Origin of the sequence: Tenacibaculum pelagium (genome assembly GCF_014062345.1) — a bacterium.
Taxonomy (GTDB): domain Bacteria; phylum Bacteroidota; class Bacteroidia; order Flavobacteriales; family Flavobacteriaceae; genus Polaribacter; species Polaribacter pelagius.
The window spans coordinates 115,344-173,014 of the sequence record NZ_JACGLS010000002.1; the positions used below are offsets into that span (position 1 = coordinate 115,344).

General features: G+C 31.1%; 58 protein-coding genes and 1 tRNA gene (2 of these 59 cut by a window edge). 35 read left to right on the plus strand and 24 right to left on the minus strand.

Annotated features, from left to right (window positions below):
* The 3 genes in view from H3Z83_RS05550 to H3Z83_RS05560 are tightly spaced (at most 12 nt apart) and all read left to right on the plus strand, a layout consistent with a single transcriptional unit that may run on beyond the window.
* Positions 1–165: the final stretch of an acyl-CoA thioesterase gene (locus tag H3Z83_RS05550; RefSeq protein ID WP_182124493.1), read on the plus strand. The gene continues 279 nt to the left of window position 1, outside the view; only the last 165 of its 444 coding nucleotides appear in the window; its start codon lies off the left edge, out of view; it ends in the stop codon at positions 163–165.
* Positions 165–971: a DNA/RNA non-specific endonuclease gene (locus H3Z83_RS05555; protein ID WP_182124494.1), complete on the plus strand. Its 807-nt coding sequence runs from the start codon at positions 165–167 to the stop codon at positions 969–971. Before H3Z83_RS05550 ends, H3Z83_RS05555 begins: the two co-directional genes overlap by 1 nt.
* A gap of 12 nt (positions 972–983) precedes the next feature.
* Complete coding sequence (locus tag H3Z83_RS05560; RefSeq protein WP_182124495.1) at positions 984–1,586, plus strand: hypothetical protein; 603 nt, start codon at positions 984–986, stop codon at positions 1,584–1,586.
* A 94-nt stretch (positions 1,587–1,680) separates the two neighbouring features.
* Here H3Z83_RS05560 and H3Z83_RS05565 read toward each other — a convergent pair whose 3' ends face one another.
* Complete coding sequence (locus H3Z83_RS05565; RefSeq protein WP_182124496.1) at positions 1,681–2,874, minus strand: hypothetical protein; 1,194 nt, start codon at positions 2,872–2,874, stop codon at positions 1,681–1,683.
* 193 nt (positions 2,875–3,067) lie between these two features.
* Positions 3,068–3,149 (minus strand) — tRNA-Leu (locus H3Z83_RS05570).
* Between the two features lie 100 nt (positions 3,150–3,249).
* Between H3Z83_RS05570 and H3Z83_RS05575 the strand changes: the two genes are divergently transcribed.
* The 4 genes from H3Z83_RS05575 to H3Z83_RS05590 all read left to right on the plus strand — a co-directional run bounded on the left by H3Z83_RS05575 (position 3,250) and on the right by H3Z83_RS05590 (position 8,570).
* A complete protein-coding gene (locus tag H3Z83_RS05575) occupies positions 3,250–4,638 on the plus strand; it encodes a dipeptidase (RefSeq protein ID WP_182124497.1) in 1,389 nt (462 codons plus the stop codon).
* Positions 4,639–4,774: 136 nt separating this feature from the next.
* On the plus strand, positions 4,775–5,143 hold the full coding sequence (locus H3Z83_RS05580) for a BlaI/MecI/CopY family transcriptional regulator (protein ID WP_182124498.1): 369 nt from the start codon (positions 4,775–4,777) through the stop codon (positions 5,141–5,143).
* On the plus strand, positions 5,143–7,362 hold the full coding sequence (locus H3Z83_RS05585) for a M56 family metallopeptidase (RefSeq protein WP_182124499.1): 2,220 nt from the start codon (positions 5,143–5,145) through the stop codon (positions 7,360–7,362). Before H3Z83_RS05580 ends, H3Z83_RS05585 begins: the two co-directional genes overlap by 1 nt.
* Before the next feature lie 107 nt (positions 7,363–7,469).
* The gene (locus tag H3Z83_RS05590; protein ID WP_182124500.1) at positions 7,470–8,570 is read left to right on the plus strand and encodes a DUF4407 domain-containing protein; all 1,101 of its coding nucleotides are present in this window, start codon (positions 7,470–7,472) and stop codon (positions 8,568–8,570) included.
* Here the strand turns inward: H3Z83_RS05590 and H3Z83_RS05595 are convergent.
* Positions 8,565–9,023, minus strand: coding sequence for an Lrp/AsnC family transcriptional regulator (locus H3Z83_RS05595; RefSeq protein ID WP_182124501.1), 459 nt, complete (start codon positions 9,021–9,023; stop codon positions 8,565–8,567). The genes H3Z83_RS05590 and H3Z83_RS05595 overlap by 6 nt on opposite strands.
* A gap of 165 nt (positions 9,024–9,188) precedes the next feature.
* Here H3Z83_RS05595 and H3Z83_RS05600 point away from each other — a divergent pair, with 165 nt between their 5' ends.
* The gene (locus H3Z83_RS05600; protein ID WP_182124502.1) at positions 9,189–10,406 is read left to right on the plus strand and encodes an aminotransferase class I/II-fold pyridoxal phosphate-dependent enzyme; all 1,218 of its coding nucleotides are present in this window, start codon (positions 9,189–9,191) and stop codon (positions 10,404–10,406) included.
* Between the two features lie 40 nt (positions 10,407–10,446).
* Here H3Z83_RS05600 and H3Z83_RS05605 read toward each other — a convergent pair whose 3' ends face one another.
* A complete protein-coding gene (locus tag H3Z83_RS05605) occupies positions 10,447–11,469 on the minus strand; it encodes a metal-dependent hydrolase (protein WP_182124503.1) in 1,023 nt (340 codons plus the stop codon).
* A gap of 81 nt (positions 11,470–11,550) precedes the next feature.
* Between H3Z83_RS05605 and nhaC the strand changes: the two genes are divergently transcribed.
* Together nhaC and H3Z83_RS05615 are read left to right on the plus strand one after the other, a co-directional pair.
* Positions 11,551–13,017, plus strand: coding sequence for a Na+/H+ antiporter NhaC (gene nhaC, locus H3Z83_RS05610; protein WP_182124504.1), 1,467 nt, complete (start codon positions 11,551–11,553; stop codon positions 13,015–13,017).
* A gap of 35 nt (positions 13,018–13,052) precedes the next feature.
* Positions 13,053–13,505: a GNAT family N-acetyltransferase gene (locus tag H3Z83_RS05615; protein ID WP_182124505.1), complete on the plus strand. Its 453-nt coding sequence runs from the start codon at positions 13,053–13,055 to the stop codon at positions 13,503–13,505.
* Here the strand turns inward: H3Z83_RS05615 and H3Z83_RS05620 are convergent.
* Both H3Z83_RS05620 and H3Z83_RS05625 read right to left on the minus strand, forming a co-directional pair.
* Positions 13,494–13,883, minus strand: coding sequence for a hypothetical protein (locus H3Z83_RS05620; protein ID WP_182124506.1), 390 nt, complete (start codon positions 13,881–13,883; stop codon positions 13,494–13,496). The genes H3Z83_RS05615 and H3Z83_RS05620 overlap by 12 nt on opposite strands.
* Positions 13,884–13,912: 29 nt before the next feature.
* The gene (locus H3Z83_RS05625) at positions 13,913–15,883 is read right to left on the minus strand and encodes a putative porin (protein ID WP_182124507.1); all 1,971 of its coding nucleotides are present in this window, start codon (positions 15,881–15,883) and stop codon (positions 13,913–13,915) included.
* Between the two features lie 70 nt (positions 15,884–15,953).
* Between H3Z83_RS05625 and H3Z83_RS05630 the strand changes: the two genes are divergently transcribed.
* Together H3Z83_RS05630 and H3Z83_RS05635 are read left to right on the plus strand one after the other, a co-directional pair.
* Positions 15,954–16,553 (plus strand): ribonuclease HII, encoded by a 600-nt coding sequence (locus H3Z83_RS05630; protein ID WP_182124508.1) that lies wholly within the window; start codon positions 15,954–15,956, stop codon positions 16,551–16,553.
* 32 nt (positions 16,554–16,585) lie between these two features.
* Positions 16,586–17,635, plus strand: a complete 1,050-nt coding sequence (locus tag H3Z83_RS05635; protein ID WP_182124509.1) for a nucleoid-associated protein — start codon at positions 16,586–16,588, stop codon at positions 17,633–17,635.
* 52 nt (positions 17,636–17,687) lie between these two features.
* Here the strand turns inward: H3Z83_RS05635 and H3Z83_RS05640 are convergent, their stop codons facing one another.
* Positions 17,688–18,278, minus strand: coding sequence for a PhnA domain-containing protein (locus tag H3Z83_RS05640; protein WP_182124510.1), 591 nt, complete (start codon positions 18,276–18,278; stop codon positions 17,688–17,690).
* Between the two features lie 56 nt (positions 18,279–18,334).
* On the opposite strand from H3Z83_RS05640, the gene H3Z83_RS05645 reads away from it, so the two are divergent.
* Together H3Z83_RS05645 and H3Z83_RS05650 are read left to right on the plus strand one after the other, a co-directional pair.
* Entirely contained in the window at positions 18,335–18,838 is a 504-nt protein-coding gene (locus tag H3Z83_RS05645) for a GNAT family N-acetyltransferase (protein ID WP_182124511.1), read from the plus strand.
* Between the two features lie 109 nt (positions 18,839–18,947).
* On the plus strand, positions 18,948–19,133 hold the full coding sequence (locus H3Z83_RS05650; protein WP_182124512.1) for a hypothetical protein: 186 nt from the start codon (positions 18,948–18,950) through the stop codon (positions 19,131–19,133).
* A 2-nt stretch (positions 19,134–19,135) separates the two neighbouring features.
* Here the strand turns inward: H3Z83_RS05650 and rimM are convergent, their stop codons facing one another.
* From rimM to H3Z83_RS05665, 3 genes are all read right to left on the minus strand, one after another.
* Positions 19,136–19,663, minus strand: a complete 528-nt coding sequence (gene rimM / locus H3Z83_RS05655; protein ID WP_182124769.1) for a ribosome maturation factor RimM — start codon at positions 19,661–19,663, stop codon at positions 19,136–19,138.
* Between the two features lie 16 nt (positions 19,664–19,679).
* Entirely contained in the window at positions 19,680–20,183 is a 504-nt protein-coding gene (locus tag H3Z83_RS05660) for a 30S ribosomal protein S16 (RefSeq protein WP_182124513.1), read from the minus strand.
* A gap of 169 nt (positions 20,184–20,352) precedes the next feature.
* On the minus strand, positions 20,353–20,544 hold the full coding sequence (locus tag H3Z83_RS05665) for a cold-shock protein (RefSeq protein ID WP_086031585.1): 192 nt from the start codon (positions 20,542–20,544) through the stop codon (positions 20,353–20,355).
* Positions 20,545–20,785: 241 nt separating this feature from the next.
* On the opposite strand from H3Z83_RS05665, the gene dnaE reads away from it, so the two are divergent.
* Together dnaE and H3Z83_RS05675 are read left to right on the plus strand one after the other, a co-directional pair.
* Positions 20,786–25,159 (plus strand): DNA polymerase III subunit alpha, encoded by a 4,374-nt coding sequence (dnaE, locus tag H3Z83_RS05670; RefSeq protein WP_182124514.1) that lies wholly within the window; start codon positions 20,786–20,788, stop codon positions 25,157–25,159.
* 2 nt (positions 25,160–25,161) lie between these two features.
* Positions 25,162–25,497, plus strand: a complete 336-nt coding sequence (locus H3Z83_RS05675) for a hypothetical protein (protein WP_182124515.1) — start codon at positions 25,162–25,164, stop codon at positions 25,495–25,497.
* Here H3Z83_RS05675 and H3Z83_RS05680 read toward each other — a convergent pair whose 3' ends face one another.
* The 13 genes from H3Z83_RS05680 to H3Z83_RS05740 all read right to left on the minus strand — a co-directional run bounded on the left by H3Z83_RS05680 (position 25,498) and on the right by H3Z83_RS05740 (position 35,730).
* A complete protein-coding gene (locus H3Z83_RS05680; protein WP_182124516.1) occupies positions 25,498–26,340 on the minus strand; it encodes an alpha/beta hydrolase family protein in 843 nt (280 codons plus the stop codon). It lies immediately after the preceding gene.
* A gap of 42 nt (positions 26,341–26,382) precedes the next feature.
* On the minus strand, positions 26,383–26,793 hold the full coding sequence (locus tag H3Z83_RS05685; protein WP_182124517.1) for a hypothetical protein: 411 nt from the start codon (positions 26,791–26,793) through the stop codon (positions 26,383–26,385).
* 78 nt (positions 26,794–26,871) lie between these two features.
* The gene (locus H3Z83_RS05690; protein ID WP_182124518.1) at positions 26,872–27,474 is read right to left on the minus strand and encodes a hypothetical protein; all 603 of its coding nucleotides are present in this window, start codon (positions 27,472–27,474) and stop codon (positions 26,872–26,874) included.
* A 106-nt stretch (positions 27,475–27,580) separates the two neighbouring features.
* Positions 27,581–28,147: an SMI1/KNR4 family protein gene (locus tag H3Z83_RS05695; protein ID WP_182124519.1), complete on the minus strand. Its 567-nt coding sequence runs from the start codon at positions 28,145–28,147 to the stop codon at positions 27,581–27,583.
* 171 nt (positions 28,148–28,318) lie between these two features.
* Complete coding sequence (locus H3Z83_RS05700; RefSeq protein ID WP_182124520.1) at positions 28,319–28,771, minus strand: SMI1/KNR4 family protein; 453 nt, start codon at positions 28,769–28,771, stop codon at positions 28,319–28,321.
* Positions 28,772–28,901: 130 nt separating this feature from the next.
* Positions 28,902–29,795, minus strand: coding sequence for a gliding motility-associated ABC transporter ATP-binding subunit GldA (gene gldA / locus H3Z83_RS05705; RefSeq protein WP_182124521.1), 894 nt, complete (start codon positions 29,793–29,795; stop codon positions 28,902–28,904).
* Positions 29,796–29,798: 3 nt separating this feature from the next.
* Entirely contained in the window at positions 29,799–30,284 is a 486-nt protein-coding gene (locus H3Z83_RS05710; protein WP_182124522.1) for a dihydrofolate reductase, read from the minus strand.
* A 4-nt stretch (positions 30,285–30,288) separates the two neighbouring features.
* Positions 30,289–30,474 (minus strand): hypothetical protein, encoded by a 186-nt coding sequence (locus tag H3Z83_RS05715; protein ID WP_182124523.1) that lies wholly within the window; start codon positions 30,472–30,474, stop codon positions 30,289–30,291.
* A gap of 63 nt (positions 30,475–30,537) precedes the next feature.
* Entirely contained in the window at positions 30,538–31,362 is an 825-nt protein-coding gene (locus tag H3Z83_RS05720; RefSeq protein WP_182124524.1) for a thymidylate synthase, read from the minus strand.
* Positions 31,363–31,473: 111 nt separating this feature from the next.
* Complete coding sequence (locus tag H3Z83_RS05725) at positions 31,474–33,201, minus strand: NupC/NupG family nucleoside CNT transporter (RefSeq protein WP_182124525.1); 1,728 nt, start codon at positions 33,199–33,201, stop codon at positions 31,474–31,476.
* A gap of 17 nt (positions 33,202–33,218) precedes the next feature.
* Complete coding sequence (locus H3Z83_RS05730) at positions 33,219–33,830, minus strand: bifunctional nuclease family protein (RefSeq protein ID WP_182124526.1); 612 nt, start codon at positions 33,828–33,830, stop codon at positions 33,219–33,221.
* 144 nt (positions 33,831–33,974) lie between these two features.
* On the minus strand, positions 33,975–34,928 hold the full coding sequence (locus tag H3Z83_RS05735) for an electron transfer flavoprotein subunit alpha/FixB family protein (RefSeq protein ID WP_182124527.1): 954 nt from the start codon (positions 34,926–34,928) through the stop codon (positions 33,975–33,977).
* 61 nt (positions 34,929–34,989) lie between these two features.
* Positions 34,990–35,730, minus strand: a complete 741-nt coding sequence (locus tag H3Z83_RS05740) for an electron transfer flavoprotein subunit beta/FixA family protein (protein ID WP_182124528.1) — start codon at positions 35,728–35,730, stop codon at positions 34,990–34,992.
* 213 nt (positions 35,731–35,943) lie between these two features.
* Here H3Z83_RS05740 and H3Z83_RS05745 point away from each other — a divergent pair, with 213 nt between their 5' ends.
* The 14 genes from H3Z83_RS05745 to H3Z83_RS05810 all read left to right on the plus strand — a co-directional run bounded on the left by H3Z83_RS05745 (position 35,944) and on the right by H3Z83_RS05810 (position 53,804).
* Complete coding sequence (locus H3Z83_RS05745) at positions 35,944–36,924, plus strand: pyruvate dehydrogenase complex E1 component subunit beta (RefSeq protein WP_182124529.1); 981 nt, start codon at positions 35,944–35,946, stop codon at positions 36,922–36,924.
* Between the two features lie 74 nt (positions 36,925–36,998).
* Positions 36,999–39,503, plus strand: coding sequence for a DUF5686 family protein (locus H3Z83_RS05750; RefSeq protein ID WP_182124530.1), 2,505 nt, complete (start codon positions 36,999–37,001; stop codon positions 39,501–39,503).
* Positions 39,504–39,604: 101 nt separating this feature from the next.
* Positions 39,605–40,132, plus strand: coding sequence for an inorganic diphosphatase (locus H3Z83_RS05755; protein WP_182124531.1), 528 nt, complete (start codon positions 39,605–39,607; stop codon positions 40,130–40,132).
* A gap of 118 nt (positions 40,133–40,250) precedes the next feature.
* Complete coding sequence (locus tag H3Z83_RS05760) at positions 40,251–42,653, plus strand: sodium-translocating pyrophosphatase (protein WP_182124532.1); 2,403 nt, start codon at positions 40,251–40,253, stop codon at positions 42,651–42,653.
* Between the two features lie 65 nt (positions 42,654–42,718).
* Positions 42,719–44,029: an aminodeoxychorismate synthase component I gene (pabB, locus tag H3Z83_RS05765; protein ID WP_182124533.1), complete on the plus strand. Its 1,311-nt coding sequence runs from the start codon at positions 42,719–42,721 to the stop codon at positions 44,027–44,029.
* A 23-nt stretch (positions 44,030–44,052) separates the two neighbouring features.
* Positions 44,053–44,565: a hypothetical protein gene (locus H3Z83_RS05770; RefSeq protein ID WP_182124534.1), complete on the plus strand. Its 513-nt coding sequence runs from the start codon at positions 44,053–44,055 to the stop codon at positions 44,563–44,565.
* A gap of 54 nt (positions 44,566–44,619) precedes the next feature.
* Positions 44,620–44,856 carry a hypothetical protein gene (locus H3Z83_RS05775; RefSeq protein WP_317167217.1) on the plus strand — a complete coding sequence of 79 codons (237 nt, stop codon included), beginning with the start codon at positions 44,620–44,622 and terminating at the stop codon, positions 44,854–44,856.
* A 3-nt stretch (positions 44,857–44,859) separates the two neighbouring features.
* A complete protein-coding gene (locus H3Z83_RS05780; RefSeq protein ID WP_182124535.1) occupies positions 44,860–45,687 on the plus strand; it encodes an alpha/beta hydrolase in 828 nt (275 codons plus the stop codon).
* Between the two features lie 48 nt (positions 45,688–45,735).
* Positions 45,736–47,097, plus strand: coding sequence for a TlpA family protein disulfide reductase (locus tag H3Z83_RS05785; protein WP_182124536.1), 1,362 nt, complete (start codon positions 45,736–45,738; stop codon positions 47,095–47,097).
* A 67-nt stretch (positions 47,098–47,164) separates the two neighbouring features.
* Positions 47,165–48,481: a tRNA lysidine(34) synthetase TilS gene (tilS, locus tag H3Z83_RS05790; RefSeq protein WP_182124537.1), complete on the plus strand. Its 1,317-nt coding sequence runs from the start codon at positions 47,165–47,167 to the stop codon at positions 48,479–48,481.
* Between the two features lie 26 nt (positions 48,482–48,507).
* Complete coding sequence (locus H3Z83_RS05795; RefSeq protein WP_182124538.1) at positions 48,508–50,475, plus strand: protein-disulfide reductase DsbD family protein; 1,968 nt, start codon at positions 48,508–48,510, stop codon at positions 50,473–50,475.
* Positions 50,476–50,546: 71 nt separating this feature from the next.
* Complete coding sequence (locus tag H3Z83_RS05800) at positions 50,547–51,128, plus strand: DUF4126 domain-containing protein (protein ID WP_182124539.1); 582 nt, start codon at positions 50,547–50,549, stop codon at positions 51,126–51,128.
* A 52-nt stretch (positions 51,129–51,180) separates the two neighbouring features.
* Positions 51,181–52,719, plus strand: a complete 1,539-nt coding sequence (locus H3Z83_RS05805; RefSeq protein ID WP_182124540.1) for a YifB family Mg chelatase-like AAA ATPase — start codon at positions 51,181–51,183, stop codon at positions 52,717–52,719.
* A gap of 77 nt (positions 52,720–52,796) precedes the next feature.
* Entirely contained in the window at positions 52,797–53,804 is a 1,008-nt protein-coding gene (locus H3Z83_RS05810) for a TlpA family protein disulfide reductase (RefSeq protein ID WP_182124541.1), read from the plus strand.
* A 73-nt stretch (positions 53,805–53,877) separates the two neighbouring features.
* Here the strand turns inward: H3Z83_RS05810 and ahcY are convergent, their stop codons facing one another.
* The gene (ahcY, locus tag H3Z83_RS05815; protein ID WP_182124542.1) at positions 53,878–55,194 is read right to left on the minus strand and encodes an adenosylhomocysteinase; all 1,317 of its coding nucleotides are present in this window, start codon (positions 55,192–55,194) and stop codon (positions 53,878–53,880) included.
* 63 nt (positions 55,195–55,257) lie between these two features.
* On the opposite strand from ahcY, the gene H3Z83_RS05820 reads away from it, so the two are divergent.
* From H3Z83_RS05820 to arfB, 5 genes are all read left to right on the plus strand, one after another.
* Positions 55,258–55,884: a 4'-phosphopantetheinyl transferase family protein gene (locus H3Z83_RS05820; protein ID WP_182124543.1), complete on the plus strand. Its 627-nt coding sequence runs from the start codon at positions 55,258–55,260 to the stop codon at positions 55,882–55,884.
* A gap of 71 nt (positions 55,885–55,955) precedes the next feature.
* Complete coding sequence (locus H3Z83_RS05825; protein ID WP_182124544.1) at positions 55,956–56,216, plus strand: thiamine-binding protein; 261 nt, start codon at positions 55,956–55,958, stop codon at positions 56,214–56,216.
* On the plus strand, positions 56,200–56,832 hold the full coding sequence (gene pnuC / locus H3Z83_RS05830; protein WP_182124545.1) for a nicotinamide riboside transporter PnuC: 633 nt from the start codon (positions 56,200–56,202) through the stop codon (positions 56,830–56,832). Before H3Z83_RS05825 ends, pnuC begins: the two co-directional genes overlap by 17 nt.
* Positions 56,793–57,446, plus strand: a complete 654-nt coding sequence (locus H3Z83_RS05835; protein WP_182124546.1) for an AAA family ATPase — start codon at positions 56,793–56,795, stop codon at positions 57,444–57,446. Before pnuC ends, H3Z83_RS05835 begins: the two co-directional genes overlap by 40 nt.
* 2 nt (positions 57,447–57,448) lie before the next feature.
* Positions 57,449–57,671: the 5' portion of an alternative ribosome rescue aminoacyl-tRNA hydrolase ArfB gene (gene arfB / locus H3Z83_RS05840; RefSeq protein ID WP_182124547.1), read on the plus strand. 182 nt of this gene lie beyond the right edge of the window; 223 of the gene's 405 nt are visible here — the first part of the coding sequence; it begins with the start codon at positions 57,449–57,451; its stop codon lies off the right edge, out of view.

A 57,671-nucleotide genomic window follows, 5' to 3' on the forward strand; every position in this document is an offset into this window, starting at 1 on the left:
GAAATTTTTAATGAAGCAGGAAAATTATCTGCAATTATCACAGTTTATGGAGCTTGGTTAGATTTAGAAAAACGTAAATTAACCACTCCTCCAACTAAATTTCAGACAATCTTTAATGAAGTTGAAAAAACTGAAGACTTTAAAGAGATTCTACTAAAAAGCTAATGAGTACTTCCAAAAAAATAAAACTTGTTATTACCATTATAGTTTTAATCGCTGGATGGTGGCTGCAACGAAAAGAAAATGCAGAAATTTCTTCTCAAGTACCTATTAAACATACTAATAATCCTGAAAGTTTTAATTATTTACCAACTTCAACTACTGGGGCTGTTGTTAAACACAATGGATATCAACTATCATATAACGAACAACACGAGCAAGCTGAGTGGGTTGCTTATACATTAGATAAAAATGATATTATTTATACGAAGCACAAACGTCCTTTTTTTATTAGTGATCCAAAAGTAAAAACAAAATCTGCTGATTGGAGAAATTATAAAAATTCGGGTTATGATAAAGGACATTTATGTCCTGCTGGTGATAAACGTTATTCTAAAAAAGCACACGACGAAACTTTTTATACGTCTAATATATCACCTCAAAAACACGATTTCAATGCTGGGATTTGGAATAAATTAGAGCAAAAAACTCGTTATTGGGCTAAGAAATACAATCATTTGTATGTAGTTACTGGCGGTATTTTAGAACCGAACTTAAAAACCATTGGTCGAGACAAGGTTTCAGTACCTAAGTATTTTTATAAAATTTTATTAGACTATACGCAACCTGAAATAAAAGCAATTGCTTTTTTAGTTCCACATAAAGAAAGCAATAAACCCCTTTATTATTTTGTAGTTTCAATTGACGATATTGAACAAAAAACTGGGATTGATTTTTTTCCTGATTTACCCGATACTATTGAAACAAAATTAGAGAGTTCTACTAGTTATAAGAATTGGAGTTTTAGATAAAAAATATTAAACATGAAAAAAGCATTAGTAATAACGATAATCTTTATAACGACTTCTATAAGTGCTCAAATGTACCAAGTTGTTCACCCTAAAAAAATTAATAAAAAAGAATTTCATTCCTGTAAAATATTTTTTAAAAATGATAGTATTGCTAGTGGTTATGGAACATTTTTTCAAACCGGTTTTTACGGGATTCGATTTACTGACTCTATTCCTGAAAAAGAATATATTAAAAATTTCAAGCTCATTTCAATGATGGATTTTGAGAAGGTTGAGATGGTAAAAAACTCAAAGAAAACTGTGTTCCACTCTATTAAAACAAAAGGTGTTTTTAAAAAATATATATTATTAAAAGTTTATGAATCCAACTTAATGACGCTCTACAGAAACCCCTTATATACTGAGATTTTTGGTTTTCATAAAAAGAATGAAGAAAAAGCTAAAATGTTAGGTTTTATGTTTAAAAATAAAACAAAAAAAATGCCTTCAAGAATTTTGAGAGTATTTAACGATTGTCCTCAAATAAAAAAGAATTACAAAAAAAAGATTTATAAAAATAATTATGAAAGTTTAATTCAAATAATAAACGATTACGATAAATGTAAATCAAATTAAGTTTGTCATTAATGAACAAACTTCTCAAAAATTACAGCATAGAAAAACCACATTTTTACAATGTGGTTTTTATTACTTACTATATCTTTTATTCTTATCGTCTACTTCTAACTTCTCTAGATCTTGAACTATTCCCTTTTGACTTAGAATAATTTTTATTTCTACTCACTTTTGCTATAGACCTTGACGAATTACCTTTACTTTTATACCTACTATTTTGAGATCTTTTTGTTGAACTAGCTGTACGATTCCTAGAATACCCTCTTGAGGTATTTTTAGTTTGAGTACTTCTAGTTGGTCTATTATATTTTTTTGATGTTTCTCTATTAGATCTTTTCGATATAACATTTCTATTTCTATCACTAGCTGTTCTTTTTCTTGAGATAGAACTATTAATCCCTCTTTCTCTAGAAATCTTTCTTGAATTTCTTGCTATTACTCGAGATTCATTAACCTTATAACCTCTATTATTATTTGCGACTCTTGAGTTCCCTCTATTATTTTTACGATAGTTACGATCATTTTTTTGATACATAGTTCTTCTATGATCTTTTGATCTAAACTTTACACTTCTTGCACTAGCAACTCTTCTTCCTCTGTTAAAGTTTCTTACACTATTTCCTGGTCTATAATAATTACGATTTCTATACGATCTACCATAATATCCATCATAATAATTGTCTCTGTATACTGTATACGAATATCTATTTGGAGAATAGAATCTTCTATAAGGACTATTCCAAACCACACATCTATCTACTACGGGTACCGCAAAATATCTATGGTATGGTCTATATACGTAATACCTGTTAAAACTATTAATATATCCTGTAAAGTTTAAGAAATTACCATAACTATTATAGTGCACAAATAATCCTCCTACTCTAGACACACGTCCCCAACGGTTGTATCTAATAAATACATCTCCTGCCTGTACAATTCTTCCATAATGGTCGTAAAAAACTGGAATGTCTTCAATTTGTACTACCGCTCCATAATCGTCATACTGTACAAACGGATCATAATTAAACCCTGAATTAAAACTTATATTTACCCCAGGAGCGTTAAAATTAACATTTACTCCATTTCTAGAACCATTTAAATAGAAATCGAATTGCCCATCTGGATACACAGCAAATTCAACTCCTCCTTCATTAAAAATAAACGATTTACCATAGTTATAATACCTTACGTTTTCAATTGTATTTGTGCTAGTACTTAAATCTGATGCATTAATCGTAAATGATGTTAATAAAAGTCCGGTAAGTAATAAAACAAAATTTTTCATACGATCTAATTTTAAATGTCTATCATTATTTTGATATACAACTAAATAGAACCAAGTAACGTGCCAAAAATTACAAATCCCCAAATTCAAGAGTTAAAATTGTATTGTCAGTACGTAATAAAATTTTGTAATAATTAAGAGAAATGAAAGTTTTAATAATAAAAAAGCTCAACTATATAGTTGAGCTTTTTTGTACGGGCGGAGAGACTCGAACTCTCACACCTCACGGCACTAGATCCTAAGTCTAGCGTGTCTACCAATTCCACCACGCCCGCATTCTTTGAATTTGTGGATGCAAATATAAACAATACTTGTAAACTACAAAGAACATGCATAATATTTTTATTATTTTTGAAGCTCACTAATTTACAACACATGCAAAACGTAAAAGAATATATTTCTCAACATAAAGATAGGTTTATTAATGAGCTTATCGAGCTATTAAAAATCCCTTCAGTAAGTGCTGATCCAGCATATAATCAAGATGTATTAAACACAGCTGATGCTGTAAAAGAAAGCTTAGAAAAAGCAGGGTGCGACAAAGTAGAAATTTGTGAAACTCCTGGTTATCCAATTGTATATGGTGAAAAAATAATCGATCTAAATTTACCAACGATTTTAGTATATGGTCATTACGATGTACAACCTGCAGATCCAATTGAATTATGGGATTCACCTGCATTTGAACCCGTAATTAAAAAGACTGATATTCATCCTGAAGGAGCAATTTTTGCTCGTGGAGCTTGTGATGACAAAGGACAAATGTACATGCATGTTAAAGCGCTAGAGTACATGACTTCTACAGGAAACTTGCCTTGTAATGTTAAGTTTATGATCGAAGGTGAAGAAGAAGTTGGTTCGGAAAGTTTAGCTTGGTTTGTGCCAAGAAATAAAGAGAAATTAGCTAATGACGTGATTTTAATTTCTGATACAGGGATGATTGCAAACGACATACCATCTATTACTACGGGTTTACGTGGTTTAAGTTATGTTGAAGTAGAAGTTACCGGACCTAACAGAGATTTACACTCTGGTTTATATGGTGGTGCTGTTGCAAATCCTATTAATATTTTAACACAAATGATTGCTTCTCTACATGACGAAAACAATCATATTACCATTCCTGGTTTTTACGATAAAGTAGAAAATTTATCTCGTGAAGAACGTAATGAAATGGCAAAAGCTCCTTTTTCTTTAGAAGAATATAAAGCTGCTTTAGATATAGAAGATGTACATGGAGAAACAGGATACACAACAAACGAACGCAACTCTATTCGCCCTACATTAGATGTTAATGGTATTTGGGGAGGTTACACTGGCGAAGGCGCTAAGACTGTTATTGCCTCTAAAGCATATGCCAAAATATCTATGCGTTTAGTACCTGGGCAAGAATGGGAAGAAATAACCGAATTGTTTAAAAAACATTTTGAAAGCATTGCACCAAAATCGGTAAAAGTAGTTGTAAAACCTCACCATGGCGGGCAAGGTTACGTAACCCCTATTGATAGTATTGGTTACCAAGCAGCTAGCAAAGCATATCAAGAAACATTTGGAGTTACTCCAATTCCACAAAGAAGCGGAGGTAGTATTCCTATCGTAGCTTTATTTGAACAAGAATTGAAAAGTAAAACTATTTTAATGGGATTCGGATTAAATTCTGATGCTATTCATTCACCAAATGAGCATTTTGGGGTATGGAATTATTTAAAAGGAATAGAAACCATTCCTCATTTTTACAAACATTTTACTGAATTATCAAAATAATTCACACGCTACAACACTAGTAAAATAGCCTTGAAAACTTATTCAAGGCTATTTTTTTACATCAAAAACCTACTCTACACTTGTAGAATATGTTTTTTATCTCTACATTTGTAGAGCTAATTCTAATTATGTAGAGATGCAATTATCAAAAACCGAAGAACAAGTAATGCAATATTTATGGAAACTTAAAAAAGGTTTCATGAAAGATATATTAGCCGAATTTCCAGAACCTAAGCCAGCAACAACAACTGTAGCAACATTACTTAAAAGAATGAACGATAAAGGTTTTGTAAATTATAAATTATTTGGAAAATCAAGAGAGTATTATCCAGTCGTTAAAAAAACCGATTACTTCTCTAAACACGTAAACGGATTGATAAAAAACTTCTTTAATAATTCAGCTAGCCAGTTCGCTTCATTTTTTACTGAAAAAACAGATTTATCAGTTTCTGAATTAGAAGAACTAAAAAAAATTATTGATAGTCAAATTAAAAAACAACAGTAATGATTGTTTATTTTTTAAAATCTTTTATCTGTTTAGCATTGCTATTAGCTTTTTACCATCTGGTTTTAGAGCGTGAAAAAATGCATCAATTTAATCGTTTCTATTTATTAGGCAGCATTCTATTTTCTTTTATTGCTCCGTTATATAAGATATATATTGAAGTAGCACAAACAATCGTTGAAAACACTCAACCTTTAGTGCTAGATTACCCTATTCCTACAGAAATTACAGAACCTGTACAGGAAACAAACTATATGCAATATGCTCTTTTTGTGTATCTAACAATATCGCTTATTCTAACAATTAGATTTATAAAAAACTTAGTTGCTATATATCTTAAAACAAAACAGCATAAAAAAATAAAAAAGGGAAAAGTAATTTTAGTTTTAGTAGACGACTTAATAAGTCCACATACTTTTTGGAACTATATTTTTATCAATAAAGAAGAATATTATTCTAACAAAATTGAAACAGAACTTTACACACACGAATTAACACACGCTCTCCAAAAGCACACTTTTGACATACTTTTAATTGAAGTATTACAAATTGTTTTTTGGATAAACCCTACATACATATTACTTAAAAAAGCTATTAAATTAAATCATGAATTTTTAGCTGATAGTAATGTAATTACCAAACACAAAAACACTTCTGAGTATCAATATTTATTATTAAACAGAGTTGCTTGGAACAACGAATATTACTTGGCCAGTAATTTGAATTATTTATTAACTAAAAAAAGATTACTTATGATAACAAAGCAAAGTTCTCGAACAAAAATCTTGTTTAAAAAACTGGCTGTAATACCAGTATTAGCGGGATTCACTTTCCTTTTTGCTGAAAGAGTTGAAGCAGAAAATTCAGAAATTAAATTTATTGACTCTGAGGTTATTGACAAACAAAAAAATGAAGAAAAACCTGAAGAGGTTTTAAAAGACATTAAAGAAAAATTAAAAGATGTAAACTCATTAAAATTAAGTTTAATTAATCAAACTCCTATTTTAAAAATAGACATAAAAAAGAATTTATTCTATTTAAACAACCGCTTAATTGAATTAAAAGATCTAAAAAAAGAATTTATAAAAGAAACTGAAGGGGGTAAGTCTGATTTAAAAATAGATATTAATGGAAAGATATTAATGTCTACAATTAAAAATATTCAAAGAAAAATAGGTAAAGAACATCTTAATAAAATATTATTATTTAATGCTCAATCTTATATTCTTGATGATGAAACTTCTTTAAAAACTTCAAATATAGACTCTATCCCTAAACATAGAAGAGTTATAAATCTCCATAAAGGTACATTTATGTATACTGATAAAAATGGTAAGGTCATCTCGAAAAAAATATCAGAATTAACAGATGAGGAGAAGAAAATGATTCCACCACCTCCACCACCAGTTGGCTTGGTAAAGAAAACCGTAACTAAGAATTTACTTGACAAGTTAAAAAACTCAAAAAAATACGCGGTTTGGATTGATGGAAAAGTAATAAATAATAATGTTTTAAATAATTATAAACCTTCCGATTTTTATAATTACATGGGAAGTTTTGTGCACAAAAATGCTAGGAGCAAACGTTTCCCGCAAGAATATCAATATCAATTAAATACTAAAAAACATATTGACAAAAGAAGAAAACACTTACCTCCACCTCCTCCAAAATCTAAAACAAAAGTTTTAGCTCCACCACCTCCTAAAACTGGTTTTTATGAAAGTAACGGGCAAAAACTTTACTATGTACAGAAAGGAAAGGAATTCACTTTTTATAATAAATATGGGCAAGTTGTTACAAAACAAGGAAAAGTTATCAACCCAAATCAAACTGCTTCAGACAAAGTTATACCTGGTCAAAATATAACTAAAGTATATAAAGACAATAAAGTAGTAACTCGATTCAAAAACACGAATCTCCCACCACCTCCACCTAAAGCTAATTTTCTTGAGGTAAAAAAAGGGAAAATGTCTAATATTCCACCACCACCTAAATCAGATTCAAAGAAGTTCCCAAGTTATCCGCCACCACCTCCACCAATGAGTGCAAAAGAGCTGGTATTTAAATATCCAAGTGCTACCTATTATTTTAATAACAAAAAAGTTAGTCATGAAAAAGTTCTAGATTTACTTAAAAATCGAAAAAGAATAAATGTTTTAACTCAAGAAAAGAATGGGAATAAAGTGATTAAGTTTACTTCTAAAGACTTTGTAAAGTAAAAATTAGTTTATACTGTATTAAAGAATTATGTTAAAAGCCTCACAATGTGAGGCTTTTTTGTAACATTATATAAAAACACTCGTTCTTATTGTATAAGCTTATATACATGATCAAAGATTTTTTCCTTCTATGCGCTGGTGTGGATCAAAATTTAATTAAAAAATGCTCTAACGGAGAGCAAAATAAATATGCTGGAATTGGCGCTACTGTTTTTTTTACTGCTCTAATGGCAACCATAGCTTGTAGCTATGCACTATTTACAGTTTTTGGCAATATTTACACTGCTATTTTTTTCGGAATTCTTTGGGGATTGTTGATTTTTAATTTAGATCGATTTATTGTTTCTACTTTTAAAAAAAGAGATTCTAAACGTCAAGAAGTTTTACAAGTTATTCCAAGGCTATTATTGGCTATGATTATCGCAGTTGTAATTTCTAAACCTTTAGAATTAAAGATTTTCGAGAAAGAAATTAATCAAGTTTTGTTAACTGAAAAAAACCTAATGACTTTGGATAACAAGACACAAATAGCTCAGCAATTTACTCCTGAAATAACAAATATTGAAGCAGAAGTTAGTGCTTTAAAAGATGAAGTAGCTGCAAAAGAAAATGAAGTAAATAATCTTTATGAAACCTATATTGCAGAGGCTGAAGGCAGAAAAGGAACTAAACTACTAGGAAAAGGTCCTGTCTACAAAGAAAAACGTGAAAAGCACGATGCTGCTTTAAAAGAATTAAGTCAGTTAAAAACTGATAATAACGAAAAAATAAAAGCCAAAGAAGCTACTATTACCAACTTAGTTCAACAACAAAAAGATACAGAGAGTAAAACACAACCAATAATTTCAAATTTTGATGGTTTAATGGCGCGTATTAACGCCTTAAATAAACTCCCTTGGTTGCCTTCTTTATTTATTTTCTTATTATTTTTAGCAATAGAAACCGCTCCAATTTTTACAAAACTTATCAGCTCTAAAGGAGAGTATGATTTTAAATTAGAAAATGAAGAATCAATTGTAAAAACATGGATTCAACAGCAAGTACATCAACGAAATGCTATTTTAAAAACTGATATTGATCTTAATGAAAAGGTATATGCTGATTTAAAAACTGAAGAAGAATTGTATAATTACAAACAAAAAATGGCTCGTAATTTAATGAAACTTCAAGCTGATTCTTTTTATAAAAATCAACAAGAGATTTTATAACGCAATAGCATTCGAATTTTTCACCTCTCCAATAGTAAATGTACTATGGGTATTTCCTATATGCTTCAAAGCTGTTAGTTTATTTACCATAAACTCACGATACTCATCCATATCCTTTACGTATATTTTCAAAATATAATCGTAATCGCCACTCACATGAAAACACTCAGTTACTTCATCTAACTTGTTAATTTCTCTTTCAAAAACAGTAATATATTCTTTAGTATGCTTTTCTAATCTAATGTGACAAAACACCAAGAACGATTTACCTATTTTATTTTTATTCACCAGCGCTACGTATTGTTTAATCACTTGCTCTCTTTCAAGTTTTTTAATACGTTCATATACCGCAGTAACAGACAAATCTAACTGTAAAGACAGCTGTTTTGTTGTTTGCTTACTATCTTTTTGAAGTAATTCTAGCAGTTTTTTATCTATACCATCTAATCTCATCTGAAAATTTTACAGTTTTTATTGAATTTCAATTCGAAAAACTTGTTTTTAAAACTATCAAAACATAAAAATAAAGAAAAATAATCCAATTTAAACCATTTGACTTGATTTAAAATCACATATAAAAGTAATTTACAGTCAATTAAACAACTAAAAATTACTATTATGGATTTTAAACCAGCTAACAATATTCAAGACTTACAATATTTTGGAGAATTTGGTGGTGTTAACCCTTCAATTTCTGATTCATCCACTTATACTTTCATGAAAGCAAAAACAATGTTTGATACTTTTGAAGGTAATACAGACGGGTGCTATTTATACTCTCGTCATACCTCTCCTTCAAATTTATATCTAGGAGAAGCTTTGGCTGCTATGGAAGGTACCGAAACTGCAAATGTAGCTGGTTCTGGCATGGGAGCAATTACTCCTACTATTTTACAAATCTGTGGTACAGGAGATCATATTGTATCAAGTAGAACGATTTACGGAGGAACCTATGCTTTCTTAAAGAATTTTACTCCGAGAATGGGAATTGAAACTTCTTTTGTAAACATCACAAAATTAGATATTGTTGAAGCAGCTATAAATGAAAACACTAAAATGATTTACTGCGAAACCGTAAGTAATCCTCTTTTAGAAGTTGCAGATATAAAAGGTTTATCTGCTTTAGCTAAAAAATACAATTTACAATTAGTGGTTGATAATACATTTTCACCGCTATCTATTTCTCCTGCACAATTAGGTGCCGATGTTGTTATTCATAGTTTAACAAAATTCATCAATGGATCATCTGACACTATGGGTGGTGTAGTTTGTGCGAGTACAGATTTTATCAACTCACAAAAAAGTGTGATCGATGGTGCAAGTATGCTATTAGGTTCTTCTATGGATTCTTTACGTTCTTCTTCAATTTTAAAGAATATGAGAACGCTTCATATCCGTATGAAACAGCATAGTAAAAATGCTACTTATTTAGCTGAAAAGTTTGAAGCTGATGGATTAAAAACTGTATATCCTGGATTAAAATCGCATCCATCACACGAGATTTTTAAATCGATGATGAATGAAGAATATGGTTTTGGAGGAATGTTAACTATTGACGCGGGCTCTTTAGAAAAAGCGAATGCTTTAATGGAATTAATGCAAGAACGTAACTTAGGTTATTTAGCTGTAAGTTTAGGATTCTACAAAACATTATTCTCTGCACCTGGAACTTCAACTTCATCAGAAATACCAGAGGAAGAACAAGTTGAAATGGGATTAACCGATGGACTAATTCGTTTTTCTATTGGATTAGATAACGACATAGAGCGTACTTATGAAATGATGAAGGCTTGTATGTTAGAAATAGGAGTTTTAAAAGAAGAGGTTCTAGCTTAAGAACTGAGACATAAAAAAGTCCCGCATTTTGCGGGACTTTTTATTTACCGTAAATCCTTTCTTTAAATTTTTTAAAATCTTCCTTAGATGGCGGAGCTCCATTAAAAGGAACCATATCCCAACGATCTCCTTCTTTTTTTAACTCAAAACTAAATACAGAAGTATTTACATCATCAGGATTTAATAAAGGATAACGCAAATCTAAATACTTTACATTCTTACTCGAATCCATTGACATTAAGTTGTAGTAGCCGTTACTAAACCAAGTCAATGTTTTAATATCAGCATGATTAACATCTAATAATTTTCTATTTTTAGGTATACTTAAAATGGTATCAACCTCAACTTTTGAGTCTAATAACGAGTAAAAACCTACTTTATAATCATCATCGGTTTCAGCAATTCCATACCATAAAATATTATTTAATATAGTAGGTTGAGTTGAAAAACGATTGTATGAAACATCAGCTTTGTCAAACGATTCTTTAAATACTGAATCGACATGTATCTTATTCCCAATAGTAAATATCATATATGCTGAACTCACCAATATTCCAGCATGTGTCCACCACTTTCTTCTTGCTTTTTTTCGATTGTAAAACATCGCAATAATCAAACACACTAAAAAAGGCAACGTGTATAAAGGATCTACAACGGAAATATTATTAAAAGCAACTCTATAATCAGAAAAAGGCAAGAACAATTGTGTTCCGTAAGGAGTAAAACTATCTAATAATGGATGGGTGAAAATGGATAAGAAATACAACCATATCCAATCTTTTAAGTTTGTCGTTCTTATTCGCTTACCTGTATTATATAGTTTGTGTGTTATCCATCCGAAAAGAAAAGGAGCTAAAATTGCAAAAACAATTGAGTGCATAAAACCTCTATGAAAAGCCATTGCATCAATTTCATTACCATACAACCAACTACCAATAAACACATCTAAATCGGGTATGGTTCCTCCTATCGCACCAAATAACAGTGCCCTGTTCCCTATCTTTTTTCCTAGTGCAATTTCTCCGCAAGCAGCACCTAAAACAATTTGAGTTAATGAATCCATAGTTGGCAAATGTACTAAACTGATTCTACTTGTGTAATTCTTTGCAAAATCGTAACATTACACTTCCAAAAAAACTACACAATGCAAGACGATAAAAATTTATCTGAAATTAATATAGAAGACCAAAAAATTATAGACAATAAAGAATTAAGTTTTTGGGAAGCTTTAATTCCTGTAATCATTTTGATGGGACTATTAGCTTATAATATTTTTTATGCTGATGGTGCTTGGTTAGGAGATTATTCTAATCAATATATTTTATTAATGGGAGGTGCAATTGCAGCTGGGGTAGGTTTTTTCAACAAGGTTTCTATTCAAACCATGATTGCTGAAGTTTGGGAAAATTGGAAAAGTGTTTTTGTTCCTATTATGATTTTATTTCTAGTAGGAGCTTTAGCAGGAACTTGGTTAGTAAGTGGAATTATACCAGCAATGGTTTATTATGGTCTACAAGTATTAAGTCCTGAAATATTTTTACCAGCCTCTGTTATTATTGCTGCGATTATATCGATCGCAACTGGTAGCTCATGGACTACTTCTGCAACTGTAGGTATTGCCTTAGTTGGTATCGGAAGTGCTTTAGGAATTCCATCTGGTATGATTGCCGGTGCTGTAATTTCTGGAGCTTATTTTGGAGATAAAATGTCTCCGCTTTCTGATACTACGAACTTAGCTCCTGCTATGGCTGGGACAGATTTATTTACCCATATAAAATACATGGCATATACAACAGTACCAACAATTTTTGTTACACTTATTGTCTTTGCAATTTTAAGTGGAACTATTGATACTACAGGTAGTGCAGATGTAAGTAACCTATTAACGAGTATTAAAAACACGTTTCATATATCTCCAATGTTATTTATAGTACCAGCAGTGGTAATAGCTATGATTTTATTAAAAACAAAACCTTTAATAGCCTTAGGTACTGGTGTTGTATTAGCCGCTGTTTTTGCTTTTATATTTCAAGGAGATGTGCTAGACGCATTAAATGAATCTAGATTTCAATCAATTATCAATTCAGTTTTAACCGATACTCAAATACAAACGGATAATGAAAAACTAACTGAATTATTTAGTGCTGGTGGAATGAATGGAATGTTATGGACCATCTTTTTAATTGTTTGCGCTATGGTATTTGGTGGTGTTATGGATGCTATTGGAGCCTTAGCTAAATTAACCAAGGCTTTATTATCAATTGCTACTTCTGTTTTTGGGTTATTTACTAGTACAGTTGTAAGTTGTTTAGGATTAAACGTAATTGCTTCCGATCAATACTTAGCATTGGTAATTCCAGGTAAAATGTTTAAACAAGCTTATGAGGATAAAGGTTTAGCTCCTGAAAATTTAAGTAGAACGCTTGAAGATTCTGGAACTGTAACCTCTGTATTAATTCCTTGGAATACTTGTGGAGCGTACCAATCTGGAGTGTTAGGTGTTGGTGTTGGCGAGTATGCTTTATATGCAGTATTTAATTGGCTAAGTCCGTTTACAACGTTGTTATTCGCTGCTTTTAGAATTAAAATTAGACAATTAACCACTAAATAAATTTCAAACCTCTCTTAATTGAGAGGTTTTTTATTATGATTATTTCTGCTTCAAAAAAAGACATTAAAGAACTTACCTATATTGCTTTACTTTCCAAAGCCTATTGGGAGTATTCACACGAACAAATTGAATCCTGGAGAGAAGATTTAACCGTTACTTCAAAAATGATTGAAGACATGATGGTATACACATTCATTTCAGAAGAAAAAATTAGTGGATTCTACATCCTTAATCAACCTGAAAATAACACTATAGAATTGGAGTTTCTATTTGTGCATCCAGATTATATTGGTCAAAAAATTGGAAAACAACTTTTAGTACATGCTGTAAAAAAAGCTTGCGAACTAAACGTTAATAGTATGACTTTATTAGCCGATCCTAATGCGCAACCTTTTTATGAAAGTCAAGGGTTTATTTGTATTGGTAAAAAAGAAAGCGCTATTCCAAATCGTTTTTTGCCACTAATGCAGAAAGATTTAATATCCTAAATTATATTCTCTCGCTATATAACTAGTACCAAAGAATAATATTACAGCTATAAGCATTATTATTCCTGTTATGTATCTCCATTTTTTCTTTTCTTTTCCTTCTTTTTTTTCTATATTTTTAAGTACTTTGTTTTCTCTTTTATCAAAGAAACTCCAATTTAAAGCAAATAAAAAAACTAAAACGGAAATAGAAATGATTAAATATTGATTACTATACCATGTTTTTTTATATAAAAACAAGCTTAATAGTGAATTTACAATCATTGATTCTATAGTAGATATTACTCCTACACAATAAAAAAAAGGGTTATCATAATACCCTTGTTTTTTAAATAATTTTAAATAAAAATTATAGATAGTATAATATATATAATCCATTTTTAAATTATGTTTCTATTTATAAAAAATCAAATAAACCAATTCCAAACTACTCCAAAACGGATTACAAAATCTCTATATGGATATCCAGGTGCTGAAAAATAATCTTTCTTAAAAAAGAATGAGCTTATATTATCCGCTTTAAAATAAATACGTGTTCTACGCACTCTACCATTGAAAAATAAGTCAACTGTTGGATACCCTATTTCAGTATCATTTTGTAAGGTAAACTCTGCTAATAAAGGATTATAAGCATTTGCTTTATACTTACTAAAGTATTTAAAAGTAGCTCCTATTTGTACTAACAACGGATTACCTTTAAACCAATTATCAGAATAATATAAAGTGTTTCTTGTTACAAATTCCGGAACTCTAAAAACATCACTTCCATTCGCTACTTTTTGATACATTAACGTATTATCCAACCCGAACTTACCAAATTTAAACTCTTTAGAAACTTTTGCTTTTAAGTAATTAACACTACCTGAATATTGCTTTGGCAAACTGTTTTCATCAAAATACGTGTAATTATCAATATTCGTAATATCTACAGAAGCGTCTCCCCATTTTGAAGAAAAATCTCCACCAAGAGTTCTAGTACCAACTGAAGAAAAATCATTTTCCCAATTGTATTTATTATAATTACTTTGAAATAATAAAAAGTTGAAATTTGGTAACTTATTACTAATCCCTAGCCTTGTCTTAAAAGTAAATACACTATCTTTTTTATAAAAAGCTTCAGCTTTGATGTTATTCCCTGAAAGCCTTCCGCTACCTGGGGTTAAATTTGCAGATGCGTTTACATGAAAATTTTTAACTCTACCATTCCAATCTGCACCAAAGGAAATAGCATCTCCCTTTAATCTATTCCTAGTAATACCAACTAAACTGTTTTGTAAGTTATTGTAACCATAATTATAAGTGGTATAATCTGATTTTACTCTGAATCTACCTAAAACATATTTAGAATTGAAATCTAAAAAAACTTGATTATTATATGACAAATAATTTACTTGATTTTTTATCGCACCCGAAACGTTTACATCTCCAAAAATTGCTTCTGTTGGACTTGATTGATTAAAACGATAAAACTTAGAATCTCTCGTAAAAGAATGCCCTATTTTTAGATTAGAAAAATCTTTTTGTTGCAAACTATCTTTTACTGAAATTACTTTAAATGAATGTTCAAAATGCAATCGCTTCCCTTCAAAAGTGTTTTCTGTATCATCTAAATTAACATCTAACCTTGCTCTGTTTCCACTAAAATTAGGGTCATCATTTATAAATGCAATTAATGAATCATCTGTTAAACCTCCACTTTCCTCATTAAAAAAATCCTGATTTACAGCTTGTCCCCTGATAGCATATTGCCCTTTTGGACTTTCATACCTAAAGCTTAATCTAAAATTACCTGTACTAGCTAGCGAACGTCTATAAGCTCCTAACGAACGAATACCTTTGTATGCGATCCCAACATTAAGTCGTTTAGAGAAATTAGTTGTAAATAACGCATCTAAAACCTGACCTTGCTCTAACCCAGTTCGATACATAATCTCAGTCGTTGGAGTTGGAACGTGGTAATAATCTATATCTTCTATTTTAAAGTAATTAAATTGTTTCGCTCTGAAACCTATATTTGGAAACTGAGAAATATTACTAAAATTATATCCTAAATTATTAAAGGTTTGTCCTTGATTATGAAAAGCTAGTAACTCAAAATCATCTTTCCTTAAAAAATTAAACTTATAATGTTTTTTTAAAGTAAGTGTAGTATCAACAATTGTTGTATCATTTCTATGCGATATAATTTTATAATCTGTGTATTTTGTTTTTCCACTAAGCTTTACTTTAATTTCATTATCAGGTAAAGAATCTCTGTTCTGATTAAAACTTCCTAAAGCTCCTCTACCTCCTAAACCTTTATCAATACTCGGTCTTACCTGAGAAAATAGCAGTTGAGCACTTATCAAACAAAAAAACAATAAAAAAAAATTTTTCATAAAAGCAAAAGTAAAATAATAAAACGACAAAAATTATGAATAATTTCTTTGAAAACTGTTAATTTGTAACATGTTGAAATTAAATCATAGCGGATTTACTTTAGAGGCGGGAACTGACGAAGCTGGTAGAGGTTGTTTATCTGGACCAGTTGTGGCTGCAGCTGTAATTTTGCCTGAAAATTTTCATCATGACTTACTAAATGATTCTAAACAAATTTCAGAAAAAAAACGTCTAGAGCTACGCCCCTATATTGAAAAACATGCCTTAGCATTCGGAGTTTCATTTATCCATCATCAAGAAGTTGATGAATTAAATGTTTTACAAGCGTCTATTACCGGAATGCATCGTTCTATTGAACAACTTTCAACTCCCCCTGAATTTATTATTGTTGATGGCAACAAGTTTAAAACCTACAAAGAGATACCTCACGAAACCATCGTAAAAGGTGATGCTAAATTTATGAGTATTGCAGCGGCTTCAGTTTTAGCTAAAACGTATCGTGATGAGTATATGGAAAAAATCCATCAAGAATTTCCACAATACAATTGGAAAAAAAACAAAGGATATCCAACAAAAGAACATCGAGAGGCTATTCTCGAATTCGGAATTACACCGTATCACCGCAAGACTTTTAAATTACTTCCCGAACAGTTAAAATTAAAACTTTAGTTTTTCTATTTTTGTCTTCCAATTTTTAGAAGATGATTAAAAGAACGCGTGCAGAAATTAGTAAATGTATTATTCATAAAGTTGCTAATAAATACAATAGCGGGCAAAATGCTTTCTCTGAAAGCTTAGTTCGTTTTGATGAGGAAAGCTATGAATTATTAATGCCTTTTTTATTAAAAAACTTTAGCACCGTAACACAAAGTTATCGATTTAGTCATCATGCAGATGTTCGTTTAAACGAAATGAATAAATACACTTCAGATATTTTTGAAGATGAAAACACGTTTATCGAACACTCTAAAAATATTGTAAATCATTTATACGAACAATCGAATTCTGCCAATATTAAAACTGGCGATGTTATTGTTGTTTACTTTGAAGGCATTGAATATAAAGATGTATTAACCGAAGCTGTTGGAGTTTTTAAAATTGAAAGCAAAGTAGATTTCTTCCAAACCTATTTAGATGATGATAGTTTTGATGTTGTGGTTCAAAAAGGAATTTCTACAAAAAAATTAGACAAAGGTTGTTTAATTTTAAATTCATCTGACACAGAAGGCACTGTAGTTTTATCAATAGATAACAATCAATATGATGCACAATATTGGATCAAAAACTTTTTAAGTGTAAAGTATGCTGATGATCGTAATCTACACACACAAAATTATTTAGAAATGTGTAAAGAGTTTTCAGAAGAAATTATAAAACCTGAATTCGGAAAACAAGAGCAAAGTAACTTTTTAGCAAATACTGTCGATTATTTCAAAGAGCATGAAAGTGTAGATTACCATGGATTTAAAGATGAAATTTTTGAAGAAGATAAGCATAAAGGAATGTTTGAAGATTACAAAAAGCATTTCGAAAAATTAAACGATGTATTAATTCGTAATAATTTTGAAGTTTCTGATGCTGTATTAAAAAAAGAAAAAAGTAAGTTTAAAACTGAAATTAAGCTGGATACAAACATTCAAATTAAAATTGATGTAGATGCTCCAGATGCTTCTTCTGATTATTTAGAACAAGGCTATGACGAGGATAAAAAAATGAAATTTTACAAAGTATATTATAACACTGAAAAATAAGCATAAAAAAAGCTGAGTTTTAAACTCAGCTTTTTTTATGCTTATTAGTTTATTATTCTTTTTCTGACATTTTCTTTACATAATCAGTAATAATTACAATTTGAGTAGGTCCAACTTTACCTTCAATATATTTTGCATTTTCGTGATCCAAAGAAATTCTACGAACCGCTGTACCTTGTTTAGCTACCATACTAGAACCTTTCACTTTTAAATCTTTAATTAGCACCACAGAATCTCCAGCTTGTAAAATAGCTCCATTAGCATCTCTGTGAATTATTTTTTCGCTTTCATCTAAATGATCACCACTTTCTTTAGCGAAACGTACATCCTCATCTTCTAAATACATCATATCAAGCAAATCTTGTGGCCATCCTTCTTTTCTAAGTCTAGATAACATTCTCCATGCAACAATTTTAACAGCTCTAAACTCACTCCACATAGAATCATTTAAGCAACGCCAATGATTTGCATCTGTTTTTTCTGCATCTTCAATTTGCTCTACACAAATATTACAAGCTAACAAACTTCCATCAACTCCTCCTATAGAAGCCGGTGGAACCTCATATATTGACAAATCATTTTTTGACGCACATAACTCACACTGATTTCCACTTCTATCTTGTAACTCTTGTAATAAACTCATTTTTTATGCTCTAAATTAAGGTGTGTAAAAGTACATTTTTATTTTATCTTTATCAGATGTATTTAGAAAGCAAAAGGCTAATTATTAGAGAAGCAAAAGTGAGTGATGCTCCTTTTTATTTTGAATTATTCAACGACCCTGATTGGATTAAATTCATCTCCGATAAAAATTTAAAATCAATTAAAGAGACTGAAATTTATTTAAAAGATATATTATTTAAGAACCTACAATTAGGTGGCTTAGGTTTTTTTTCTGTAATTTTTAAAGAAACGAATAAACCTATTGGAACGTCAACAGCCTTACAAAGAGATAAATTAGAATTTATTGATATTGGTTATGGATTTTTACCTGAAGCTAGAGGAAAAGGATATGCAATCGAAGCTACCAAGCTAATTATTGAATATGTTCGAAATAAATTTGAACAAGAAAAAGTACTTGCTTTTACTATGCCTGAAAACAAAGCATCACAAAAACTTTTAAAAAAATTAGGATTTACCTATGTTGGCTTGCGAAATATTTTTGGGAATGGTAAAGATAATGTATACGAATACACATTTTAAAAGTTAGTTTATTTTTAACAACTTTCATTTTTTTATATAAAAACAAAGATTCATATTTGCAAATTCGATTTACCCCCTTATAAGATAAAGTTCATTTAACCAAACTATCATGAAAATTAACTTATTAAAAAAGAAGACAACTAGATCTAGTAAGAAAAGAATTCAAAGATTTTTACTTCTCCCACTATATCATAGTGGCTCTATCTTCTGGTTAGAAGAAGTAATCATTAAAAAGAATTTTAATGGAAGATCTTACCAAACTACAGATGTAAAAAGAGTGAGAATGAGTAAATAATTTTACTCCAAATACAAGTCAATTAAACCTTGTGGAGTAGTAACTTCAATAATTTTATTTTCTCTATCTACATTCTGAATAAAGTTATCAATCATTGGGATAAAAACTTCGTTTCCGTTTCTATCTATTTCAAATAAAGGTTGTGCAGAAGAATCATTAATACTTACAATCTCTCCTACTTCACCAAAAGAAGTATCAACAACTGTGAAACCTATAACTTCATGAAAATAGAACTTTTTACCTGAGAGTTTAGGCAATAAGCTTAAAGGTAGATATATACCAGCACGCATAATTGCATCAGCATCTTGCTCGGTATCTACATCTTCAAACTTTACACGGAACATCGTGCTTTTACTTAAAGAAGATTTTTCAATAAAAAAAGGAACCAGATTATTGCCTAAATCGACAAAAACTGATTCCAATTTTTCGTAAAGATCGGGTTCATCAGTATCTAACTTAATAATTACCTCACCCTTAAAACTATGTTTTTTAACGATTCTGCCTAAATAAAAGCAATCTTCTTTTTGCATCATCGTAATACAGTTTTTACTCTTCGCTATCTGATCCGTTATCTGTAGCAGCATCCTCGCTATCTTCAACAGCAGGAGTGTTAGCTGCGATACGAGCTTCGTTAACAGCTTTTTCAGCTTCTAATGCTTTTGCTTTTGCATCAGCTTGTGCTTTTGCTAAACCATCAACTTTTCCAGAAACTTTTCCAGCTTTCTCCTCTAACCAAGCTGCAAATTTAGCATCTGCTTGCTCTTGAGTTAAAGCTCCTTTTTTTACTCCACCAGCTAAATGATTCTTCAACATAGCACCTTTGTAAGATAAAATGTTTCTAGCAGTATCAGTTGGTTGAGCTCCATTTTGCAACCAAACAACAGCTTTATCAACACTTAAGTCGATAGTTGCAGGGTTAGTGTTTGGATTGTAAGTACCAATTTTTTCTAAGTAACGACCGTCTCTTTTTGATCTAGAGTCAGCTGCAACTACCCAATAAAATGGCTTTCCTTTTTTACCGTGTCTTTGTAATCTAATTTTTACAGGCATAATTTTAATTTTTAAGGTACGCGACCTTGGTTATTAATAAATCTTACCATCTCGTGATAAGTGGGCGCAAATGTATAAAATCTTTTTCATTTAAAAGAAAAAAACAAACTTTATCGCAATAAAAAAGAGCTTGATAAACAAGCTCTTAAGAAAATAAATTTGATACGAATTATAAAACTCTAACGCTAACTGCGTTTAATCCTTTTCTTCCTTCTTTAAGTTCAAACTCAACAGTATCACCTTCTCTAATCTCATCGATTAAACCTGATACGTGTACAAAATGTTCTGTGTTTGACCCTGACTCTGTAATAAATCCAAAACCTTTAGATTCATTGAAGAACTTTACTGTTCCTTCTTTCATTGTAAAAAAATATTATAATTAAAGTGCAAAGATACTTTTAAAAATTGATTCTTATTTCTTTTTTTTAGGTATTTAATCTAAACTTAACACTGAAATAACAAAAACACCATTAAACACACATAACCAACACTTTAACAAGCACAAAACTCGTTAATAACTTCTCCTAAAAACACCACAATTTCTTTGTATTTTTACATTCCGTTTTTACCTAAAAAAACGCTTCATAAATTAAACAATATCAATGTATTTAATTTTCGATACTGAAACAACTGGATTACCAAAAAGTTGGAATGCTCCTATTACTGATACTGACAATTGGCCAAGAGCCATACAAATTGCATGGCAACTGCATGATGAGTTAGGAAATGTTATAGAACATAACGATTTTTTAATTAAGCCTGATGGATTCAATATTCCGTATGATGCTGAAAGAATCCATGGAATTTCCACTGATTTAGCTATTGAGCAAGGTATTGAATTAGATGAAGGTTTACGATTATTTAATGAAGCTCTAGATAAAACAAAATTTGTAGTTGGTCAAAACGTTGGGTTTGACGTGAATATCATGGGATGTGAATTACATCGTTTAGGTGTTGAAAGTAAGCTTACCCAATTACCAGTATTAGACACTTGTACAGAGCATACCGCAAAACTATGTCAAATTCCTGGAGGACGTGGAGGAAAATTTAAACTACCAACACTTACCGAGTTACACAATTATTTATTCGGAACAGGTTTTGGGGAAGCTCATAATGCAACTGCCGATGTTGAAGCTACTACTCGTTGTTTTTTAGAATTAATTCGTTTACGACAATACACTAAAGAGCAATTACAATCTGATGATGATTATTTGGATCGTTTTTCCGAAGCGAATCCAATGCCTATTAAAGTTATTGGATTAAAACACTTAAACCTTAAAAAGGAAAGTGAAAAAATTCGTACTAAGAAAGCCTCTGAAACTGAAATTGAGAACACCATTTCAACTTCTGAAGGATTAGCTGAATTAGAAAATGTTCAGTTTGCACATTTACACAATCATACGCAATATTCAGTTTTACAATCCACAATTCAAATTGGTAATATTGTAAAAGCAGCAGCTAAAGACAACATGTCTGCCATAGCAATGACCGATACTGCGAATATGATGGCGGCATTTCATTTTGTAAAAGCTGTTTTAGGGCATAATAAATCTGTAGAAGTAGCCAATAAAGAAGCTATCGAAAATGGTGAAGAACCTACAGAGAAAACTTTAAAACCAATTATTGGTTGTGAGTTTAATGTCTGTAGCGACCACACTAACAAAAGTCAAAAAGACAATGGAAACCAAGTTGTTTTATTAGCTAAAAACAAAAATGGGTATCATAATCTTGCAAAAATGTCCTCTATTGCATTTGTTGATGGATTCTATTACGTTCCTAGAATTGACAGAGAGGTAATAAAAAAATATAAAGAAGACATAATTGTTTTAACAGGAAACTTATACGGAGAAGTTCCTAGTAAAATATTAAACGTTGGTGAAACTCAAGCCGAAGAAGCTTTACTTTGGTGGAAAGAGCAATTTGGTGACGATTTGTACATCGAGTTAATGCGTCACAATCAAGAGGATGAAAAAGTGGTAAATAAAACACTTTTAGAATTTTCTAAAAAGCATGATGTAAAAGTTGTCGCTTCTAACAATACTTTTTATTTAAATAAAGAAGATGCCAATGCACATGATATTTTATTGTGTGTAAAAGATGGTGAAAAACAAGCTACTCCAAAAGGAAGAGGAAGAGGCTATCGCTACGGTTTACCTAATGATGAGTACTACTTTAAGTCTTCAGATGAAATGAAGACATTATTTGCTGATCTTCCTGAAGCAATTATTAACATTCAAGAAATTGTAGATAAAGTAGAAACCTTTACGTTAGCACGTGATGTGTTATTACCTGCATTCGACATTCCTGATGAATTTAAAGATGAAAAAGACAACGAAGATGGAGGTAAAAGAGGTGAAAACAATTTTTTACGTCATTTAACTTACGAAGGCGCAAAAAAGCGATATGGAGAAATTACCGAAAGTATTAGAGAACGTTTAGATTTTGAACTAGAAGTAATTGAAAAAACAGGATATCCTGGTTATTTCTTAATTGTTGAAGATTTTATTCGTGAAGCAAGAAACATGGATGTATCTGTTGGACCTGGGCGTGGTTCGGCAGCAGGATCAGTAGTGGCTTTCTGTTTATGGATTACCAACATCGACCCGATTAAGTACGATTTACTTTTTGAGCGTTTCTTAAATCCTGAACGTGTATCGATGCCTGATATCGACATTGATTTTGATGATGAAGGTCGTGGTCGTGTAATGGATTATGTAATTGATAAATATGGTGCCAACCAAGTAGCACAAATTATTACATACGGTACTATGGCTGCAAAATCTTCTATACGTGATACTGCGCGTGTATTAGATTTACCTTTATTTGAAGCCGATAGAATTGCTAAGTTAATACCAGGAATGAAGCTAAAGAAAATCTTTTCTTTAGACGAAAAAACACTAAAAGAAAAACTTCGTGCCGAAGAAATAGAATTAGTTAACGAATTAAAACGTTTGTCTAACGGTTCTGATTTAATGGCTGAAACCATTAACAAAGCTAGAATTCTAGAAGGCTCTGTTCGTAATACAGGTATCCATGCTTGTGGTGTTATTATTACCCCTGATGACATTACGAAGTTCGTACCTGTTGCTTTAGCAAAAGATTCTGACATGTATGTTACTCAGTTTGATAACTCGGTAGTAGAAGATGCAGGATTACTAAAAATGGATTTCTTAGGATTAAAAACACTAACCCTAATTAAAGACACTGTAAAAATTGTAAAAGCTAGACATAATGTAGATTTAGATCCAGAGAACTTTCCGATTGATGATGTAAAAACATATGAGCTTTTCCAAAGAGGGGAAACGGTTGGTATTTTCCAGTATGAATCTCCTGGAATGCAAAAACACATGCGCTCTTTAAAACCTACAGTTTTTGCCGATTTAATTGCCATGAACGCCTTGTATCGTCCAGGTCCAATGGAATACATTCCTTCGTTTATTCGAAGAAAACATGGTGACGAAGCTATTGAGTACGATTTACCTGCAATGGAAGGCTATTTAAAGGAAACCTATGGTATTACAGTATATCAAGAGCAAGTAATGTTACTTTCTCAGCAATTAGCAGATTTTACAAAAGGTGAAGCTGATGTATTACGTAAAGCAATGGGTAAAAAGCAAATTGCGGTACTAGCTAAAATGAAACCTAAATTTGTAGAGCAAGCAAAAGCAAATGGTCATGACGAGAAAAAGTTAGAGAAAATTTGGACTGACTGGGAGGCATTTGCATCTTATGCTTTTAACAAATCGCACTCTACTTGTTATGCTTGGATTGCTTATCAAACGGCATATTTAAAAGCTCATTATCCTGCTGAATATATGGCAGCAGTACTTTCAAACAATATGAACGATATTAAATCTGTTTCATTTTTCATGGAAGAATGTAAGCGCATGGGATTAGAAGTATTAGGTCCAGATGTAAATGAATCGTATGCTAAGTTTTCTGTAAACAAAGAAGGTGCTGTTCGTTTCGGAATGGCAGCTATTAAAGGTGTGGGAGCCTCTGCTGTAAAAGCCATTATCAATGAACGTAAAGAAAATGGTCATTTTAAATCAATTTTTGATGTAGCTAAACGAGTTGATTTACGTGTTGCAAACAAAAAAGCTTTCGAAGGTTTAGTATTAGCGGGAGGTTTTGATTCATTTAATGGAACACATCGTGCGCAATATTTTGTAGAAGATGAAAAAGGCGCAAAGTTTTTAGAGAAAATATTACGTTTCGGAAATAAATATCAAGAAAACCAAAATTCATCTCAGGTTTCTTTATTTGGTGAAGCTTCTGAAGAAGAAATGCCAGAACCTATAATTCCGCAGTGTGAAACTTGGGGAACAATGGAGTTATTAGCGCAAGAAAAAGAAGTGGTAGGAATGTATATTTCTGCCCACCCTTTAGATGATTTTAAAAACGAATTAAAGTTTTGCAACGCTACACTTTCTCATTTTAAAGACCTACATAAAGTTGAAGGAATGGGATTATCTTTTGGTGGTATTGTAACCGATGTTCAACATCGAGTTTCGAAAGCTGGTAAAGGATGGGCTACTTTTATTATTGAAGATTACAACGAAAATCTAGAATTTAGGATTTTTGGTGAAGAATATTTAAAATTTAAACATTTCTTAGTTCCTAATTCATTCTTATTTATAAAATCCACAATTAAACCTGGATGGACGAATAAAGAAGGCGTAAAAGGTGAACCAAGAATTGGTTTTAATGAGTTTTTATTACTCCATGACATCATGGATAAAATGTGTAAAAAAGTTACTATTAAAATGCCTTTACACGACGTAAAAGAAAACACGATTAAAGATTTACAACATTTATTTGTAACTAATAAAGGAACTCATAGTTTGAATTTTACGATTTGGGATGCGGAAGAAAAAATTGAGTTGAATTTACCGAGTAGAACTACTAAAATTAAAATATCGAGTGAGTTTTTAAAAGCTTTAGATGAACAATTTATTAATTATAAATTGAATTAAAAATGCTTCCTAGCTTTGAAAATAGTTCAGATTTATTAGATAATGCTTTAAAAGTCGATTTATACACTCAATTAATTAAACAACTTAATAAAGATTTTAGTTTAGCTAATTTTGATATAAAAATTAATGAAAAAAGTACACCTTCAGCTCTTATAATAGAACTGCAAAAAGTAATTGAAAGTATCGTTTTAGATAACCCAAATTCTTTTAATCATCTTTTATACATTATTGATGTTCCTGAAAAGGATATAATAAACTCAGATATTGAGAAAGTTACTTTTTTAATTTTAAAAAGAACATGGAAAAAAGTGTGGTTTAGAAATAACTATTCTAGTTAATTATTTATTCAAAAAAGCTAAAACAACTTTAATTGCTTCTTCTAATTCATTAGATAAAACTGATTCATTCCAAGGGTGTTTTACATTAAAAACATGGTCTGCGTCTGGAATAATTTCTAGTTTACTTTTAGAGCTCCATTGATGAAGCTCTTTTGCTTCATCTATTGAAATAGAAGTATCCTTATCTCCATGAATAATTAAATGTGGAATATTTAATTTCTTCTCAGCAGACTCAATATGAAGTCGTTCTTCGTTTTCTTTAAAATCTTTATAAAACTGGTAATAATGTGGCATTTGCTGCTTTGTTCTTCCGTTAACGACATACTTTACCCCTGTTTTTTTCCATTCTTCTAAATCACCAACAGTTGCTGTTCGTTTTCCAAAATCACTTATACTTGCTAAAGTGATGAGTTTATTAATTCTACTATTTTCAGAAGCTTTTATGATAGATATACCTCCGCCACGACTATGACCAATTAAATTAATATTATTGGTATCAATACTTTTATTTTCTTTAAAATGATCTTGTACCCAATCTAAAACATCATTTAAATCTTGTAATTCTTTGGTATAATTATTATTTCCAAAAGCTTCTAAATCTGGGAAATCAATTGGGTCTTCTATAGTTCCACCATTGTGAGAAAAATTAAACTTCACAAAACAAAATCCTGCTTTGGCAATAGATTCTGCCATTAAATTCCATGCTCCCCAATCTTTAAAACCTTTGTAACCATGACAAAAAACAACCACTGGTTGATTAATAGTTTCTTTCAAAAAAAACACATCAATTAAAATCGGTTTTTTATCGATTCTCTCTAAAACTATATTTTTTTGAATTTTCACGAACTGAATGTTTGTGTTAGGGTTTTTATTACTTAATTTTCTTTATCCAATACAAATAAATACTCCATAAATTGAAATACTTTCAACAAACCTACTCCCTCCCAGTGAATAAAAAGTTATATACTTTTTGTCATTATCATTTGCTATAGCCAGAAAGTAATCATCAAATTTCGCTTTAGAGTGATATATAATCCAATCATTATTTTCTTTCTGTTCTACGGAAAAATTAAGATGCAGATTCAACTCTTCGAATAACATTTCATTTTCTAAATAAAACTCATTTAACCCTCTAGTATTTGAACTAAATAATTCAATTTCTAAGTCATCAATTTTTATGCTTGAATTCGTGTAAACAGAAAACTCACAAGATGAAAGCCAATTATCATATTTAGATAATACATTAAACTGTTTTACTCCATCAAAAAAAATATATTTTGGTACTTCCTTATACATTATTAGTTCGTTTAATATTAAGAGTATCTTGTTTTATTAAAATTGTATTATTTAGTTCAAATAAAAAACTCATTTGATTTATTTTTTAAATGAATAAAAAACCGTGTCATCAATTACCGCATAAACACCACCTCTTATTAAAAATTCATAAATATGATTAGCCGTATAATTCATATTTACTAATGGCTGAAATAAATATTGTGTGTAAGAGTAATGCTTAGAAATATAACTAATCGCCCTATATAACTCATATGTTTTTGGGTTTTCATTAATCTTCTTTTCTCTGAAGTAATCATTAAACTCTTGAGAAAACTCATCACTCATAACCATTTTATGAACTTCATCATAACTATCGTTATACTCATAATTTGTTGGAAAAACAATATCGTTAAAAAAGCTTACATTCTCAATATCCACTTTTCTTTCCTCAAAATCCGATTTCAAAAAATCTCTCATTTGTATATTTTTATTATCAGTATTATCGATTATACCACCTTTTCTCCAATCATTTAAATATCTATTCATTCTAAAAGATAACTCTTTCTTATTTTTAAAAGGTTCAAATATGGTGTTAACTTCTTTCTCACTAATATTATCCATAAACAATGTATTATATAGCCCTCTTCTAGTGATTCTATCCACTTCACAAAATTCTAACCAGTCTTTAATAATTGTTTTCATATACTACTCTATTTTTATCAATTCAGGAAGTAAATCTGGAGCTATTTTCCATTTTTCTACTAAAGCTTTTATTCCAATATTAAATTCATTTAAGGTCTCACTCCCTTTAATTATTTCTTACCCTCCAAAAATCCTCTCCCCAGTTTTTATATAATTGTTCAAATCTAATTTCATCATAAAGTTCCTCTTCTGATACTTCAAGCATTACCAAATCACGAACAAAATCAAATATATTTGATGAAATTTTATAAATTTCTTGCGACATAGTTTGAATAAAAATACAATCCTTTTCTTCATTCCTTGTCCCTAAAAGAACTGCTCCACTATGACCGCACATCGCAATTGGCAAATAACCAGCTTCTGCCCAATCATCGTCATCTTCAAACCCTGAAATTGTTGACTCTAGAGAATGAAAATTATGAAACATGACTTCATCACTATTCGTATCATAGTTTTCTGGAAAATAAACTATTCCTGCGCAATACTGCTCACGATCTTTGTTATAAATATACTTGATATGATTATTTACTTCACTCACATCGAAAATCTTTGTAAAATTTCTAAAAATAGGAGGTAATTCTATTCCATATTCTAATTCAGAGACTAACACTTTCTCGTTCAATGGTCGAGTACGTAGAAGCTCAAACCCCCTCTTTAAAACTTTATTCTTCATAATATACTATTTATTAAAATTTAGTGATGGGAAAAAGTCTCTAATTACTGGGAATTTGTCCATTAAACTTGCTCCTCCCGAATGAGGGAAACCTTGATATTTAACAGTACTAGAAAGAGTTGGTGTATTCTTTTATAATAAGAAACATTTCTTAAATTTTTGAGCATAAATTTATTTTACAAGCATACTTAAAAAATTATCGAAGCTTTCTGCTAAAAATATAATTGAATCTTCCAAATCCTCATCAGTTCTACAAAAATAAACACTTCCATAATCTACCTCTTGAACAGAGATAATAAATTTCCATCCTCCAAGATCACCTCCGAAAGCAACATATCTATTTTGAAACATTATTTCATTAAGATTATTAAATATACTCTGTAATGATAAATCATGCTCAATATTAAAAGGATAAAATATGTCCAACTCCTTACTAATATTATTTAAAACGAAATATCGCTCTTCAATTTCAATGGGATTAAACTTCATTAAAAAATTAAAAAAGTCAATTGGAAATTTAATCTTATTCGCTAATTCAAATTGAAGAATTTCTTCTCTTAAAGGTAACCTTGATGCTTTTTTTATTGTTAAATTATTCATGTTTTGTTCCTGCTCATTTTTCATATCCAATATATGAAACTATTGCTTCGTGATCTACTATTTTTAACAATTACATTATGCATTCTTCCTCCTAAAACTAAACATCTCCTTTCACTCTTATATAACCTAACTTTTCTTCTAATTCATCACTTTTTTAATTTGTCAACTCTCTAAATAAGTTTTCTAAATTTTTATTTTCAGCATTTAAACCAAGAATTTTCAATCCGTTTTCTTGAGCGAAATCAAAAATCATAGGACGCATATCCTCATCAGATTCAAAAGACAGAACCCAGTTATTTTCAGTAGTATTTTTAAATGATGTAATATTTGGTAATCGCTTAACAAATTGCTCTTCTAACTTATAATCAAAAGTTACACGAATTACTTGTTCATTACTTGTTTTAAGTTCAGATATTGGTTTATCAATTACCAATTTTCCTTTATTAATAATAATAACACGATCGCAAACTGCTTCTACCTCTTGCATAATATGTGTAGAAAGTAAAACCGTTTTATCTTTACCTAACTCTTTTATTAGTTCTCGAATCTCAACTAGTTGATTTGGGTCTAAACCAGTTGTAGGTTCATCTAAAATTAATACTTCTGGATCATGTAAAATAGCAGCAGCTAAACCTACTCTTTGTCGATACCCTTTTGATAATTGATGTATCTTTTTATGAGCTTCAACAGTTAACCCTACTTTTTCAATTACCTCATTAATTTTACTTTTTTCTACTTGATGAATTGATGCTTGAAATTGTAAATATTCACGCACATACATGTCTAAATACAACGGATTATGCTCTGGTAAATATCCAATGTTTTTTTGAGCATCAATAGGATTTGTAATAACATCTACTCCACTAACCAAAACAACACCTTCATTTGGCTGAATAAATCCAGTTAAGATTTTCATTGTGGTAGATTTCCCTGCTCCGTTTGGACCTAAAAAACCAACAATCTCTCCTTTATTAGCTTCAAAAGAAATATTATTTACAGCTTTTTGAGTTCCGTAAACTTTAGATATCGAGGTAAGTTGTATTGACATAAATTATTTTCTTATGTAAGAAACGAAACTGTAGTCGTATTTATTTTTTTCGTCTGCTTTAAAATCTTCTCGAGCCACTTCTTTCCAAACATTCATATCAATTTCAGGAAAGAAAACATCGGCTTCAAAATCGTGATGTACAATGGTAATATCCAGTTTATCAACTAAACCTTTTTCAATTGCTTGTTTATAAATCTGTGCGCCACCAATAATAAACGCATCATCATCTTTTGAGATCTCTAAAGCATCTTCTATTGAATTTGCTATCAAACAACCATCTTTAAAATAATCTTGATTTCTAGTAATAATAACCGAAGTTCTATTTGGTAATGGTTTACCAATACTTTCAAAAGTATTACGCCCCATTAAAATATGATGCCCTGAAGTAACTTTTTTAAAACGTTTTAAATCGGCAGGAAGGTGCCAAATTAAGTCATTGTCTTTTCCTAAAGCATTATTTTTTGCTATTGCAGCAATTATTGTAATCATAAAATTATATACTCTTTGCCCACTCTTTAATATAACTGGTTAAATCTCTTTTTCGAGTAATAGCTTCATCTAAAACTTCAGTTTTTATATTATCAACCAAAGTTTTAATTGCTACCAGTACTTTTTCATCATTAATATCAGCTATTCTTTCGTAAAGGGAATCTTTTAAAACATCAACATTTGTAGTCATCTTTATTAGTTTTTGGATTCTATTCACAAAGTTACTAAAGAAACCACCAAAAATAAAGTTAAATTACACAGCTACAACACCTTTTATATGTGGATGCGGATTATAATCTACTAGCTCAAAATCTTCAAAAGTAAAATCTTCAATGTTTTTTATTGCTGGATTGATTTTCATTGTTGGCAATACTCTAGGTTCACGAGATAATTGTAACTCTAATTGCTCGATATGGTTGCTATAAATATGTGCATCACCAAAAGTATGAATAAACTCACCTGCTTCGTAACCACAAACTTGTGCCATCATCATTGTAAACAATGCATAACTCGCAATATTAAAAGGAACTCCTAAAAAGACATCTGCACTACGTTGATATAATTGACAAGACAACTTACCATCTGCTACATAAAACTGAAAGAAAGCATGACAAGGAGGTAAAGCTGCTTTTCCATTCGCTACATTTTCTGAAAAAGAAACCGAAGTATCAGGCAACACTGATGGATTCCAAGCAGAAACCAACATTCTCCTAGAATTAGGATTGTTTTTTAAAGTTTCAATAACTTCTTTTATTTGATCAACCTCATCACTATTCCAGTTACGCCATTGGTGGCCATAAACCGGACCTAAATCTCCATTCTCATCTGCCCAAGCATTCCAAATTTTAACTCCGTTATCTTTTAGGTAATTAATATTTGTATCACCTTTTATAAACCACAATAATTCATAAATAATAGATTTAAGATGTAATTTTTTTGTGGTTACCATTGGAAAACCTTCACTTAAATCAAATCGCATTTGATGACCAAAAACACTTTTTGTTCCTGTACCAGTTCTGTCTCCTTTTTCGTTTCCGTTTTCTAAAACGTGCTTTACTAAATCTAAATATTGCTTCATCTTCTTACTTGTGATTTTTGTAAAAATAAAAAAGCTTCAACATTTAATATTGAAGCTTTTAAAAATTATATTAATAAGTTATTAACTATTTTTAATTTAAATAGTGACTCACTACCCAATAATCATACCTGCAATTGTTGCTGACATTAAAGAAGCAATAGTTCCTCCAATTAAAGCTTTCATTCCAAATTCTGATAATGTTTTACGTTGCCCTGGCGCTAAAGAACCGATACCACCAATTTGAATACCGATTGATGCAAAATTTGCAAATCCACATAACATATAAGTTGCCATAATAATCGACTTATTATACGTTAAATGTGTTGCGCTAGCAACATTCTTTAACTCTGCTAATTGGATATAACCAACAAACTCACTAGCTGCTAATTTTATACCTAATAACTGCCCCATTAAAGCCATATCTTCTTTTGCAACACCAATTAACCACATTAATGGTGCAAATACATATCCTAAAATTGCTTCTAATGAAAATTTAGCGTACGAAGTATTTTCAGCCATCCAAGTATTTAAAGTAGTAACATCTCCTACCCAACCTAAAATTCCATTTATCATGGCTATAAAAGCAATAAAAACTAATAACATTGCTGCTACATTCATTGCTAAATTTAATCCTTCTGTTGTTCCGTTTGCGATAGCATCTAAAATATTCGATCCTATTTTTTCAGATGAAACTTGCACATCTGTATTTACTTCTTCTGTTTGTGGGTATAAAATTTTAGATATAATAATTGCTCCTGGTGCTGCCATTACAGATGCTGCTAATAAATGTTTTGCATACATTAATCTTAATGCTTCATCATCTCCTCCTAAGAAACCAATGTAGGCTGCTAATACCGCTCCTGCAACCGTTGCCATACCACCAATCATTACCAATAACATCTCCGACTTATTCATTTTTTCTAAATAAGCCTTAATTAATAATGGTGCTTCTGTTTGACCTAAGAAAATATTTCCTGCTACAGATAAACTCTCTGCTCCAGATATTTTTAATCCTTTAGATAATAACCAAGCTAATCCTTTTACTACTTTCTGAATTAATCCTAAATAGAATAATAAAGAAGTTAAAGCTGAAAAGAAAATAATCGTTGGTAATACCTGAAAAGCAAAAATAAAACCGAAAGATCCCATATCAGCTACCAAACCACTAAATAAGAATTCACTACCTGCCCTTGTAAAATCTAATACACTTACAAATAAACCTCCTACAAATTCAAAAGCCTTTTGCACAAAAGGTATTTTTAAAACTCCAATTGCTATCAATAATTGAAAAGCCAAACCTAACCCTACTGTTTTCCAATCAATACTTTTTCTATTTGAACTGAATAAAAAAGCTACTATTAAAAGTACAATCATACCTAAAACCCCTCTCCAAAGACTACTCATAGAAAAACCTTGGCTAGGAACTATTTGGTTAGATGTTTCTGCTACAGCCTCTACAACTTCTTTAACTTCAGCAACTACTGGTACTGTATTAGAATCTTTAAACTTGTACAATACATTCTTTTCCGATAAGGTTAATGCGTCATCTGTTAATTCAACTACATTATAATAACGTACTGTATCGTTAGGCTGTTTGTAATTAAATATCAATAAATTATTTTGATGAATATAATTACCATTTGCTTGTAAACTATCTTTTGCTACAAGTGAGTAATTAAAATTTCCTTCAGTTAAATTTAAAACATCTGATGGATTGATAGCAACTACCGAACTACCATCTGTAGTAGTAATTGATGAAAAATTCCACTTCTTTTCAATGCTTTGACCAAAAGTTACCATTGATGCACAAAGCATTATGAAAATAAATAATTTCTTCATTACGTTTATTTTAATTTTTAAGATCGTTTGCTAATTTCGTCACGAATTTTTGCTGCTAGTTCATAGTTTTCATCAGCAACAGCTTCGTTTAATTGTTCGTTTAATTCTTGTAGTGATAAGTGACCATAACCACCTCCCTCAGAAGCTATTTCTTCTTCTAAAGAAAATTCTATTTCATCAGATTCTAGATCCTCTTCAATAGTTAACTCTTCATCCATTTTTAAATAAATACCTGCTTTATCTAAAATATTTTCAAAGGTAAAAATTGGCGCTTGAAAACGAACTGCTAATGCAATTGCATCAGATGTGCGTGTATCTATCACCTCTTCTATTCCATCTCTTATACAAGTTAAACTTGAGTAAAAAACACCATCAACCAATTTATGAATGATTACTTGCTTTACTTCTATAGAAAATCTATCAGCAAATGTTTTAAATAAATCGTGAGTAAGCGGTCTTGGTGGACGAATTTCTTTTTCTAAAGCTATCGCAATAGATTGAGCTTCAAAAGCTCCAATAATTATGGGAAGTGTTCTTGTTCCTTCCATTTCACTTAGCACTAATGCATAAGCTCCACTTTGGGTTTGGCTATATGAAATCCCCTTAATAGTTAGTTTAATTAAACTCATGTATCAATCGTCATAAATAACAAAAAGCTGTCTAATTTTAGGCGCTACGCTTAAAATTTAGACAGCCTTTTTATATGGGCACAATTTACTAAAAATTATGAGTACATCTCTAATTTATAGAAAAAGAAAAATTACCCAGTAAAATTACGCTTGTTTAAAAGCTTTTAACTTCTCTACTAATTGAGGTACAACTTCAAAAGCATCACCAACAATACCATAATCTGCAGCCTTAAAGAAAGGTGCTTCAGCATCTGTATTGATAACTACTTTTACTTTTGATGCATTGATACCTGCTAAATGCTGAATTGCCCCAGAAATACCTATTGCAATATATAAGTTAGACGCCACTGGCTTACCAGTTTGACCTACGTGCTCACTGTGAGGACGCCATCCTAAATCTGATACTGGTTTAGAACAAGCAGTAGCTGCTCCTAAAACATCAGCTAATTCTTCAATCATTCCCCAGTTTTCAGGTCCTTTCATTCCTCTACCAGCAGAAACAACGATATCTGCATCTGCAATAGTAACAGTACCTGTAGCTTTACTAATACTTTCTGATTTCACTCCTAATTCTGGTAAAGTAGCATCAAATGACTCAGTTGAACCTGACACTGCATTTTCATGAGCTCCATATGAGTTTTTAGCAACTCCAACTACTTTTTTCTCTGTTGAAATTTCAGTATTGTTAAATCCTTTATTTGAAAAAGCTTTTCTTTTTACTACAAATGGACTTGTGCTACTTGGCAATGCAACTGTGTTTGAAGCATATCCTGCATCTAAAGCTACCGCTACTAATGGACCAACTGTTAATCCGTCAATACTAGAATCAACAACAACAACATTTGAACCTTTTGCAACAGCAACTTGTTTAATAACTGAAGCGTATGCTTTTGCATTAAAAGAAGTTAAATCGCTTTTAACCTCTACAACTTTTTCAGCTCCGTAAGCGTATAACTCTGATGCATCTCCTCCATTAATGGTTAATACAACCATTTCACTACCTAATTGCTCAGCTACTTTTTTTCCGTATGAAACTACTTCAAACGCAGTTTTTTTAAATTTTCCTTCCGATGAATCGGCAAAAACTAATACAGACATATTTTTATTTTTTTATGTTACTAAGAGAGTACTCTTAATAAACTTGATTTAAATTTTATAATTAAATTGCTTTTGCTTCGTTGTGTAATAAGTCGATTAACTCATCAACAGTATCCACTAACTTTACAGCACCTTTTTCAGCAGGCTTCTCGAAATTTTGAGTAGAAGTACTTGCTGCTACATCTGTTGGCTCAACAACTGATAACGGCTTCTTACGTGCCATCATAATTCCACGCATATTAGGAATACGTAAATCTTTTTCTTCTACAATTCCTTTTTGACCAGCAACAACCATTGGTAATGTTGAAGAAACTTTCTCTTCTCCTCCATCTATTTCTCTATCTAAAGTTACATTAGACCCATCTACCTCAACCCCAACACATGCATTTACAAAATTGAAGTCTACTAAAGAAGCTAACATCCCAGGAACCATTTGTCCATTATAATCTGCAGATTCTTTACCAGCTAACACTAAATCATACCCTCCATTTTTTACAACTTCAGCTAATTCTTTAGCAACCATAAATCCATCAGTAGGCTCAGCATTTACACGAATTGCATCATCTGCACCAATCGCTAAAGCTTTACGTAAAGTTGGCTCAGTTGATGCTCCTCCAACATTTACAACAGTTACACTTGCACCTTGTTTTTCTTTAAACCACATTGCGCGAGTTAAACTAAACTCATCATAAGGGTTAATAACATATTGAACTCCATTCGTATCAAATTTTGTGTCATTATCAGTAAAGTTGATCTTCGAAGTAGTATCAGGTACGTGACTGATACAAACTAATATTTTCATATATTGTTGTTTTTAAGAAACTTAATTTTGTGCGACGAAGTTACGTCTTTTTTTTAATTTACTATGCATGCATAGTAAATTTTTTATTTGTATCTAGTTATCTAACATTAAGGCACAAATGTAATTAATCATTTTTGTTTAAGTTAAAAAACTATTTATTCATCCTAAATTTATTATTTTTGCACTCTTGATAAACAACTACTTATTAAACGTATGAAAACAATACAATTTAGAGAAGCTATTTGCGAAGCTATGAGTGAGGAAATGCGAAGAGATGAAAGCATTTACTTAATGGGTGAAGAAGTAGCTGAATATAATGGAGCCTACAAAGCTTCGAAAGGAATGTTAGACGAATTTGGAGCAAAAAGAGTTATTGACACTCCTATCGCTGAATTAGGTTTTGGAGGTATTGCTGTTGGTTCTGCAATGAACGGAAATAGACCTATCGTTGAATACATGACTTTTAATTTCTCTTTAGTTGGTATTGATCAAATAATCAATAATGCAGCTAAAATTCGCCAAATGAGTGGTGGTCAATTTAACTGTCCAATTGTATTTAGAGGTCCTACAGCATCAGCTGGTCAATTAGCTGCAACGCACTCTCAAGCTTTTGAAAGCTGGTTTGCTAACTGCCCTGGATTAAAAGTAATTGTACCTTCTAATCCATATGACGCAAAAGGTTTATTAAAAGCTGCAATTCGTGATGACGATCCAGTAATCTTTATGGAGTCTGAACAGATGTATGGTGATAAGATGGAGGTTCCAGAAGGAGAATACATTATACCTATTGGTGTTGCAGATATTAAAAGAGCAGGAACTGATGTAACTGTAGTTTCTTTTGGTAAGATTATAAAAGAAGCATATAAAGCTGCTGATGAATTAGCTAAAGAAGGTATTTCAATAGAAATTATTGATTTACGTACTGTACGTCCGATGGATCATAATGCAATTTTAGAATCAGTAAAGAAAACAAATCGACTAGTAATTTTAGAAGAAGCATGGCCTTTCGGAAGTGTATCTTCAGAAATTACCTTTAGGGTTCAAGACGAAGCATTTGATTATTTAGATGCTCCAATAAAAAGAATCACAACTGCAGATACACCAGCGCCATATTCTCCTGTTTTATTAGAAGAATGGTTACCAAACGCTAATGATGTTGTTAAAGCGGTTAAAGAAGTAATGTACCGTAAATAAAAAATAAACAAGCAATTTGTAAAAACCAAAATCCTTTTGACCACTTGTCAAAAGGATTTTGTACTACTAAAAAGATGAAAAAGATACTAATCCTCACACTTCTACTGATTGCCAGCTCATTACAAGCCCAATTAACTTTAAAAGGTAAAGTAGTTGACGAATTTAACAATCCGATGCCATATGTAAATGTTTTTATGAAAAACACTACTTATGGAACTACTACAGATGACAATGGGAAATTCTTTTTAAAGACAAAAAAATACAGAGGAACTCTAGAAATTTCATTCATCGGTTTTCAAACACAAACTTTAAAAGTTAGTCAAAAAACAAAATTCTTAAATGTTGTTCTTAAAGAAGGAACCAATCAATTAGAGGAAGTAATAATAGTAAACAAACCTAAGAAACGTCTAAAGAAAAAAGAAAATCCTGCGTATCGAATTTTAAAAGAAATTTGGAAACGTAAAAGAAAAAACGGTTTAGATTTAGTTGATTATTATCAATATAAAAAACATACGAGTATCGAAATTGGACTTAACAATCTAGACACTTTGTTTTTAAAAAAAATCTTCAAAAAAGAATATAAAGAAGCAATTACCCAAGTAAAATACGACAGTGATGGTATTAACTATTACGTACCTATTTTCCTTAATGAAGAGGTTTCTAAAGTGTATGGAGACAATATAAATGGAAACATTAGAAAAGATGTTGAGGCAGAAAAAAAAGAAGGGTTAGGAGCTCAAGGTTTTGTTTTTGATAGAATGTCCAATACCTTTCAAAACATCGATGTTTTTAAAAACAACATCACCTTATTAAGAAAGTCTTTTGTAAGCCCTTTATCTACTGATGGATTTGCAACATACGACTATGTACTTTACGACAGTATTGTAGACAACAAAAAGAAACTTTACAATGTTTATTTCTTTCCTATTAGAGATGGAGATTTAGCTTTTCAAGGAAATTTTTGGGTAGCAGACAAAACATTCTCTATCAAGAAACTTAAAATGAAAGTTCATAAAAGCATTAACTTAAACTTTGTGCGTGGACTTTCTTTTGAAAAAGAATTTGAAGTTAGAAACGACAGTATCTACTTACCTACAAAAAATGCATATGAAGGCGATTTCACTCTTGTTGACAAGAATGAAAGCAACAAAGGACTAACTATTAAAAAGACTATCACTTTTGAAGATTATGTATTAGACAAACCTCTTGCTAAAAATTTCTACACACAAGAAATTACTAAAATAAGGCCAGATCAATACGAAAAAGATGATACTTATTGGAAAACTACCATTAGTGATGAAAATAAATCAACTTATCAATTGATTAATGAAGTTAAAGAAAAGAAGCAAATAAAAAATATTACTGGTTTAATCAACACTGTTGCGAGTGGATATATCAACACTAAAATGGGAGTTCAATTTGGACCACTTTGGACAACTTTTGCAAGTAACCAAGTAGAAGGATTTAGAGCTAAAATAGGTTTTAGAACTTTTAAAACAAAAGATGATCGTTTCCGTTTAAGTGGACATTTAGCCTATGGTTTTAAAGATAAAAAAATAAAATACGGAGCAGAAGGACGTTATTTACTTTCATACAAACCAAGAATTGCTGTAGGAGCAGCTTATCAAAAAGACATTGAACAATTAGGAAGTACTTTATTAAACACCACCCAGCTTTTAGGAGGAAGTTTTGGTACAACGGCATTATTCAATAGAGGAGACAACTTTTATTTATCTAATGTAGAGAAAGTTGCTACTAATTTCGACTACCAAGTTAAAATGAATTTTCATATTGGACTTAACTTCTCACATGCAAAAATAAAATCTGCATCTAAAGAGAATTTCTCTATGGACTATCTTGATAATAATGGCATTATTCAATCTGAAATCACAGACGTTGCTTCAGACCTATATATTTCATATACACCTGGAAGGTTTGTTTATGGTCTTGGAGTTGAAAGACGTTTTGGAAGAAACATATTCCCTACTCTAGTTCTTAATTATCGTAGAGGTTACAAAGGTCTTTTTAATGGTACTCATGATTATGACAAGCTTCAATTTAAATACAACCAACCTATTTTACTAAGTAAATTTGGAATTTTCGATGCTACTTTTGAGGCCGGTAAAACATTTGGAAACGTACCTATTGGATTACTAAGTGTAGTACCTGCTAACCAATCATTTTCTTTAGTTAAAGATACTTTTGCCTTGTTAAACTATTATGATTTTGTAACTGATACGTATTTAGCAACGCACTTCGAACATCATTTTAATGGCTTTATTTTAAACAGAATTCCTTTGCTTAAAAAATTAAAACTGCGAAGTTTATTAACATTTAGGGCTGCTTATGGAACGATTTCAAATGAAAACATTGCTATAAATAGATCAAATGTAATCTACAACTCACCTAACAAAGTATATTATGAATATGGTGTAGGTTTAGAAAATATTGGATACGGAAACCTTAGATTTCTTAGAATTGATGCTATCTGGAGAAGCAACTATACACCACCTACAGGGTCAATTGTAGCACCAACTCCAAAATTTGCTATTCGTATAGGAATTAGACCTGGCTTATAATCATTGATTTAACAATAAAATAACCTGTATTTTTCCTTTTAAAATATTAATAAATTACTACTTTTGCAATCCGATTTTAGAAACGAAGAAAAGCAAGTAATATGACTGCAAAAGAAAGAAAAACAGTAGATGTTTTAATAGAGATACCGAAAGGTAGTAGAAATAAATACGAATACGATTTTGATTTAGGTAAAATACGTTTCGACAGAATGTTATTTTCATCAATGATGTACCCTGGAGATTACGGATTTATTCCAAAAACTTTAGCTTTAGATGGTGACCCATTAGATGTTTTAGTTTTAGGCGCTGAACCAACTTTCCCAATGTGTGTTATGGAAGTAAAACCTATCGGTGTTTTCCATATGGCAGACGAAAAAGGACCAGACGAAAAAATAATTTGTGTACCAACTACTGATCCTATTTGGAATAGTTATAACGATCTTGCTGACTTAAATCCGCACAGAGTAAAAGAGATTACTCACTTCTTTCAAGTATATAAAGATTTAGAAAAAAAGAAGGTTGATATTGGTGCTTGGGGTGATGCTAACGAAGCTTATGAAATTTTAGATAAGTGTATCGAACGTTACGAAAATAGCGAACATAAAACCAACGGAGACTTTACTATATAATTAGTGATTTTTCTCAATAAATTTCAAAAACCTCTCAGGACACTCTGAGAGTTTTTTTTGTTTAGTTATTGATTTTGTTATATTTACGAACACTTATAACTAATCTAATAACTTAAACATGAAACAAAACATGATGTATTTGCCAATCATTTTGGCAATTTTAGGACTTATTTTTATGTACATAAAAATGGTCTGGGTGAAAAAACAAGATGCAGGAAGTGACAAAATGCAATCCATTTCAAAAAGTATCAAAGAAGGAGCTCTTGCTTTTTTAGCCGCAGAATATCGATTATTATTAATCTTCGTTGCTATTGCCTCAGTAGCACTTTTTATCATATCAAAATTAGTAGACACAACAAGCTGGATGATTGTTCCTGCATTTATTATAGGAGCTATTTTTTCTGCCTTAGCAGGAAACATAGGAATGCGTATTGCAACTGATGCAAATGCAAGAACAGCCGAAGCTGCAAAAACAAGTTTGCCAGAAGCCTTAAAAGTATCTTTTGGAGGCGGAACAGTAATGGGACTTGGAGTTGCTGGTTTAGCCGTTTTAGGATTGAGTTTATTCTTTATTTTCTTTACCAACCAATTTATGGGAGGAGATGGCTCTTTTTACGAAAACATGACGGTCGTTTTAGAGGCTTTAGCTGGTTTCTCACTAGGGGCAGAATCAATTGCATTGTTTGCCCGTGTTGGTGGAGGTATCTATACCAAAGCTGCCGATGTAGGAGCCGATTTAGTAGGTAAAGTAGAAGCAGGAATTCCAGAAGATGACCCACGCAATCCTGCTACAATTGCAGATAATGTTGGTGATAATGTTGGTGATGTTGCTGGTATGGGGGCCGATTTATTTGGTTCGTACGTTGCAACTGTTTTAGCTGCAATGGTACTAGGAAATTATGTAATTAGAGATATGTCTACGACTACTCAATTTACTGATGGTTTTAATAATATGGGACCTATCCTATTACCTTTAGTAATTGCAGGAGTTGGTATTGTAGCATCTATCATAGGAACATTCTTAGTTGGAATTAAAGATAACTCAGCAAAAGAAGCTGAAGTACAAAAAGCATTAGATACGGGTAACTGGGCTTCAATATTATTAACATTAGCTGCAAGTTATTTCTTAATTGACTGGATGCTACCAGAAACTATGCAAATGAGTTTTTTTGGAGAAGGAATTAGAGATGTTTCTTCAATAAACGTATTCTGGTCTGCATGTATCGGTTTGGCAGTTGGAGCATTAATTTCAATGGTTACTGCGTATTATACAAGTTTAGGTAAAAAACCAGTGATGAGTATAGTTCAAAATAGTGCAACAGGAGCTGGAACAAATCTTATTGCAGGTTTAGCTGTAGGAATGAAGTCTACTTTTTTATCAGTTATTTTATTTGCTGCTGCTATTTATGGCTCATATTATTTTGCAGGGTTTTATGGAGTAGCTTTAGCTGCATCTGCAATGATGGCAACCACAGCTATGCAATTAGCAATTGATGCTTTCGGACCAATTGCAGATAATGCAGGTGGAGTTGCAGAAATGAGTGAATTAGAAGATCACGTTCGTGAACGTACAGATATTTTAGACTCTGTTGGTAATACAACTGCCGCAGTAGGCAAAGGTTTCGCAATTGCTTCTGCTGCATTAACTGCTTTAGCTTTATTTGCTGCTTATGTAACATTTACCGGAATTGACGGAATAAATATTTTTAAAGCAGATGTATTAGCAATGTTATTTGTTGGAGGAATGATTCCTGTAGTTTTTTCTGCTTTAGCAATGGAATCAGTAGGAAAAGCTGCCATGGAAATGGTACATGAAGTACGTCGCCAATTTAGAGAAATTCCTGGGATTATGGAAGGAACAGGAACTCCAGAATATGCAAAATGTGTTGATATATCAACGAAAGCTGCATTAAAAGAAATGATTTTACCAGGTTTAATTACCATCATCACTCCTATTTTAATTGGATTAATTTTTGGTGCAGAACCTTTAGGTGGCTACATGGCTGGCGTTTGTGTATCTGGTGTTATGTGGGCAATCTTCCAAAATAATGCTGGTGGTGCTTGGGATAACGCTAAAAAATCTTTTGAAGCTGGTGTAGAAATTAACGGAGAAATGACTTATAAAGGTTCTGACGCACATAAAGCTGCTGTAACTGGTGATACAGTTGGTGATCCTTTTAAAGACACTTCTGGACCTTCAATGAATATTTTAATTAAATTAACTTGTTTAGTTGGTTTAGTTATCGCTCCTTTATTAGGAAATCATGGTGCAACAGAACATGCTACTAACGAAATCAAAAAAGAAGTTCGAGTTGAAATGAAATCTATTGATGGAGATATGGCAAAAGCTACCATTACAACATCTACGACTAAGGATGGAAAAACAGTTACTAACATCCAAAAACTTGAAGGTACTGCTGAAGAGATTGAAGCAAAAGCCAAAGAAGCTGGAGAAATAGTTTCAGTAAATGTAAAAAAAGAAGCTAAAACTATCGAAGTAGAAGTTGAAAAGAAAGAATAACTCTTTCAATTTTATAAAACTAAACCCGATAGCATTATTTCTATCGGGTTTCTTATTTTTGTACGATGTCGAAAAGAACCCAACGTAATTTTGAAATAGAAAATCCAGAAGAATTTAAGCAGAAATTATTCTCATGGTCAAAGCAGTTTGAAACAGCTCTTTGGTTAGATTCTAATAATTACGAACAAAAATATGCTTCATTCGATTGTTGTTTGGCTGTTGATGAATTCACATCTATAAAAACTGATTATCATGGCGCTTTCGACAAGCTAAAAGAGTATCAATCATACACCAAAGATTATCTTTTCGGATATATTTCTTACGATGTAAAAAATGATGTTGAGAAATTAACTTCAAATAATTTTGATGGGTTGCATTTTCCTGATTTGTATTTCTTTCAGCCGCAAAAAGTAATCTTTATAAAGGGTAATATTGTTGAGTTTCATTACTTACAAATGATTGATGACGAATTAGAAGAAGATTTTGAAGAAATCCATGGAATCAACACCAAAATAACTTTTGATGAATTATCTGAGGAGAACAATCTAAAAATTAAGCTTCGAATTCATAAAGACGAATATCACCAAAAAGTAACAAAGGTTTTAGAGCATATTCATAGAGGTGATATTTACGAAGCTAATTTCTGTCAAGAGTTTTATGCTGAGAACACAACTATCAATCCGCATGAAATTTATCAACATTTAAATAAAATTTCCGAACCTCCTTTTGCAACTTTTTTCAGACACGAAAACTTATATTTATTATCTGCAACTCCAGAACGTTATATAAAAAAGGAAGGAGCAAAAATTATATCTCAACCTATTAAAGGAACCGCTAAACGCTTGATTGATAAAATTGAAGACGATAAAATTGCGTTCGACTTAGCTCGTGATGAAAAAGAACGATCGGAAAATATTATGATTGTAGATCTGGTTCGTAACGATTTATCAAGAACCGCAAAGAAAGGTAGTGTCCAGGTAGAAGAATTATGCAAGGTATATTCATTTAAGCAAGTCCATCAAATGATTTCTACTATAACTTCTGAAGTTGAATCGACAACGCACCCTGTAGATATTATAAAAGACACTTTTCCTATGGGAAGCATGACTGGTGCTCCAAAAATATCAGCAATGAAAATCATTGAAGAGTTGGAAGAAACCAAACGCGGACTCTATTCTGGAACCGTTGGTTATTTTACTCCAAATGGAGATTTTGATTTTAATGTGGTTATTAGAAGTATTTTATACAATACTGAAGAAAAATACGTTTCTTATTCTGTAGGTGGAGCAATTACTGCTAAGTCTACTCCCGAAAAAGAATATGAAGAATGTCTTTTAAAAGCTAAGGCTATGAAATATGTTCTTTTAAACAACTAATAAAACTTAATTATATTTATCCTATGAAAAATATCTGTAAATCTTTAACTATAATAATATTCTTGATTATTGGAATTGCTTGTAAAACCAACAAATATTCATTTGTAAATGAATACCCAGTAAAGCAACTACCACTAATTGACAGTACTAATTTTAGTAATCATGTTGAAGGAAAACTTTTAAGTAAAGAAGAGCAAAAATTATTAAAATTACCTTCAATATTTGAAGATCAATTAAATAATGAAAAAGCAAAAATCGGAATTTCATACCTTCCTAAAATATCTGACAACTTTCAATCTGTAGTATTCTATTTTTATCCAAATAATGTAGAAATAATTTCAATGCTAGTTAACTACGATAAGGATTTTACTATTATTAATAGTCAAGTTTTAGCTTATGATGAAATTACTGATGGTATGCTAAAAACTACTTCGAAGCTTGATAAAAATAGAATTGAGTTAACAGAGTATATTTCTGACAATCCATCTACACTGTATTTTAAAATCTCAAATGACGGAAATATTAGTAGAGAATAAGATTGTATATAATCTATTTTACTAAATTCAAACTAGTTTCTTTATATTTACTATATGATGATTATAGAACAAGAAGAAAAATTTAATCATGTACTTTCTAAAATAGAAGGAACACCTAATGAACAGATTTTTTTCAATACCTTTTTAGAGGAATATCCAGAAGATTGGAAACAACTTAAAATTACGTTTTCAAAATTTAATAGAAGTAAACAATTCGGTAAAACCATCCCATTACCAAAACCAGAAGTTTCTTTGCGTAAAGAAATTAGAGTTTGGTTAAAAAAGCAATAAACTATGACACATCACGAGTTTAATTTCAATTATCATAAGACTGATTTCTACGGTCAATATTGGCAACCTGAAAAAGTTGAAGCGGTTGTAGTTATTGTTCACGGAATGGGAGAACATTCGGGGCGCTACGAACATGTTGCAAAAAAACTAACTGATAATAATTTTGGCGTAATTGCTTTTGATCATTTCGGACATGGTAAAACTACTGGAAAACGAGGGCATAATCCGAGTTACGATGCTGTTTTAAATAGTGTTTCTAAACTAATTGATAAAGCAAAAGATGTTTTTGGTGATAAACCAATGTTCTTATACGGTCATTCGATGGGAGGAAATACCGTAATTAACTATGTTTTAAGAAAGGATAATTCTTTAAACGGTGTAATTGCTACAAGTCCGATGTTAAAATTAGCTTTCCAACCTCCAGCATGGAAACTTACCGCAGGGAAATTAATGCAAAAAATTGTACCTTCAATTACTTTACCAAGTGAGCTAGATGCTACTCATATTTCTCGTATTAAAGAAGAAGTAGATAATTACATCAATGATACGTTAGTACACGACAAAATAAGTCCAAATTTCTCATTATCTTTCTTTGATGCCGCAGATTGGGCGATAGAAAATGCTTCAGATCTTAAAATTCCAATGTATTTATTACATGGAACTGACGATAAAATAATTGATTATAAAGGAACAGAAACATTCGCTAACAACTCTAACAAAGCAACTTTAAAGCTTTATGAAGGAGGCTATCATGAATTACACAATGATTTATGCAAAGAGGAAATGCTAAACGACATAGTGAATTGGTTGAAACAAAGAACTTTTAACTAAACCTATAGTTCATTTTACTATATTGCATAAAATTTATAAAAGATAACTATGAAGAAAATTATTTTTGTATTAATAGTTTTAACTATTATTTCATGTAACAAAGAAGAAAAAAATTACGTTTTATTTTCAGGTAAAATTGAAAACCCAAACAGCAATTTATTATCAATCATTAATAGCTCAAATAAAAAAGTAAGAGAAATAACTGTATCAGATACAGGTGTGTTTTCTGATACAATTTTTGATGCTAACGGTTATTTCAGGTTTTCAGACAGTAAAGAAAGTTCTTCAATCTATTTAAAAGATGGTTACGACATCACTTTAAATATGAATGCTAAGGAATTTGACGAAACAATAACTTATACAGGTAAGGGAAGTAATGAGAATAATTTTTTAGCTCAAAAATACTTAACCATAGAAAAGTATGGTAGCCCAACAAAATTATTTTTATTAGAAGAAGCTAATTACTTAAACAAAATTAACGATCAAAAAACAGAGTTATTAAACTCTTTAAGTAGTGATTTAGATAATGATTTTGTCGAGTCTGAAAAAACAAATTTAAAATATGATCATATTTTAAAAGCTAAGCAATATGAAAGAGCTCATGCATACTTTACTAAAAACAAAGACTTTAAAGTTTCTAAAAACTTTCCTGACTTAGCTAAAGATTTAAAATATGACAATGAAAAAGATTATAAAACATCCTCTGCATACAAAAACTTAGTAGGTAGAAATTTTTATAAAACTGTAAGAGAAAAATCAGAAAAAGATAGTATTCCGTTTCAAGAAGCTGCTATTGCATTCATTGAAAATGTAAAAAGCCCTGAAATTAAAAACGGATTATTAACTAGTGTAGCTCGTGATGTTTCTTCTGGAAACCCAAAATCTGGAGATTTATATGAATCAATAATGAGACTTTCAACTGACGAAGATTTCAAAACCAAATTAACTGAGAAATATAATTTAATTAAAAAATTAGCTAAAGGTAGTGAGTCTCCAACTTTTGAAAATTATGAAAATTATGCTGGTGGTACTACTTCTTTAAATGATCTTAAGGGTAAATATGTTTATGTAGATGTTTGGGCAACTTGGTGTGGACCATGTAAAAGAGAAATTCCATCTTTAAAAAAGATTGAAAAACAATACCATGATAAAAACATTGAGTTTGTAAGTATTTCTATTGATGTTAAAAAAGATCATAATCTTTGGACGGAAATGGTAAAAGAAAAAGAACTTACAGGAGTTCAATTATTTTCTGACAACGATTGGAATTCTAAATTTGTGAAAGGATATGGTATTAATAGCATACCTCGCTTTATCTTAATTGATCCTGATGGAAAGATTATTAATGCAAACGCTCCAAGACCATCAAACAAAGCTTTGATTGAACTATTTAATGAATTAAATATTTAATAATCGCATAAATCAAATAATAACAAAACCCTTTTAAGTTAATTTAAAAGGGTTTTGAATTACCAAGATGTATTTAACAGGATTTGCAAAACATATTAATTCTAATTTTTCTTTTCTAAAAGAAAAAAAACTTCTGATTGCAATTTCAGGAGGAATAGATAGTGTTGTTTTAACTCATTTATTACATCAATTAAAATACAATATTTCTTTAGCGCATTGTAATTTTCAGCTAAGAGGAAAAGAAAGCGATTTAGACGAGGTGTTTATTAAAAACTTAAGTAAAGATCTTTCTATTAAAGCATATACTACTCAATTTAAAACAGAACAATTTGCCAAAGAGCTTAAATTATCAACGCAGCTAGCCGCAAGAAAATTACGATACGATTGGTTTTATGAATTAACTCAAGAATATGACTTCGATTATATTTTAACAGCTCATCATGCAGATGACAACTTAGAAACTTTTTTAATCAATTTAACAAGAGGTACGGGGCTAGAAGGTTTAACAGGTATTCCTGTTATAAATGATAAAATTGTGAGGCCTCTGTTAGCTTTTTCTCAAGAAGAAATAAATAATTACGCTACAAAAAACAATATTCAATGGCGAGAAGATGCTAGTAATGCTGAAACTAAATATTTAAGAAATAAAATAAGGCACGAAATAATTCCATCTTTAAAAGAATTAAATCCTAGTTTATTAGAATCTTTTACAAAAACATCAGCTTTTCTTAAGCAATCTCAACAAATTGTAAATGACAAAATAAAAGAGGTTTACGAAGAAATTATTTCAGAAGATCGTGGAATTTTAAAAATAAACATTTCTAAATTAGTGCAGTTGTCTAATCCAAAAGCATATTTATATCAATTATTAAAAGACTATAAATTTACAGAATGGAATGATGTTTATCATCTAATTTACGCTCAATCAGGTAAGAAAGTGTCAACAAATTTGCATACTTTGTTGAAAGACAGAGATTTTTTATTACTTTTACGCACTGATAAAAAAAGCCCTTCTAATCAAGAGCCAATTATCATTAATAAAGAAAACACCAGGATAACAAACCCAATCAACTTGTTATTCGAAAACGTTCACCAACAAAAAAAAATCAATACAAATAGCATTTATGTTGATAAAAATTTGTTAAATTACCCGCTCTCTCTAAGAAAATGGAGGGAAGGAGATTACTTTTATCCATCAGGAATGATCGGGAAAAAGAAGATTAGCAAGTATTTTAAAGACGAAAAATTATCTGTTTTTGATAAAGAAAATATTTGGTTGCTTTGTTCAAATGACGACAAAATCATTTGGGTTGTAGGAAAAAGACAAGACAAACGTTTTTTTCCCACAAGTAAAACAACCGAATTATTAAAAATGAGCATTTAAAAACAACCCCTTATAAACTAACTCGAATGAAAAAATTCTTTACTCTATTTTTATTATTCATAGGTTTAGCTGTTTATTCTCAATCGGATGACAACCCTATAGTAGTAACTCCTACTGTCGAAAAAATCTCAGATACTGAGTACGATTTAATTTTTGATTTAGAAATCGCTGATGACTGGCATTTATATTCACAATATAATCCAGAAGACGCTTCATTACCAATGACTATTTCTCCAGCAGAAGGTCAAACAGGTTTTACTGTTGATGGTAAAGCAAAAGAAAGTGAAACCGAAACTGAATTCAGTGAAATTTGGGGGAAAGACGAAATTTTCTTTGTTGAAGAAGGTAAATTAATACAACGTATTACTGTTACTGATCCAAGTTTAACTCAAGTAACACTTAATTTAGACGCACAAGTTTGTAAAGAATATTGTTTACCTTTCGATGAAGATTTTACATTTTCTTTAACTGGCGGTGTTGTTGAACAAACGGTTGCAGAGGTAGATGATAAAAGTAAATCTTTGTCTCAAACATTAAATCTTAACTTAAAAAATACAGTTTTACTAAAAAGTACAACTGAAAAAAGTGTTGAAGAAAAAGAAGGAGATTCTTTATTAAACATTTTCTTGTTAGGTTTTGTTGGTGGTTTATTAGCATTTTTAACTCCATGTGTATTCCCAATGGTTCCTTTAACTGTATCATTCTTTACTAAAAGAACTGAGAAAAAAGGAAAAGGTGTTGGAAGTGCATTATTATATGGATTCTTTATCGTATTAATTTACGGACTTTTAAGTTTACCATTCCACTATTTAGATACATTAGATCCAGAGATTTTAAATACTATTTCAACTAACGTATGGTTAAATGTATTTTTCTTTGCAGTATTAATATTCTTTGCAGGATCGTTCTTTGGATTCTACGAATTAACATTACCAAGCTCTTGGAGTAATAAAGCAGATAGCGCATCTAACGTTGGAGGTATCATCGGTACATTCTTTATGGCGTTAACATTAGCAATTGTATCATTCTCTTGTACTGGTCCTATCTTAGGTTCATTATTAGCAGGTTCTTTAGGATCTAGCGGTGGAGCGATGCAATTATCAGCTGGTATGATTGGTTTTGGAGCTGCATTAGCATTACCTTTTGCTTTATTTGCAATGTTCCCAGGATGGTTAAACTCTTTACCAAAATCTGGTGGATGGTTAAATACAGTTAAAGTTATTTTAGGTTTCTTAGAATTAGCTTTTGCTTTCAAATTCTTATCAAACGCTGATTTAGTAGGTCACTGGGATTTATTAAAAAGAGAAATCTTTATTGGTATTTGGGTATTAATTGCATTTTTAGCAGCATTATATTTATTCGGGTTTATCGGTAAGAAATATGGAAAAATATCTTTCTTTAGAGTATTATTAGGTCTTTTAGCTTTAGGATTCGCTATATACTTAGCTCCTGGAGTTATGCAAAAACCAGCTTGGAATCAAAACAAATTATTAAGTGGATTTGCGCCACCTCAATTTCATAGTATCTATCAAAAAGACAACAAATGTCCATTAGGATTAAATTGTTTCAAAGATTTTGATGAAGGTATTGCTTACGCAAAATCAGTTAACAAACCAGTATTATTAGACTTTACTGGATGGGCATGTGTTAACTGTCGTAAAATGGAAGAAAACATTTGGAGTCAACCAGATATCTATTCATTAATTAATGATGATTACGTATTAATTTCATTATACGTTGATGACCACGAAAGAAAATTACCAGAAGAAGAGCAGTTCGATTTTATTAAGCCAAACGGTAAAGTAAAAAGAATTAGAACTTATGGTGATAAGTGGGCTACATTACAGGCAGCTAACTTTAAAACTGCTTCTCAACCATTTTATGTATTAATGAGTCCAAACTTAGAGGTACTTAATACACCTCAACAATATTCAGATCATTCAACTTATTACGATTGGTTAAAAACTGGTTTAGACCGTTATAACGATAACTAATAAGCACTAAATATTTTAAAAAAGCCTCTTAATTAAGAGGCTTTTTTTTATATCTTGACATCAAAAAAAGTATGAGTCCGGAATCAATTATCAGTATTTTCTTAGGAATTGGTTTAGCAGCTTCGGTTGGTTTTAGAGTATTTTTACCCCTTTTCGCGTTAAGTTTAGCTGGATATTACAATATCATTCCTTTAAATGAAAGCTGGAGTTGGGTAGCAAGTTCTTCCGCAATTATTACTTTAGGAATTGCCACTGTTTTAGAAATTTTCGCGTACTATATTCCTTGGTTCGATAATTTGTTAGACACCATAGCTATCCCACTAGCAGCTATTGCAGGTACTGCAGTAATGGTTTCTACCGTTGCCGATTTATCTCCTGTAATTACTTGGGCTTTAGCTATTATTGCTGGAGGGGGAACTGCGTCAGCTATAAAAGGAACGACAGCTTCTACTCGACTCGCTTCCACTGCTTCAACAGCTGGCGTGGCAAATCCAGTAATTTCAACTATTGAAACAGGAACTGCAATGGTAATGTCTGCCTTTTCCATTTTCATTCCAATTGTTGCTATTTTTCTAGTCGTTTTAATTTTCTTTATTATTAGAAAAATTTATAAATCACTTTTCTCATCTGCAAAGAAAAACACCTCTAATTAAACAGCTTTAAACTCATTATATTTTTCTCTATCTTTAACAGAAAGAGAAAGTTATGCTTGTAAAAGTTTATGGAAGTGCTGTTTTTGGCATTGAAGCAACCACAATAACTGTTGAAGTAAATATTGATAAAGGTATCGGTTATCATTTAGTCGGATTACCTGATAATGCTGTTAAAGAAAGTTCGTATCGAATTTCAGCTGCATTAAATAATAATGGATACAAACTACCCGGAAAGAAAATAATCATCAATATGGCTCCTGCTGACATTAAAAAAGAAGGTGCTTCTTACGATGTTACAATCGCTATGGGTATCCTCGCTGCATCCAAACAAATACAATCAGAAAATATAGCTGATTATATTATTATGGGAGAATTATCTCTTGATGGAAGTTTACAGCCTATTAAAGGTGCATTACCCATTGCTATAAAAGCCAGAGAAGATGGATTTAAACACTTTATATTACCTAGAGAAAATGCTAAAGAAGCGGCAATTGTAAATGATTTAAAAGTTTACGGGGTTGATAATATTATGCAAGTAATCAATCATTTCAATCAAGAAGAGTTACTTGAACCTACAATTGTTGATACGCGTGCTGAGTTTTATAAACATATTGACTTTCCTGAGTTTGATTTTTCCGATGTAAAAGGGCAAGAAAGTATAAAACGCTGTATGGAAATCGCAGCAGCTGGTGGACATAATATTATATTAATAGGTCCACCTGGAGCTGGAAAAACTATGTTAGCAAAACGACTCCCCTCTATACTACCACCAATGACATTACATGAAGCTTTAGAAACAACCAAGATTCATTCAGTTGTTGGTAAAGTGTCTAATTCAGGATTAATGTATCAACGTCCATTTCGTAGCCCACATCATTCTTCCTCAGACATCGCTTTAATTGGCGGCGGAAATAATTTACCGCAACCAGGAGAAATTTCATTAGCACATAATGGAGTATTATTTTTAGATGAACTTCCAGAATTTAAAAGAGGAGCTTTAGAAGTTATGCGACAACCATTAGAAGATAGAGAAGTAACGATATCTAGAGCTCGATTTACAGTAAATTACCCTAGCAGTTTTATGTTAGTAGCAAGTATGAATCCAAGTCCGTCTGGTTATTTTAACGATGCCGATTCACCAATGACCTCCTCTCCTGCTGAAATGCAGCGCTATTTAAGTAAAATTTCTGGACCTTTGCTAGATCGTATAGATATCCATATTGAAGTAACTCCTGTTCCTTTTGAAAAACTAACCGAAGAACGAAAAGGAGAAACATCTATTGAAATTAGAAAGCGAGTAACCGCTGCTAGAGAAATTCAAACAGGAAGATTTAAAGAATTTGAAAACATCCATTACAATGCGCAAATGAGTGTAAAACAAATTCGTGAATTCTGTAAATTATCCGAAGAAAGTAAAACCTTATTAAAAACAGCAATGGAGAAATTAAATCTATCTGCCAGAGCCTATGATAGGATACTAAAAGTTTCTCGCACTATAGCAGATTTAGCTTCTTCAAAAAACATCGCATCAGATCATATTGCTGAAGCTATTCAGTATAGAAGTTTAGATAGAGAGGGCTGGTTAGGTTAAATAGTTAAAAAACTTTTCTGTAACTTAAAAATTAGTAATTTAGTAAGCTATTAAAGTAATAATTAAACTTACAACTAATGAAAAAAATAGTTTGCTTAATGGCTGTTGCCATTGCAATGGTTTCTTGTAAAAAAGAACAAAATGACTTTGTTACTTTTTCAGGTAAAATAACCAATAAAAATTCTGATTCAGTCGTTATTTCTAATCCTCAATTTAAATTTAAAAGAGTAATTAAAATTGATGAGAACGGAATGTTTAAAGATACCATGAATGTAAAAGATGGTTTTTACCGTTTGTTTGATGGTGGAGAATATGCTACTTTATATTTAAAAAATGGAGCTGACATCAATATGACTCTTGACACAAAAGAGTTTTCTAAAACACTTACTTATAATGGTGTAGGTGCTGACGAAAGTAATTTTATCGCAAAATCATCTTTATTACAAAAAGAATTATTTAAAGATAAAAACCTTTTTACTTTACCTAAAGAAGAATTCGACACTAAGATTAATGCATTTGTTGATGGGTTTAACAAAAGAATCGAAGAAACTAAATTAGATTCTGCTTTTGTTGCTTTTCAAAAGAAAAACATTACTGGGTTAAAAAAATACTTAGACAAAACACACGCAGATAAATTATACTTAGCTACAAAATTGGCTAAAGGTTCTGAGTCGCCAAAGTTTGTTGACTATGAAAACTATAAAGGAGGAACAACTTCTTTAGATGATTTAAAAGGTAAATATGTGTATATTGATATGTGGGCAACTTGGTGTAATCCTTGTAAAAAAGAAATTCCTTTCTTACAAAAAGTTGAAAAACAATACCATGGAAAAAATATTGAATTCGTAAGTATTTCAGTTGATCAAGAAAGAGATTATGAAACTTGGAAAAAAATGGTGGCTGATAAAAACTTAAGCGGAGTTCAGCTATACTCTAAAAGAGATAAGAATTTTTCTGGAGCTTATAGAGTAAATAGTATTCCTCGTTTTATCTTAATTGACCCTCAAGGAAATATTGTAGATGCCAATGCACCTAGACCATCTAGCCCAAAACTAATTGAGTTATTTGATTCTTTAAAAATATAATTGATTATAATTTAGTCAATAAAAAATCCCGCAACTTAGTTGCGGGATTTTTGTTTATAGTCATTACTAAATCTTAGTATCTGTAATGTTCAGGCTTATATGGTCCTTCAACAGTTACACCAATATATGAAGCTTGTTCTTCACGTAACTCTGTTAATTCAACACCAATTTTAGCTAAGTGTAATTTTGCTACTTTTTCATCTAAATGCTTAGGTAACATATATACATCATTTTTATAGGCATCAGCATTGTTCCATAATTCAATCTGAGCTAATGTTTGATTTGTAAATGAGTTAGACATTACAAAACTTGGGTGTCCAGTTGCACAACCTAAATTTACTAAACGCCCTTCAGCTAAAATGATAATATCATTTCCGTTTACGTTATACTTATCAACTTGAGGCTTAATAGTATCTTTAGTATCACCAAAGTTACCATTTAACCAAGCCATGTCAATTTCATTATCAAAGTGACCAATGTTACAAACAATAGCTTTGTCTTTCATTGCTTCGAAATGACGTCCTTGAACGATATCTTTATTTCCAGTAGTAGTAATAATAATATCAGAATTACCAACAACTGTTTCTAATTTCTTTACTTCAAAACCGTCCATTGCAGCTTGTAACGCACAAATAGGGTCAATTTCTGTAACAGTAACAATAGAACCCGCACCTTTAAAAGAAGCAGCTGTACCTTTACCTACATCACCATAACCACAAACAGTTACACGCTTACCTGCTAACATAATATCAGTAGCTCTACGAATCGCATCAACTGCAGATTCTTTACATCCATATTTGTTATCAAACTTAGACTTCGTAACAGAGTCGTTAACGTTAATTGCTGGCATTGGTAAAGTTCCGTTTTTAACTCTTTCGTATAAACGGTGAACTCCTGTAGTAGTTTCTTCTGATAAACCGTTGATTCCTTCAGCTAACTCAGGGTACTTATCTAACACCATGTTTGTTAAATCTCCACCATCATCTAAAATCATGTTTAATGGTTGCTTATCTTCACCAAAGAATAAAGTTTGCTCGATACACCAATCAAACTCTTCTTCAGTCATATCTTTCCATGCATAAACTGGCGTTCCAGCAGCAGCGATTGCAGCAGCAGCCTGATCTTGTGTAGAAAAAATATTACAAGAACTCCAAGTAACCTCAGCTCCTAAAGCTTGTAAAGTTTCAATTAAAACCGCAGTTTGAATCGTCATGTGTAAACATCCTGCAATTCTTGCACCTTTTAATGGTTGCTCATCTTTATATTCTTCTCTTAAAGACATTAATCCTGGCATTTCAGCTTCTGCCAATTCAATCTCTTTTCTCCCCCAATCAGCTAAAGAGATATCTTTAACTTTAAAAGGTACGTATGTAGCGGTATTTGTGCTCATATTTATGTATATTTATGTATCTAAATTTTTGAGTCGCAAAATTACGAAATAACTTTCTAAAATATGCCTATTCACAAAACATTAACGACAAACAATAACTCTAAAGTATTGATTTGGAAGATAGAAGAATCTTTTGAAGATTTATCGGATGGAATAGTACTTTCTAAAAATAGCCAAAACAGAGTAGATAATATGAAATCTGACTTGCACAGGAGAGGCTTTTTAAGTGTTCGTCATTTATTAAAAGAAGTCGGTTATACCGATGCTGATTTGGTATATGATGAATATGGGAAGCCTCATTTAAAAGATGGTAAATTTATTTCGATTACACATTCGTTTACTTTTTCAGGCATCATTATTTCTGATGAAAAACCTGTTGGAATAGACATTGAAAAACAACGTGATAAAATTGTAAAGATTGCGCATAAATTTACGCCCATCGAGGAATATAAGTCAATTGCGAATCACGATGCTTTGGTAAGTAAACTGACTATAGTTTGGGGGGCTAAGGAGAGTTTATATAAGATTTACGGAAAGAAAAAGTTACTCTTTTTGGAGAATATTTACATAGAAGATTTTTCGTTTGACACTAATAAAACTACGGGTAAAATATTATATGAAGGACAAACCTCTGAATATGATATTCAGTTTTTAGAAACTGAAGGTTTTACATGTGTATATGTTTCCTAAAAATCTTATCTTTTTAAAATTTCGTAGTATATCTTAGTCCATTATCTTTGCTTCTCTAATTTATACTTTCTATGAAAATATCTGTTGAGTTAACTTTAACTCCTCTCCAAAATGAATTCGAAGAACCAATAATCAATTTTATTAAAAAGTTAAGAGCATCAGACTTAACTGTACTTGAAAATCCATTAAGTACACAAGTGTATGGTGAATATGATAAAGTAATGCAGATCTTAACTACCGAAATAAAAGAAGCCTTTGAATTGATAGATAAAGGTTTATTATTAATGAAAATTGTAAAATCTGATCGTAGCGACTATGAACCAACTTTTTGATTTCCTTTTCGGGCAATATGCCAACTCTTCAACGATTGATATTACTTTAGAAATAATCGCAGTAATCTTTGGTTTTCTTTCTGTTTGGTTTTCAAAACAGAATAAAATTTGGGTGTTTCCTACTGGGCTAATTAGTACATCCATCTTTGTATATCTTCTTTTAAAATGGGGACTTTTAGGTGATATGATGATTAATGGGTACTACTTTATTATGAGCCTTTATGGTTGGTATATTTGGACACGTAAAGTTGATGCTACTCACGTTACACCAATTTCTAGAACAACACTTAAAGAAAAAAAGACAAGTGTTATCATTTTTTTAAGCACGCTTGTTTTTGTGTACGCTGTTTACACTTATTTTGACAAATGGAACAATTGGACCGCTTATGTTGATACCGTTACTACCGCAATTTTCTTTGTTGGAATGTGGTTGATGGCAAAGCGAAAAATAGAAAACTGGATTTATTGGATTATCGGAGATATTATTTCTGTCCCGTTATATTTTTATAAAGGATTTACATTTTCGAGTTTTCAGTATTTAATATTTACCTTTATAGCCATTCAAGGATATTTAGCATGGAAAAAAAGCTTAGACAAAAAAGCATCAACCTTGTAAAAGTTGTTTTATTTGGTCCAGAAAGCACAGGTAAAACTACGCTCTCTCGTCAACTTGCACGTCATTACAATACGGTTTGGGCTCCAGAATTTGCTCGTGATTATTTGCAAGAAAAATGGAATAACGAACGTAAAATTTGTGAGCAAGAAGATATTCTTCCGATTGCTGAAGGTCAAATTCAATTAGAAAACGATTTAGCTAAAAAAGCTGATAAGTTATTAATTTGTGATACTGATTTATTAGAGACCAAAGTATATTCTGAAGAATATTATGGCGGATTTGTAGATCCATTACTTGACAAAGCAGCAGTTGCAAACAGCTACGATATTTATTTTTTAACCTATATAGATACTCCTTGGGAAGAAGACGATTTACGTGATCGCCCTGAACAGAGGCTTGAAATGTTTAATGCCTTTGAAAACACTTTAAAAAAATACAATCGTCCGTATGTTTTATTAAAAGGAAACAAAGAAACGCGTTTTAAAAAAGCGACTGAAATTATTGATAAACTAATCGCCTCGAAGGAAAATTTATACTCGTATTCTGATACTTTGATTGATCTAGATTTACATTTCCTACACCAAAATACGGATGTAAGTAACCTACCTACTTAATTGTGAATAAAGAAATTTTATTTAAAGAATTACAATTTAAAGCTGTTCGAAGTTCTGGCGCTGGTGGACAACATGTAAACAAAGTATCATCAAAAGTAGAATTGTTTTTTAACGTTTTACTTTCTGAAGGTTTAACTGATGAAGAGAAAATAGTACTTCAAAAAAAAATAAAAAATCGACTTAACAAAGAAGGCATCTTATTATTATCAAGTGGAGAAACTCGTT

Bases quoted from the DNA above. Each gene is read 5' to 3' on its own strand.
- H3Z83_RS05555 (WP_182124494.1), top strand. From the start codon at position 165: ATGAGTACTTCCAAAAAAATAAAACTTGTTATTACCATTATAGTTTTA.
- H3Z83_RS05560 (WP_182124495.1), top strand. From the start codon at position 984: ATGAAAAAAGCATTAGTAATAACGATAATCTTTATAACGACTTCTATA.
- H3Z83_RS05565 (WP_182124496.1), bottom strand. From the start codon at position 2,874: ATGAAAAATTTTGTTTTATTACTTACCGGACTTTTATTAACATCATTT.
- H3Z83_RS05575 (WP_182124497.1), top strand. From the start codon at position 3,250: ATGCAAAACGTAAAAGAATATATTTCTCAACATAAAGATAGGTTTATT.
- H3Z83_RS05580 (WP_182124498.1), top strand. From the start codon at position 4,775: ATGCAATTATCAAAAACCGAAGAACAAGTAATGCAATATTTATGGAAA.
- H3Z83_RS05585 (WP_182124499.1), top strand. From the start codon at position 5,143: ATGATTGTTTATTTTTTAAAATCTTTTATCTGTTTAGCATTGCTATTA.
- H3Z83_RS05590 (WP_182124500.1), top strand. From the start codon at position 7,470: ATGATCAAAGATTTTTTCCTTCTATGCGCTGGTGTGGATCAAAATTTA.
- H3Z83_RS05595 (WP_182124501.1), bottom strand. From the start codon at position 9,023: ATGAGATTAGATGGTATAGATAAAAAACTGCTAGAATTACTTCAAAAA.
- H3Z83_RS05600 (WP_182124502.1), top strand. From the start codon at position 9,189: ATGGATTTTAAACCAGCTAACAATATTCAAGACTTACAATATTTTGGA.
- H3Z83_RS05605 (WP_182124503.1), bottom strand. From the start codon at position 11,469: ATGGATTCATTAACTCAAATTGTTTTAGGTGCTGCTTGCGGAGAAATT.
- nhaC (WP_182124504.1), top strand. From the start codon at position 11,551: ATGCAAGACGATAAAAATTTATCTGAAATTAATATAGAAGACCAAAAA.
- H3Z83_RS05615 (WP_182124505.1), top strand. From the start codon at position 13,053: ATGATTATTTCTGCTTCAAAAAAAGACATTAAAGAACTTACCTATATT.
- H3Z83_RS05620 (WP_182124506.1), bottom strand. From the start codon at position 13,883: ATGGATTATATATATTATACTATCTATAATTTTTATTTAAAATTATTT.
- H3Z83_RS05625 (WP_182124507.1), bottom strand. From the start codon at position 15,883: ATGAAAAATTTTTTTTTATTGTTTTTTTGTTTGATAAGTGCTCAACTG.
- H3Z83_RS05630 (WP_182124508.1), top strand. From the start codon at position 15,954: ATGTTGAAATTAAATCATAGCGGATTTACTTTAGAGGCGGGAACTGAC.
- H3Z83_RS05635 (WP_182124509.1), top strand. From the start codon at position 16,586: ATGATTAAAAGAACGCGTGCAGAAATTAGTAAATGTATTATTCATAAA.
- H3Z83_RS05640 (WP_182124510.1), bottom strand. From the start codon at position 18,278: ATGAGTTTATTACAAGAGTTACAAGATAGAAGTGGAAATCAGTGTGAG.
- H3Z83_RS05645 (WP_182124511.1), top strand. From the start codon at position 18,335: ATGTATTTAGAAAGCAAAAGGCTAATTATTAGAGAAGCAAAAGTGAGT.
- H3Z83_RS05650 (WP_182124512.1), top strand. From the start codon at position 18,948: ATGAAAATTAACTTATTAAAAAAGAAGACAACTAGATCTAGTAAGAAA.
- rimM (WP_182124769.1), bottom strand. From the start codon at position 19,663: ATGCAAAAAGAAGATTGCTTTTATTTAGGCAGAATCGTTAAAAAACAT.
- H3Z83_RS05660 (WP_182124513.1), bottom strand. From the start codon at position 20,183: ATGCCTGTAAAAATTAGATTACAAAGACACGGTAAAAAAGGAAAGCCA.
- H3Z83_RS05665 (WP_086031585.1), bottom strand. From the start codon at position 20,544: ATGAAAGAAGGAACAGTAAAGTTCTTCAATGAATCTAAAGGTTTTGGA.
- dnaE (WP_182124514.1), top strand. From the start codon at position 20,786: ATGTATTTAATTTTCGATACTGAAACAACTGGATTACCAAAAAGTTGG.
- H3Z83_RS05675 (WP_182124515.1), top strand. From the start codon at position 25,162: ATGCTTCCTAGCTTTGAAAATAGTTCAGATTTATTAGATAATGCTTTA.
- H3Z83_RS05685 (WP_182124517.1), bottom strand. From the start codon at position 26,793: ATGTATAAGGAAGTACCAAAATATATTTTTTTTGATGGAGTAAAACAG.
- H3Z83_RS05690 (WP_182124518.1), bottom strand. From the start codon at position 27,474: ATGAAAACAATTATTAAAGACTGGTTAGAATTTTGTGAAGTGGATAGA.
- H3Z83_RS05695 (WP_182124519.1), bottom strand. From the start codon at position 28,147: ATGAAGAATAAAGTTTTAAAGAGGGGGTTTGAGCTTCTACGTACTCGA.
- H3Z83_RS05700 (WP_182124520.1), bottom strand. From the start codon at position 28,771: ATGAAAAATGAGCAGGAACAAAACATGAATAATTTAACAATAAAAAAA.
- gldA (WP_182124521.1), bottom strand. From the start codon at position 29,795: ATGTCAATACAACTTACCTCGATATCTAAAGTTTACGGAACTCAAAAA.
- H3Z83_RS05710 (WP_182124522.1), bottom strand. From the start codon at position 30,284: ATGATTACAATAATTGCTGCAATAGCAAAAAATAATGCTTTAGGAAAA.
- H3Z83_RS05715 (WP_182124523.1), bottom strand. From the start codon at position 30,474: ATGACTACAAATGTTGATGTTTTAAAAGATTCCCTTTACGAAAGAATA.
- H3Z83_RS05720 (WP_182124524.1), bottom strand. From the start codon at position 31,362: ATGAAGCAATATTTAGATTTAGTAAAGCACGTTTTAGAAAACGGAAAC.
- H3Z83_RS05725 (WP_182124525.1), bottom strand. From the start codon at position 33,201: ATGAAGAAATTATTTATTTTCATAATGCTTTGTGCATCAATGGTAACT.
- H3Z83_RS05730 (WP_182124526.1), bottom strand. From the start codon at position 33,830: ATGAGTTTAATTAAACTAACTATTAAGGGGATTTCATATAGCCAAACC.
- H3Z83_RS05735 (WP_182124527.1), bottom strand. From the start codon at position 34,928: ATGTCTGTATTAGTTTTTGCCGATTCATCGGAAGGAAAATTTAAAAAA.
- H3Z83_RS05740 (WP_182124528.1), bottom strand. From the start codon at position 35,730: ATGAAAATATTAGTTTGTATCAGTCACGTACCTGATACTACTTCGAAG.
- H3Z83_RS05745 (WP_182124529.1), top strand. From the start codon at position 35,944: ATGAAAACAATACAATTTAGAGAAGCTATTTGCGAAGCTATGAGTGAG.
- H3Z83_RS05750 (WP_182124530.1), top strand. From the start codon at position 36,999: ATGAAAAAGATACTAATCCTCACACTTCTACTGATTGCCAGCTCATTA.
- H3Z83_RS05755 (WP_182124531.1), top strand. From the start codon at position 39,605: ATGACTGCAAAAGAAAGAAAAACAGTAGATGTTTTAATAGAGATACCG.
- H3Z83_RS05760 (WP_182124532.1), top strand. From the start codon at position 40,251: ATGAAACAAAACATGATGTATTTGCCAATCATTTTGGCAATTTTAGGA.
- pabB (WP_182124533.1), top strand. From the start codon at position 42,719: ATGTCGAAAAGAACCCAACGTAATTTTGAAATAGAAAATCCAGAAGAA.
- H3Z83_RS05770 (WP_182124534.1), top strand. From the start codon at position 44,053: ATGAAAAATATCTGTAAATCTTTAACTATAATAATATTCTTGATTATT.
- H3Z83_RS05775 (WP_317167217.1), top strand. From the start codon at position 44,620: ATGATGATTATAGAACAAGAAGAAAAATTTAATCATGTACTTTCTAAA.
- H3Z83_RS05780 (WP_182124535.1), top strand. From the start codon at position 44,860: ATGACACATCACGAGTTTAATTTCAATTATCATAAGACTGATTTCTAC.
- H3Z83_RS05785 (WP_182124536.1), top strand. From the start codon at position 45,736: ATGAAGAAAATTATTTTTGTATTAATAGTTTTAACTATTATTTCATGT.
- tilS (WP_182124537.1), top strand. From the start codon at position 47,165: ATGTATTTAACAGGATTTGCAAAACATATTAATTCTAATTTTTCTTTT.
- H3Z83_RS05795 (WP_182124538.1), top strand. From the start codon at position 48,508: ATGAAAAAATTCTTTACTCTATTTTTATTATTCATAGGTTTAGCTGTT.
- H3Z83_RS05800 (WP_182124539.1), top strand. From the start codon at position 50,547: ATGAGTCCGGAATCAATTATCAGTATTTTCTTAGGAATTGGTTTAGCA.
- H3Z83_RS05805 (WP_182124540.1), top strand. From the start codon at position 51,181: ATGCTTGTAAAAGTTTATGGAAGTGCTGTTTTTGGCATTGAAGCAACC.
- H3Z83_RS05810 (WP_182124541.1), top strand. From the start codon at position 52,797: ATGAAAAAAATAGTTTGCTTAATGGCTGTTGCCATTGCAATGGTTTCT.
- ahcY (WP_182124542.1), bottom strand. From the start codon at position 55,194: ATGAGCACAAATACCGCTACATACGTACCTTTTAAAGTTAAAGATATC.
- H3Z83_RS05820 (WP_182124543.1), top strand. From the start codon at position 55,258: ATGCCTATTCACAAAACATTAACGACAAACAATAACTCTAAAGTATTG.
- H3Z83_RS05825 (WP_182124544.1), top strand. From the start codon at position 55,956: ATGAAAATATCTGTTGAGTTAACTTTAACTCCTCTCCAAAATGAATTC.
- pnuC (WP_182124545.1), top strand. From the start codon at position 56,200: ATGAACCAACTTTTTGATTTCCTTTTCGGGCAATATGCCAACTCTTCA.
- H3Z83_RS05835 (WP_182124546.1), top strand. From the start codon at position 56,793: ATGGAAAAAAAGCTTAGACAAAAAAGCATCAACCTTGTAAAAGTTGTT.